Below are 40574 nucleotides of genomic sequence, written 5' to 3'. Positions count from 1 at the left end.
CAGCAATGTTGCGACCTATCGCGGCGAAGTCGGCGTTTCCGTCGGCCTGATGCACCGGCTCGAAGGCGATTTCGCCCTCACGGCGGGCGTTACCTATGCCGGCGGCAATTCGACTGCGGTACGGGCGGGCATCGCCGGGGAATTCTGAGGAGAAAGGCGGCGAGCGGTCTCCTGCATGGCGGGAGGCCCGCCGCTCGCGAACAGCGCGCCGCCGAGATCGCTCCCTACCGCCAGGGCTTCGCACCGCGCCTCGGCGCGGCCGATGCCGATGCAGGCATGTGCGGCTAGGACGACAGGCAGGCGCGCATGCCCCGGCGGGCAATGGCGAAGCCGGCCTCCCCCACCGCGCGGCTTTCCGCGCTGGCGGGATCGCGGATCGCGTTGGTGTGATTGTAGTGAATGAAATGCACCTTGGACCGCTCGCCATCGGGCAGCGGGGCGAGCCGCTTCATCACCTCGCTCACGCGCGGATGCGGCACCGCGCTCATATCGCGGCCCTCCAGCTCCCCGTCGGCCCAGAACGTCGCATCGATGAAGGCGTAGTCCACGCCCGCGACAAGCTGTTCGAGGCTGCTGCCCGAGCGCGCTTCGAATTCATCCCAGCTATCGATATCCGGCAGGTAGAGCGCGCGGCGATCCGGTGTCATGATGATGAAACCCACCGTCTCGGACAATTCGTCGCGATGCGGCACGCCGACCGGCAGCACGCCGAATTCGTCGGACAGAACGGTGAACGCCCCCTCGCCCATTTCGGCGATCGCGATATGGCCCTCATCGACCAGCTGGCTCCACGGCCCGTTGCCGCGCAGGAAGGCGGCCATGCGCGGCATGGCGAAGACGGGCACGTCCTGCGCCCCGGCCGCCTCGGTGCCGAGCCAGGCGAGCCCGAGATAATGCCCGATATGCGCATGGGTCAGGAAAATGCCGTCGATTCCGAGCCCACCTTGCGGCGGCGCGACTTCGTCGAGCGCGGCGAGCTGTTCGGTGATCGCGGGGCTCGCATCGAACAGGTAGCGCGTCCCAGCCTCGCGGTCGACCAGCGCGAGCGCTGCGGGAAGCAGGCGCGGGCCCTTATCCTGCGAATGGCCGATCTGCGGCGCGCCCGCATCCTGGCCCGCGCCGAGCACGACGAGTTCGCGCAGACACGCGTCGTCCCCGTCCGCTGCGATTTCGTCAGCCCGCGCTCCGGCGGAGAGGCCGGCCAGCCCGAGCACCCCTGCCGCCGCCGCTGCGGCGCCGTAGAAACCGATCCGCATTTCCGCCTCCCCCTTACATTGCGCTCGGAGGCATGAACGTTATGGAGAGGCGCAGCAAGAGAACACGGCATGACTGAGGAGCCGCATCCATGAAGCACACCACCCGCATCGCCCTTTTCGCCGCCGCGCTGACCGTCTCGGCCTCGCCCATGGCCGGGGCCGCCAATGCCCGGCCGATGACTCCGGAGGACGTGGCCAGGATCGAGGCGCTGGGCGCGATGGCGGTTTCGCCCGACGGCGCGCGTATCGCCTTCACCACCGGATCGCGGCCCGACGTGACCCAGGGCGAGGAGGATGGCGGCTATCGCGGCGAATTGAAGGTCGCGACCGGACCGGATGCGGCGCGCGCCTATCTGCCCGAGGACATCAGCCCAGGCCAGGTTGCCTTTTCCCCGGACGGGTCGATGGTCACCTTCCTGTGGGCAAAAGGCGGCGACGATACCGCCATTTGGGGCGTACCCGTCGCGGGTGGGGCCTATCGAAAGCTCGCCGCCGTGCCCGGAACGGGGGTGCGTGCCTACGAAATCGCGCCCGATGGCTCCGCGATCTACATGCTGGCCGGGCCCGACGAGGACAAGCAGCGCACGGCGCAGCGCGAGGCCGGCTTCGATGCGAAGGTCTATGAAGAAGAGTTCCGTCCGGCGCGCTTGTTCGCGGCCCGTTTCGGCGGGTCCATCGACGAGGATCCGCGCGAGATCGCCCTGCCCGGCTTCGTCAGCGGTTTCGACGTGTCGCCCGACGGCAAGCGCGCCCTGATCGAAACCGCGCCGACCCCGCTGGTCGATGACAGCTACACGAAAAAGCGCGTCAACATCATCGACCTTGAAAGCGGCGATGTCACCGCCGTGGTCGAAACGCCGGGCAAGATCGGCGATGTCGAATGGGCGGGCGACGGCGCGCAACTCTCGCTCATCGCCGGGGTCGACATGAACGATCCGGCGGCGACGACGCTGCATCTCGTCGATGCCGCGAGCGGGGAGTACCGCGCGCTCAACGCTGGCGCGGCCGAGGCCGCGGTCGATGCCGAATGGCTCGAGGACGGGCGGCTCGCCGCGATCATCCATGTCGGGGCGCAGTCGGTCATGCGGCTCTACGATGCCGATGGCAGCCTTGCCGCCGAATACGATCCCAAGTCGCTCATCCTTACCCGGGTCGAAGCGGCGGGTGGCACGGTTGCGGTCGCCGCGAACAGCCCGATCCATCCGAGCGAATTGTTCGTCTTCGATCCCTCGCGCAGCTGGTCCGACGAGACGGGCAATTTCCGCCGCTGGACGACTCACAATCCGTGGCTGTCCGAGATCACCTTTGGCACGCAGCGCACCTATACCTACACCGCGAGCGACGGGCAGGAGGTCGAAGGCGTGCTGATCGAGCCGGTCGGCGGGACTCCGAAAGGCGGTGCGCCCACCATCATGAACATTCACGGCGGGCCCGAAGCGCATGAATCGAATGGCTGGCAGACCGCCTATTCCAAGCCCGGACAGATCGCGGCGGGACAGGGCTATGCCGTGTTCCTGCCGAATTATCGCGGCTCGACCGGCTACGGCGTCGCTTTCGCGAAACAGCACCAGGGCAATTACACCGATCCCGAATTCCGCGACATCGTCGATGCCAAGCGCGCGCTGGTGGCGGACGGCATCACCGATGGGACCCGCACCGGGATTACCGGCGGCTCCTATGGCGGCTATGCGTCAGGCTGGGGCGCGACCTATTATTCGGACGAATTCGCGGCATCCGTGATGTTCGTGGGTATCTCCAACCAGGTCAGCAAGTTCGGCACGGTCGACATCCCTTACGAGATGTACAATGTCCATTCGCGCGCATGGCCGTGGGATGACTGGACCGCGATGCTCGAAGTCTCGCCGGTCTATCATGTCGACAAGGCGAACACGCCGATCCTCATCATGCACGGCGAAGAGGACACCCGCGTCAACCCGGGCCAGAGCCTCGAGCTGTATCGCAGCCTCAAGGTGCGCAAGCCCGACGTGCCCACGCGGCTGGTGTTCTATCCGGGCGAAGGCCACGGCAACCAGGGGGCGGCGGCGCGCTATGACTACTCCTTGCGGATGATGCGCTGGTTCGACACCTACCTCAAGACCGGCGACCGCCGCGCTCCGCTGCCCGATCCGCGCCCGACACTGGCCGAGGGCGCTGGCGGGGCAAAGATCGAGGAATAGGCCGGCAAGGTGCAGGGGCGGCTGCGCGCCGCCCCGGGGGGCGCGCCCACCGTCAAAAATCAAAGCGTCAGGGTAAAGTAAACGCCCTCAAACGGCGCAGCGGCGGCGCAACTAGAACGTATAGCCCACGCCCAGCCCGGTGATGATCTGGTTCGGGTCGCCTCGCAGGGCGGTGTAGGGCGTGTCCTCGCCGTCCCCGAAGAGGCGCGAATAGCCGACAACGCTGTAAATGCTGAACCCGCCATCGAGGCTGTTGCCGCTGAGGTCGTAATTGACGATCGCGGTAAACCCGGCGCTGTTGAGCCCGCCATCGGCGCGGAATTGCGGCAGGCCGCTGGCGGCGGCCTGGCCGGGTGTGACCGAGTAGTAATAATCGGCGAAGCTGTCGTCGACGAACTGCATCCCCGCCTGCAGGTTGATCACGGTCGCCTGCCCGATCGGCGTCGTATATCCGATATTGGGCTCGATCAGCATACCCTCATGCGCACCCAGTATGTCCCAGCGCACCTGCGTCGAAAGGGTCAGCGAATCGAAGCGGTTGAGAACGCGCGGAAAGCTCACCCCCACATTGGCGCCGACCTCGGCCGCCACATCGAGCTTGCCAGCCGCTTCCACCACCTCGTCGCTGATCCGCGCATTGCGATCGTTGCGGATGCGGAAAGCGGGACCGAACTGAAAGGTCGTGCCGCCCGGCTGGCCCGGAATGGTGCGCTGGGAAAGCAGGTTGAGCGTGATCCCCGGCCCGTTCGGAGTGAGACCGATTCCGCCCAGCCGACCGACGATCAACGGCAGCGGGAAAGCGATGTAATCGTCCGACCCGGCATAGCTTGGGACCATGCCGACGCCCACGCCGAGCGTCACCCAGTTGTTGTCGAAGACCGGTTTCATCCCTTGCATCCCGGTGGGGAACGGCTGCCCCGGCCCCTGGCCCTGGCCCTGGCCCTGCTGCTGGCCCTGCTGCTGGCCTTGCCGGGGCTGGACGGAGCTGTCGGTCTGCGCTTCGTTCACGTCCGCGGCGAGGTCGAACCCGTCCGATCCCGTTGCCGCCACCAGCACCGGTTCGGGAGCAATTCTCGGCGCTCTTTCCCGGCCCGCCGAGAGATCGACGACGGTCCCGGCCTGTGCGTGGGTCACGACGCCCGCATCTGCAACGGAGGAAGCGCCGGCATGCGCCGGGGCGGCAAGTCCGGCAGCGAGCGCGGCAGAAGCTACGAGAAAGACAGGCTTGGCAGGGGTCACGTGGGGAAACTCCTCTGGGACATGGGACGGCCCTGGACCGGCCGGGCGCGAGGCTGCGACATATCCTTTCGCCCCGACACGCCGAACTGGCAAGACCCTGTTCAAGCGGGGCTAATCTTGGCAATGCCGTGACGCATGGTCGCCGCATACCCCGCCTATTTCATGCAAGTGATGCAATCAATGCCGCATGCGCCATTGCGTTCCGCATGCAGCGCCGCGCCGACCGGCCCCGATAGTCGTGCGAACGGGCCGCGCGCGCCGCTGCTCATTGCTCACCCCGCCGCCGTGCCCTAGGGCTAGGAGAGTATGAGCGACTCGTCTCCCTCCCCTGCCCCGCAGCCCGACGACGCGCCGCCCGATCCTGCCCGGCTCGATCCGGACGCGCTCGATCTCGTGATCGTCGGCGGAGGGCTTGCCGGCGGCCTGCTGGCGCTCGCTCTCACGCGCATGGCACCCGGCATCCGTTTCCGGCTGATCGAGGCAGGCAGGGTGCTGGGCGGCAATCATCGCTGGAGCTGGTTCGAAACCGATCTCGCCCCGCAAAGCGCCGGGCTGCTCGGCGAATTCCCGCTCAAGAGCTGGGACGAAGGCTACGACATCGCCTTTCCGGGCTATGGCCGGACGCTCGGCACCTCCTACCGTTCGCTTGCCTCGGAGGATTTCCACGCCCATCTCGCCGACGTCCTGCCCGATGGCAGCGTGATGCTGGGCAAGCGCGTGGCCGATCTCGATGCGGGCGGCGTCACGCTTGCCGACGGCACGCGGATCGCGGCGAAGCGGGTGGTCGATTGCCGCAATTTCAAGCCCTCCGACCAGCTCGCAGGCGGCTGGCAGGTCTTTCTCGGCCAGCATATACGGTGCCACGAACCCCACGGTCTTACGCGGCCCGTCATCATGGATGCGACGGTCGATCAGCTCGCCCCGCACGGCAACGGGGCCGCCTATCGCTTCGTCTATGTCCTGCCCCTGAGCGAGGACGAGGTCTTCGTCGAGGACACCTATTACGCCGACCACCCGCGCATGGACCGCGAACAGCTCGCCTCGCGCACCCGCGCCTATGCCCGCGAAAGGGGCTGGCGCGGCGAGGTGATCGGATCGGAAACGGGCATCCTGCCGGTCATTTCGGGCGGGGATTTCGAAAGCGTGATCGAGGACCTGCGCATTCCCGGCGTCGCCATCGCCGGATCGCGCGGCGGCTTTTCGCACCCGCTGACCAGTTACACCCTGCCCTTCGCCGCGGCCAATGCGCGCGAGATCGCCGCGCTGCTATGCGAAAACCCCGGGACGAGCGCAGAGGAACTCGCCGCCTTCTGCGAAGAACGCGCGCGCCGCCATTGGCGCGAGACGGGGTTTTACCGGATGCTCTCGCGCATGCTGTTCGAGGCCGCCGATCCCGAACGGCGGGTGCAGGTGTTCGAGCATTTCTACGGACTTTCGGGCGATCTCGTCGAACGCTTCTATGCCGGGCAATCGACTTGGCCCGACCGGCTGCGCATCCTCAGCGGCAAACCGCCCGTAGCTATCAGTCGTGCCATGCGCGCGATGATCTCACGCGGGAAGCCTTTCAGACTGGAGAAGACGGCATGAACGCCGAAACACCGATCACCCCCACAAATCCCACCGGCCGGGGGATCGACCCTGCCATGGCTCAGCGCTACGCTGGCAAGAAGGCCTGCGTGATCGGGGCGGGCTTCGGCGGCATGGCGCTCGCCATCCGCCTGCAGTCGCACGGCATCGCCACCACCGTGGTCGAAGCCCGCGACAAGCCCGGGGGCCGCGCCTATTTCTGGGAGAAGGACGGCTTCACTTTCGATGCGGGGCCCACGGTCATCACCGATCCGCCTTGCCTGGAGGAGCTTTGGCAGCTCACGGGACACGACATTTCCGAAGACGTCGAGTTGATGAAGGTGATGCCGTTCTATCGGCTCAACTGGCCGGACGGTACCAATTTCGACTATTCGAACGATGAGGAAAGCCTCAACGCGGAAATCGCCAAGCTCGAGCCCGACGATGTCGTGGGCTATCAGCGCTTCCTCGAATATTCGAAACGGGTCTACGAAGAAGGCTATGTCAAGCTCGGGACCAAGCCGTTCCTCGACTTCAAGACCATGCTCAAGGCCGCGCCTGCCCTGATCAAGGAACAGTCCTGGCGCAGTGTCTATTCGATGGTGTCGAGCTATATCAAGAACGAGAAGCTGCGCGAGGCGTTCAGCTTTCACTCGCTGCTGGTCGGCGGCAATCCGATGAAGACGAGCAGCATCTACGCGCTCATCCACAAGCTCGAAAAGGACGGCGGCGTGTGGTGGGCGCGCGGCGGGACCAATCGCCTGATCGCCGGGATGGTGCGCCATTTCGAGCGGCTCGGCGGCACGATGCGCGTCGGCGACCCGGTCGTGCAGGTCCACACGATGGGCACGCGCGCCAGCGAGGTCGAGACGAAATCGGGCTGGAAGGAGCGCTTCGACGCGGTCGCTTCCAATGCCGACATTATGCATTCCTACAAGGACCTGCTCTCGAACTCACAGCGCGGTCAGAAAATGGCGAAGTCGCTTGGCCGAAAGAGCTTTTCGCCGAGCCTGTTCGTCGTCCATTTCGGGCTCAAGGGCACGTGGCCGGGCATCGCGCACCACATGATCCTGTTCGCCAACCGCTATAAGGGCCTGCTCGACGACATCTATTCGAACGGTGTGCTGCCCGAGGATTTCGCGATCTACCTCCACCACCCGACTGTCACCGATCCGAGCATGGCGCCCGAGGGCATGAGCACGTTCTACGCCCTCGTCCCGGTCGCCCACATGGGCAAAATGCCGGTCGACTGGGACGAAGTCGGCCCGAGGCTGGAGAAGATGATCCTCGACGAACTCGGCCGCCGCCTGATCCCCGACATCCACGATCGGATCGTGACCAAGTTCTCCTACGCGCCCAAGGACTTCAAGCAGGACCTGTCCGCCCACATGGGCAGCGCCTTCAGCCTCGAACCGCTGCTGTGGCAGAGCGCCTATCTGCGCGGTCACAACCGCGACGACGTGATCGAGAACTTCTACCTCGTCGGCGCGGGCACGCATCCGGGCGCGGGGATCCCCGGCGTCGTCGGCAGCGCGAAGGCGACCGCGGGCATTGTGCTGGAGGATTTGGCCGCTAAAGCGAGCGCATGAATGGAATGAAACGGCCCATGCGGCGCCTCGCGGTCTATTGCGGCTCCGCCTCGCCCGCGGACCCACGCTACATCGAACTCGCCGAGGATGTCGGCGCCGCGCTCGCGCAGCGCGGGATCGGGGTGGTCTATGGCGGCGGCAGGCTCGGGCTGATGGGCGCGGTGGCGAAAGGCGCGAAGGCGGCAGGCGGCGAGGTCATCGGGATCATTCCCGAAAGCCTCGTCAAGGCTGAGGTGGCGAACCATGACTGCGACGAATTGATCGCGGTCGGCGGCATGCATGAGCGCAAGCAGAAGTTCACGGATCTTTCCGACGGCTTCGTGACGCTTCCTGGTGGCGTGGGCACGATGGACGAATTGTGGGAAGCGATGAGCTGGGCGCAATTGGGATACCACTCGGACCCGGTGGGCCTGCTCAACGCCTATGGCTTCTACGACGACCTCATCGCCTTCAACGCGCATATGGCGAAAGTCGGCTTCGTGCGGCCCGCGCATCAGGACATTCTCATCCATGCCGATCGCCTGCCCGACCTGCTGGACAAGATGGAGGCTTACGAGCCCCACACACCGATCTTCCGCATGAAGGCCGAGGACCTCTAGGGGAGGCCGCGCGCGCGATGGGGGTCGAGCCATCCTTCGAACCGATGCGGCGCGAGGCCTTGGTCGAACACGCGCGGCTAGCGATCAAGCACGGCTCGCAGAGCTTTTCCGCCGCCGCGCGGCTGTTCGATCCGGCCACGCGCGAACGCGCCTGGCTGCTTTATGCCTGGTGCCGCCGCTGCGACGACATTGCCGACAACCAGCATCTTGGCGGTGAACTCGGCGACCAGTCTGACCTTGCGACGCGCCTCGCCCATATCCGCCGCCTTACGGCGAAAGCCTTCGCCGGGCAGCCGACCGGCGACCCCGCCTTCGATGCGCTCGGCGTGGTGGCGAGGGAATGCGGGCTCACCCCGGCCATGGCCGAGGACGTGATCGCCGGCTTCCAGCTCGATGCCGAGGACTGGCGCCCCCGGACCGAGGCCGACATGATGCGCTATTGCTACCACGTCGCGGGCGCGGTCGGCGTGATGATGGCGGTCGTCATGGGGGTGAACCCGGCGGACAGCGACACGCTCGACCGGGCGAACGATCTCGGCCTTGCCTTCCAGCTGTCGAACATCGCGCGCGACATCGTCGAGGACGACGCGGCGGGGCGGTGCTATCTGCCGATCGAATGGCTGGTCGCCCAGGATATCGAGCCCGGCCAGCATACCAAGCCGCACCACCGCCGCGAACTCGCCGCCATGGCCGCGCGGCTCGTCGCGCTGGTCGAAAAGCACGAGGCGGCGGCGCGCGTCGGGGCCGAACGCCTGCCCTTCCGCAGCCGCTGGGCCGTGCTCTCGGCGGCGCGCATATACGGAGCGATCGGTCGCAAGGTGAGAAAGCGCGGGACCGAGGCGTGGAATTCGCGCACTTATGTGCCGCGCTGGGAAAAGGCGCTGCATGGCGCGCGCGCGTTCCTGTCGGCGGCGATCAACCGCGAGAAACACCCCGACGGGCCGATCACCTGGGGCATCGCGGATTATCGGCCACTGAAAGGCTAGCCCGTGACCACGACCTTGCGACTTCCCGGCCCGGTGGGCGTGATCGTCGCAAGTGCGCTGGTGGCAATCTCGCTTCGTCCCATGGTCACCGCGGACCCCCGCGCCGTCGCGGCCACGGGTTCGGCTCTGCTCGCTTCGACGTTGCTGTTTCGCGGGGACTGGACCGTGACTGGCAGGGCCATCGTGGTTTTCGCGGGCTTCCATCTTGTCCTTGCCTTTGCGCTCGGGGATTATTTTGCCTGGCCCTGGCACCTTCTGCTTCCGCTGGTCGCAACGACTATCGTGCTCGCACTGCGGCGCGATCGGGACCTTGCCGCGCTCGGCATCTCGCGCGGTGCATTCACGCGGTCCGAATGGTTCTGGACGGCGGGGATCGGGGCCGTCGCGGGCACGGCATTGTGGCTGTGGACCATGTTGCTCCGTCCCGATCTCGGCGAGTTCCGGGCCATGATACCCGCGCAAGGGGCCTTTGTCCTCGCAGCGAGTGCGCTCGGCTTCGCGCTCGTCAACGCGGCGATGGAGGAAGCCGTCTGGCGCGGCGCAATCCAGCATTGGTTGACGCTGCATTTCGGCGCGCGCGCTGCGGTGGTCCTGCAGGCGGTGTCTTTCGGGGCGATCCACTGGGCCGGTTTCCCGAGCGGGTGGATCGGAATCGCCCTCGCCTCGATCTACGGGCTGATGCTGGGCGCGCTGCGCCTATCGTCGGGCGGCCTGCTCGCCCCGTTCGCCGCGCATGTCCTGGCGGATCTCGTCATCTTCGCACTCGTGCTGAGCGCCACTTGAAGCGGGGCCGCGGCGCGCCTAACCCGAACCGATGATCGCAAAGCTCCTCATCGCCAATCGCGGCGAGATCGCCTGCCGCATCATCCGCACCGCGCGCGCGATGGGTGTGGCGACGGTCGCGGTCTATTCCGACGCCGACGCCAGGGCGCTCCACGTGCGCCAGGCGGACGAGGCGGTGCATATCGGCCCCTCGCCCGCCGCCGAAAGCTATCTCGTCGGCGAGAAGATCATCGCGGCGGCAAAGGAGACCGGGGCGGAGGCGATCCATCCGGGCTACGGCTTTCTTTCGGAGAATGCCGCGTTCGCGCAGGCCGTCATCGACGCGGGGCTCATCTGGGTCGGGCCGAAACCTGCCAGCATCGAGGCGATGGGGCTGAAGGACGCGGCGAAAAAGCTGATGCGCGAGGCGGGCGTGCCGGTGACGCCGGGCTACGAGGGCGAGGACCAGTCGGTCGAGCGGCTCGCCAAGGAAGCGGACGCCATCGGCTACCCCGTCCTCATCAAGGCGGTCGCGGGCGGCGGCGGCAAGGGGATGCGCAAGGTCGATAGCGCGGGCGATTTCGCCGCCGCGCTCGAATCCTGCCGCCGCGAGGCGCGCGCGAGCTTCGGCAATGACGAGGTGCTCTTAGAGAAGTGGATCACCTCGCCCCGCCATATCGAAGTGCAGGTGTTCGGCGATGCCCACGGCAATGTCGTCCACCTGTTCGAGCGCGACTGTTCCTTGCAGCGCCGCCACCAGAAGGTGATCGAGGAAGCCCCCGCCCCCGGCATGGACGCGGCCACCCGCGAGGCGATCTGCGCTGCCGCCGTGCGCGCCGCCAAGGCGGTCGATTACGAGGGCGCAGGCACGATCGAATTCATCGCCGATGCCAGCGAGGGACTTCGAGCGGATCGCATCTTCTTCATGGAGATGAACACGCGGCTTCAGGTCGAGCACCCGGTGACCGAGGCAATCACCGGGGTCGATCTTGTGGAGTGGCAGTTGCGGGTTGCGAGCGGCGAGCCGACGCCGTTCCGCCAAGAGGAGCTGTCGATCAATGGCCACGCGATCGAGGCGCGGCTCTATGCGGAGGACCCGGCGAAGGGGTTTTTGCCGAGCACGGGACGGTTGGACTTCCTCGATTTTCGCGGCGACGCCCGAATTGAAACCGGGGTCGAACAGGGCGCCGAGATTTCCGCATTTTATGATCCGATGATCGCCAAGATCATCTCGCATGGAGACTCGCGCGACGAAGCCATCACGGCGCTGGCGGGCGAGCTCGAACGTTCGGCGATTTGGCCCGTCAGGACAAATCTCGCCTTCCTAGTCAGCCTGTTGAGGGAAGAGGATGTTCGAAATGGCGACCTTGATACGGGGCTGATAGGACGCAAGCAGGACATACTCACAGCAGAGCCCACACTAAGTAACCGCGCCCTGAGCGATGCACTGAAGTGGTTTGTCCGCGAGAGCACTAACTTCGACCAAAAGGCCGAACCCATGCTCGGTTTTCGCATGAACGGGCCGCGCAGGCAGGAATACCAACTGGCGGTGAATGGGGAGGTGAAGACCTTCCGTTACGGCCCGACACCAGAGGGCCGGTATTTCGAGCATGGCTTCAGGGAGGTCCCTGATCCGAATGCGCAGTTCATCTCGATCCGTGGTCACCTGCTCCGGATTGCACTGCCCCGCCATGACGGCACCGGCCAAGCCTCCGCCGCCGACGGCGCGATCATCGCGCCGATGCCGGGCAAGGTCATCGCACTCGATGTCGCCGAGGGCGACACCGTCACCGCCGGGCAGCGGCTCATGGTGCTCGAGGCGATGAAGATGGAGCACGCCCTCACCGCGCCCTTCGACGGGACCGTGACCGCCCTCGAAGCCAGCATGGGCGGGCAGGTGCAGGTCGAGGCGGTCCTGTGCGTGGTGGAGCCGGCGGAGTGACCGCAGCTGCTTGGCGCCAAACGGTTGCGCAGCAACCGCAAGGGCGACCGCCCGCCCGCAGCGCCGATAGGTGCGAGGATATCGCGCGCCGGATGGCGTGCGGACAAAAAGACTCATGACCTGGGCCAAGGAACTCGAGGAACTGCGCCGCCGCGAGGCGCTGGCCGAGGAAATGGGCGGCCCCGACAAGGTCGCGCGCCAACATTCGCGCGGCAAGATGGATGCCCGCGCGCGGCTCGCGGCGCTGTGCGACGAAGGCTCCTTCCGCGAGATCGGCAAGATCGCAGGGCGCGGGCATTACGATGAAAACGGCGACCTCGACAGCGTTATCCCCGCCCCCTTCCTGTTCGGCAAGGCCACCATCAACGGCCGACCCGTGGTCGCGACGGCGGACGACTTCACCATTCGCGGCGGGGCAGCGGATGCGGGGATCGCGCGCAAGATGGTGCAGGCCGAACAGATGGCGCACGAGCTGCGCCTGCCGATCGTCCGCATGATCGACGGGACGGGCGGCGGCGGCTCGGTCAAGACGCTGGAGCAGATCGGCGCGACCTACATTCCCGCCGTGCCCGGCTGGGGCGACGTGGTGACGAACCTCGACACAGTGCCGGTCGTTGCGCTGGCACTTGGCCCCACGGCGGGCCTCGGCGCGGCGCGCACCGTCGCCAGCCATTATTCGATCATGGTCAAGGGCCTCAGCCAGATCTTCGCCGCCGGCCCAGCCGTGGTCGAGGCGATGGCCGAGGCCTACCGCGACGGCTCGGGCAATCACGAGGACGCGAAGGAAGCCTTGGGCGGCAGCGCGATCCATACCCGCAACGGCGTGGTCGATGACGAGGTGGTAAGCGAGGCCGAGGCTTTCGCACGGGCTCGACACTTCCTCAGCTTCATGCCCGAACATGTCGGCCAGCTCGCCCGCCGCGCGGAGTGCTCCGACCCCGCCGACCGGCGCGAGGAGGCGCTACTCTCCCTCGTGCCGCACGATCCCAAGCAGGTCTATTCGATGCGCCGCGCGCTGGAATTGGTCCTCGATAAAGGCACGGTGTTCGAGATCGGGCGCAACTGGGGCCGCGCCGCGATCACCGCGCTCGCGCGGCTCGACGGCTGGCCGGTCGCGTTGGTGGCGAGCGATCCGAGCTATCTCGGCGGATCGTGGGAAGCCAAGACTTCCGAGAAAGTGGAAAGGTTCGTCAAACTGGCCGACCAGTTCCGCCTGCCCATCGTCCACCTCGTCGACAATCCCGGCTTCATGATCGGGCGCGAGGCGGAAATGGCAGGGACGATCCGCTACGGCATCGAGGCGATGAACGCGATCTACAAGGCCAGCGTGCCGCTCGCCAGCGTGGTGATGCGCCGCGCCTACGGCATTGCGGGCAGCGCGATGAGTAATGCGGAGAGGTATCAATACCGCTTCTGCTGGCCGAGCGGCGACTGGGGAAGCCTACCCATCGCGGGTGGGTTGGAGGTCGCTTACAAGGCCGAACTCGAAGCGGCCGACGACCCGGCAGCCGAACTCGAGGCAATCCGCGAAAGGCTCGCCAAGGTCACTTCGCCCTTCCGCAGCGCCGAACGCTTCAACGTCGAGGACATCATCGACCCGCGCGACACCCGGCCCCTGCTGTGCGAATTCGCGCAGCTCGCCTGGCGCAGGCTCGAAAGCGAGCGCTAGACCGGCCCGAAGGGCCGCAAGCCCGACCGGGCGCCCGCAGCGATGCGACCTTCAGGTCGCAAGAGCGAGGAAATCGCACCCGCGGATGCGGGTGCGCAGATCAGGACGCAGGCTCCGCGCCGAAACCCATCGCAGGCTCGGGCGGGCCGAACAGCCTGCCCTTCTCGCTGAACAGGACCAGCGCGAGGCAGGTCAGCCCCGCCGCCAGCAGCGACAGCGCAAGCGGCTGCGCGGTTCCGTCATAGGCATAGCCGATCGCCGCTCCCAGCACGGCGGCCACGGTCATGCGCACGAAGGCGTGGACCGAACTCGCGGCGCCCGCGATGGCGAAAAAGGGATTCATCGCGATCGATCCGAAATTGCTCCCGATGAAACCGAGCAGCGCCATGTTGATCGCCATCAGCGGCACGAAAACGAACAGGCTTTCCTCGGGCTGGAAAGCGAAGAAGACCTGCGCGGAGGCGACCGCGATGAAGGCGAACAGGGCGGTATGGCTGACCCGGCGCGCGCCGAAGCGTTCGACGATGCGCGAATTGGACCAACTCGCAATCGCCATCGATCCTGCACAGATGCCGAACACGATCGGGAAAATATCCCCCGCGCCGAAAGTTTCGGTGATCAATTGCTGCGAGGAATTGATGAAACCGAACAATGCGCCGAACACCAGCGAGGAGCCGAAGACATAGCCGATGACGCTGGGCAGGCTCAGGGCCCGGCCCATGTTGCGGGCGATGGGTGCGACGCGGATTGGCTGGCGGTTTTCCTCGCTCAGGGTCTCGGGCAGGCGGAACCATGCCCATGCACCGATCGCCACGCCCAGCAGCGCCATCGCGCCGAACACCGCCCGCCAGTCGGCGAACAGCAGGATGATCTGCCCGATGCTCGGGGCAACGGCGGGGACCATCAGGAAGATGACGAAGATCAGGCTCATCATGCGTGCCATCTTGTCGCCGCCCACGCGGTCGCGGATGATGGCGGGCGGCAGGGCGATGATTCCGGCGGCGAAAAAGCCCTGCGCCGCGCGGATAGCGATCAGCGCATCGAAAGTGGGTGCGAAGGCGCTCGCCAAGCTTAGCGCGATGTAGATGCCGATCGACACCAGCAATACGGGCCTGCGCCCGAAGCGATCGGCCAGCGCCCCGGGGGCCAATGCACCGACACCCGCCGTGAGCAGGTAGACGCCGATGACGAATTGCCGTTCGTTCCCCGGCACGCCCAGATCGAGCGCGAGTTCGTCGAGAGCGGGCAGGATCGCGTCGATGCCGAAAGCCTGCAGCGCCATCAGCAGCGCCATCAGCCAGATCAGTTCGCGTTCGCCCAGGCGGGCGGGCGCATTAGGGGATTGGGCAGTGGTTGCCATGCCCGGCCCCTTGCCCGCCGGTTCGCCCGTTGACCACTCTTCTTTTCGCATATGCACAAAATCGTGATCGCCCGGATAAGTTCCAATGGGTAGCAAGCGAAAACTTTTCCCCGCATTGCGAGCAGCCTAATGTCCCGATCCGTGCCGCAGGACCCGCCCGCCCCCGACAATGACGGCCTGCCCGAGGAAGCGGGCGGCCTCAGGAAGATCATCCATGTCGACATGGATGCTTTCTTCGCCAGCGTCGAACAGCGCGACAATCCGCACTTGCGCGGAAAACCCGTCGCGGTCGGCGGGTCGAGCGGGCGCGGCGTGGTCGCTGCGGCAAGCTACGAGGCGCGCCGCTTCGGAGTGAGGAGCGCCATGCCCTCGGTCACGGCGAAGCGCCTGTGCCCCGACCTTGTCTTCGTCAAAAGCCGCTTCGACGCCTACCGCGAGGCGAGCCGCCAGATCCGCGCCGTCTTCGAACACCACACGCCCCTGGTCGAGCCCTTGAGCCTCGACGAAGCCTATCTCGACGTGACCGAGGACCGTCTGGGCATCGGCAGCGCCACCCGCATCGCCGAGCTGATCCGCCAGGAAATCCCTGCCAAGACCCGGCTCACGGCAAGCGCCGGGGTGTCCTACAACAAGTTCCTCGCCAAGCTCGCCAGCGACCAGAACAAGCCCGATGGCCTGTGCGTCATCCGCCCGGGCGAAGGGGCGGATTTCGTGGCGACGCTGCCGATCCGGCGCTTCCACGGGGTCGGACCCAAAGCGGAAGAAAAGATGAAGCGCCTAGGCATCGAAACGGGGGCGGACCTTGCCGCCCGGGACATCGCATTCCTGCGCACGCATTTCGGCTCTTTCGCCGATTACCTTTTCCGCGCCGCGCGCGGCATCGACCTCAGGCCCGTGCGCCCGCACCGCATCCGCAAGTCGGTCGGCGGTGAGCGCACCTTTTCACAGGATATCGGTGGCGCGGGCGCGCTGCGCGACACGCTGGAAGATATCATCGATATCGTCTGGGAACGGATCGAACGGGCAGAGGCGCGCGGGCGGACGGTGACGCTCAAGCTGAAATACAACGATTTCAGCATCATCACGCGGGCGAAATCGATCCCGCAGCGCCCCCATTCTTCGAAAGGCGGCGAATGGATCGAGGACAAGGCGCGCTTCGCGCGGCTCGCCCGCGAATTGCTGGAGGAGGCGCTGCCGCTGCCGCTGCCGATCCGGCTGATGGGGCTGACCTTGTCGAACCTCGATCGTGGCAAAGCAGACGAGCCACCGCGTGACGAGGCGCAATTGTCCTTGCTCTGACAGGAATCGGGCAAGCTTCAACCCCTTGATTGCATGCGGAGAACCGTGCATTCGCTTGCCCATTGAGACAATGGGGGAGTTTTCGTGACGACACGTTTCAAACGCTTGGCAGCCTTGCTGACGCTGGTTGGTGTCGCATCTCCCGGCTCGGCGCAGCCCGCCGACAAACCGGCCTGCCGGATGACCGACGATTGGGCCGACGGCGAGGTGGAGCTGGCGCTGGTCGCCAACGAGACGGGCGGATACACTGGCAAGATCGAGGTCTTGCAGTATGGCTGGAAAACGGGCGGAAGACTGCCGCCCGCATCCGACCTGTCGGATTTCAGCAGCGGCCTGACGGTGATCTGGACGCAGCAGGCGGGCCGGTGGCGCTTCGCCACGGCCAGTCTGGAAATACCGCGCCCTCCCCTGCACGACATGGGCAAACCGGCGCGGGCCGTTGCCGAAAGGGACGGGCGCCGGACCAGCCGGGACTTCGAGTTCTCCTTCACGCCCGACGACGTGAAAGTCGATCTTGGCCCTATCGCCTCGGTGCGGGACCGGAGCTTCACGGTCAGCCTGCACTGGACCTATGATTCGACCGATTACAGGGTCACTCACTCTTACCGCGGGATCAGCAGGGGCTATGACTGGGCGAGTCCGCGCTACAATACCCTGACCTCGGCCTATCGCCGGGGGGACTGCAAGCTGGTCGAGGAAGGTTGTTTCCTGACGACCGCGGCCTGCGACGGCATCGGGCTGGCCGATGATTGCTGGGAATTGAGGACATTACGGGCCTTTCGCGACGGCTGGTTGCGCCGCCAGCCGGGCGGAGCTGCGGACATCGCTTCCTATTACGACCAGGCCCCCGCGATCGCCGCCCGCCTGCGCGGTGACAGGCGGGCGCTGGTCCGGCTCTACTGGACCCGCATCGTCCCCAGCGCGATCGCCGCGCACGTCGGGGCCAACCGCACTGCGCGCAAACTCTACACCCGGATGATGCGCGAACTGGGGGTGGTCGTCGGCCACGCCTAGGCTCGCGTCCCGCTCCTTTCCCATGCCTCCAGCCGCCGCCGGGTGATCTCGCCGAGCGGCTCGGGCAGCGCATCGATGGGAAAGAAGCGCGCCTCGATCACTTCGCGCCCGTCGGGCTGCGGGGGCGCATCGCTGACCGCAGCAAAGAGATACGCGGTGTGTGGCGAACCCGAGAGCACTTCTTCGATCCGGCCCGCGAAGTCGAGCCGGGCGAGATCCATCGCGAGTTCTTCCGCGATCTCGCGGCGGGCTGCGGCCTCGGGTGCCTCGCCCCGGCCGATCCCGCCGCCGGGCAGCGCCCAGCCGCGCGGGCCGTAGGAATGGCGCAGCAGCAGGATTTCGCCCGCATCGTTTTCTATCACCACCGCGCACCCCGCGATCGGCACGCCGCGCCAGCGCCGCCACGCATCGCGCAGCCGGTGCGCCAGCGGTAAGAGCGCGCGGTGGAGAGGGGCGGGCAGCACCCGCTCGATCAGGTGAAACATGTGACCGGAATGCCGCGCCGTCCCGCCTCGCGCAGCAGCCGCGCGACCGGCAGGTCGTTCCCGCCCGCAAGCGCCGCCTCGAAAACCGCGCGTTTCTTCGCCGACCCGCCGAGCGTGAGGACGACCCTTTCGGTGTCGAGCAGCGCGGGGATCGTCAGGGTGATGCGGTCGAACGGCGCCTCTGGCGGCAGCGGATCGGGCGTGAGGCGGCGGACCGGCAGGGGATCGTCGATTTGCGGGTCGGTATTGGGGAAAAGCGAGGCGACATGCCCGTCCGCCCCCATGCCGAGCCAGGTGAGGGCGAAGGCGGGCGGAGGGGCCGATTGCGACAGGGCGTTGATCTCGGCCCCGGCGTATTTGAGGACGGAACGGATCCTGCCGATATTGGATGCCGCGTGATCTTCGCCGACGATCCGGTCGTCGTTCGGCCAGATGCGCATCACGCTCCAGGGTGGGCCTGGATCGAACCGGGTCAGCGCCTCGAGGATCGGGAAAGGCGTCGATCCACCGGGAATGGTGAGAGCGAACTGATCCTCGCAATGGTAATTAGCGGCACTCAACCGGTCGTCGAGCCACTCCGCGATCGCCTGCGCGTCGGCGCCTTCGACGATTTCGACCCTGCTCACGGCGCGCTCATGGCAAAAGGGCCGCGCCCGACCAGCGGGAACGGCCCTCCTCCTGCGAACGCGTTGGCCGCGTTTCGGATCATTGATCGATCAGCCGAGGATCGAGGAGAGGAACCATACGCGCTCTTCGGCCATGTCGGTCCAGTCGTCGACGAGGCCGTCGGTCGCGTTATCGCCCGCTTCTTCGCACAGGCCCTTCAGCTTCTTGAGCCGGTCGACCATCTTCTGGTTGTCGTCGCGCAGTTCGGACACCATTTCGTCGGGCGAGATCGAAGTGCCGTCCTGGTCGGTGATCTGGGTGTGCTTGGCGATCGCGCCGATCGAGGTCAGCGTTTCGCCGCCCTGCTTGCGCACACGCTCGCCGATATCGTCGATCTGGTCGCGGATCTCGATCGCATGTTCGTCGAACAGCAGGTGCAGGTCCCGGAAACGCGGGCCCTTGACGTGCCAGTGAAAATTCTTGGTCTTGGTGAACAGCGCGAAGTGATCGGCGAGCAGGCCGTTCAGTTCGGCGATAAGGGCGGCCTTGGAATTGGAATGGTCGGTCATTAAGCGTTCTCCTCTGGCTGCGATGCAAATGTTCAATTGCGAATGAATTGCAAAGCCTTGCATCATTTTGTTTCATCCCACCAACGGGCGAGGCGCGGATTCGTTTCGCCAAAAAGGCAGGTCGTACAAATCGGGCAAATCGATCACCAGACAGAGAAACGAGCGTTCAATCCGATGAAAAGCGCGGTAACGAACAACAAGGCCGCCAGCACGAGCCGGATGACGCGCAGGGGAAAGCGGGCTAGCCGTTCGGCTCCCGCGAGCCACCCGAGCGCGATCGCCGCCCCGCCGCCCAGCGTCCCGCCGATCACCGTGACGACCGGATAGACCGCCTCTGCGGCGAACGCGAAGACGGCGAAACGCGCCGCATCGCCGACCTGCCGTGCCAGAAGCACGATCCCGATTGCGCCCACAGACCGGGTCGGCTCGGCCGGGCGCTTGACCTTCGCGGGCCATGCCAATTCCGCCGCAGCGATGGCGAGCGCGAAAGCGACCAGCATCTCGGCCGCGCGCTGCGGCAGGATCGCGGCGAGCCCTGCCCCCGCCCAGGCCATCAGCCCGGCGCTCGCCGCCGCGCAGGCGAGGCCGAGCGCGAGCAGAGGCGCCGACCGCCCCAGTGCATCGGACAGCTGGGCCACGATAAGCTGGTCGCGCCCGCCGAGAGCGATGGCGAAGACCAGCAGCAGCGTTAAAAGGAAACTGTCCATGACGCCTTTCGCCTTACCATCGCTGGGCGCGCGCGAAACGCCCTGGCCAGCGCAAATCGACAGGTGGCGCATAAGCGGGTTCGCGCCTAGGCTCGCATCAAAGGCAAGAGGGAGAGCGAATGAAACTGGAAGAGGGAATGGCAGCCGTCGTCACTGGCGGCGCATCGGGGCTTGGCAGGGCAAGCGCAGCGGCGCTGTCGCAAGCCGGGCTCAAGGTCGCGATCTTCGACATCAACGACGAAGCGGGCGAGCAACACGCTGCGAGCATCGGCGGGACCTTCCACCATGTCGATATCATGGACGAGGCCAGCGTCGAGGAAGGCTTCGCTGCGGCCCGCGCCGCGAACGGGCAGGAACGGGTGACGGTCCACTGCGCCATGGCATCGAAGCGCGGAAAGACCCTGCGCTATGACAAGGAGACCGGCGGCTACAAGCGCCTGCCGACCGAGGATTACGCCTTCGGCGCTGAAGGTATCCTCGTTGCGAGCTACCGCGTCGCCAGCATTTCCGCGCTCGGCATGGCGAATGCACGGCCGCTGGGCGACGACGGCGAGCGCGGGGCGATCACGCTGACCGCCAGCGTCGCGGCGCAGGACGGGCAGATCGGACAGGTGATCTATGGCAGCTGCAAATCGGGCGTGAACGGCCTCGTCCTGCCGATGGCACGCGACCTGATGGATGTCGGCATCCGCGTCAATTCGGTCATGCCCGGCATTTTCGCGACACCGCTGATGCTCGGCATGAAGGACCGCAATCCGCAGATGTGGGACCAGCTCAATGCCTCGGTCCCGTTCCCCAAGAGGCTGGGCGAGCCGGAGGAATTCGCCTCGCTGATCCTGGAGATCGCGCGCAATTCCTATATCAACGGGCACCAGTTCCGGCTCGACGGGGCGATCCGCATGCCGCCCCGTTAGTTTTTTTCTCGCGGAGTCTTTTGCGCTCACGGCAAGTCGGCTTCGCCGACGCCTCCGCGGGGGCGGTCTGACCGGCCGGCGCGCAGTCGCGCTTGCGAGCCTTTGGCTCGATAAGCGCCCATCATTGGAGGACGGACAATGGCTACCCAGACGAACGAATATCCGACGAAGGCCTATGGCGCGACGGCGCCCGATAGCGGCGTGGGACCGATGCAGATCACTCGCCGAGGCCTCCGCGATGACGACGTGCTGATCGAGATAAGCCATTGTGGGATCTGCCATTCCGACCTCCATTCGGCGCGCAACGACTGGGGACGAACGACCTATCCGATCGTGCCGGGACACGAGATCGTCGGCACGGTTGCCGCGGTCGGGGATGCGGTCACGCGCCACGCCGTCGGCGACCGGGTGGCGATCGGCTGCATGGTCGATTCGTGCATGGAGTGCTCCCATTGCGAGGCCGATCTCGAACAGTACTGCCTCGATGGCGGGATGACCGGGACCTATAACGGCACCGACAGGCGAGACGGGACACCGACCTATGGCGGCTATTCCGAACGCATCGTCGCGCGCGAGGAATTCGTGCTTAAAGTGCCCGATGCCCTGCCAATGGCCGAAGCCGCGCCCCTGCTGTGCGCCGGGATCACGACCTACAGCCCCTTGCGCACGTGGAAGGTCGGACCCGGCAGCAAGGTCGCCGTCGCCGGGCTCGGCGGGCTCGGCCATATGGGCGTGAAGCTCGCCGCGGCGATGGGGGCCGAAGTCACCGTGCTTTCGCGAAGCGAGGGCAAGCGCGCCGATGCCGAGGCGCTGGGCGCGCACGCTTTCCTGAACACCACGGACAAGGCGGCCATGAAGGCACAGTCGGGCTATTTCGACTTCGTGCTCAACACCATCCCCGTGCGCCATGACGTTACCCCCTATCTCCACTTGCTGCGCGTCGATGGGGTGCAGGTGCTCGTCGGCGTGATCGACATGCTGCCCGAAATGCACAGCGCGGTTCTGCTCGGGCGCAAGGTGCTCACCGGTAGCGGGATTGGCGGGCTCGCCGAGACGCAGGAAATGCTCGAGTTCTGTGCTGACAAGGGCATCCTGCCGGATATCGAGGTGATACCCATTGATGCCGTTCCCGAGGCCTATGACAGGATGGAGGCGAGCGATGTCAAATATCGCTTCGTTATCGACATGGAGAGCCTGCGGACGGGCTGATATCGTCGGCTCGCCTTATTTCTTGATATTTGTCCGGACATTTTGCGCAGGAAAAATACGTGTGGCTATTAGGCAACGCAATATACAAATCGCGCTGCGCCGCACCATCGGGCCTTGCGACGCGCATGTCATGAATTAGAAATATCTCGACTCGTGCACGGACCCGCCCGAACAGAGGTCCGGCACCGCTGAAGTCGCAGGTGGAACGCACCCAACCTCTCGAAAAGGAGCGTTCCAGATGAAATACAGGTATATCCACGCCCCGCTCGTCCTGGCGATTGCCGTGGCATCGTCGCCGGCCATGGCGCAGGAAGATTCGCTCGCCGTAAGCTCGGCCGCATCGGCCATTGCGATCGACGAATCCACGCTCGAGCTTGCCGAAACGCTCGAAGCCATCGCGCCCAGCGTCGAAGCGGGCCAGCAGACGATCTCGGCTCCCAGCACGGCCCTCGACACGCTCGGCGCGACCGATTTCGCGCTGACCGCCGCATCGGCCGCCTCTACCGCAGCGGGCGAAGTCGCCGTGGGTGCCGCCGCCGCCGCGCCGGGCGAAATCGCCGTGACCGCCGCCGCCGCTGCCGCGCAGGGCGAAAACGGCGGGCGTTCGGACAGTTTTGCCGTTACGCTCAACCAGGATGCATTCTTCGGCTTCTATCCGGCTTTCAACGGCCTGATCCCGGTCAGCGACAATGTCGATTTCAGTTTCTACGGCATTATCTGGACGACCGATGCCTTCGGCACCGGGCTGGGCAGCGACCTGTGGACCGAATTCGGCGCGGGTGTCGCGATCTACAGCGGCAATCTCGTGATCAAGCCGCAGATCGGCATCACCAACGGCGCCCTGCTTTCGGGCGGTGCGCGCGATCCGGCAGGGAACCCGTCGGGAACCGGCGGCAATTTCGCCGACGGCATCGTACCCAGCCTGACCATGAACTATTCCGACGACACCTTCGAGGCGGAATTCTACGGCGGCTATTACGCGGCGCTGCGCAACCGCAACGACGATGCGGCGCTCGACTTCCTGCACACCTGGGTCAATGCCGGCTACAAGTTCAGCGACAGCGTCTCCGCCGGCGCGCATTACGAGCTGCTCAGCAATACGCGCAACACCTTCCCCGGCGGCTCGACCGCAGTCGCTTACCAGTGGCTCGGACCGTATGTGCAGTTCTCGACCGATAACGGATTCTTCGCCCGTTTCACGGCGGGCGCGGATATCGAGGATGGCAATGACGGCGATTTCTACAAGCTGACCGCCGGCTTCTCGTTCTGATCTTCCGCAGCCCCGCGGCGCGCCCTTGACAGCCATGGGCGGGCCGTGCGGCGAGGCACCGGGAGGCGTCGCCTGCTTGACCCGCAGGCGACGCCTCTTGCGTTTGAGCACCGGGCGCTCGATGCGAACGGTTGCAGGATTGCGCAAGCGAATTCGTCTCATTGCGCCAAATGCAAGCAGAATTGCCCGATTTACGATAGATTGGAAAATCGATTATACTAACTGTGTAATTGAATTTGCGCGTCGCTCGGCAGGGCGCTAGACACAGCTATCCACAACGAGGAGCCAATCTTCATGAGCCTGCACATCGGCGATACCGCCCCCGATTTCACCGTCGACACCACTTCCGGCCCGATCACCCTGCACGAATGGGCAAAGGGCAGCTGGGTCTTCTTCTTCAGCCACCCGGCCGATTTCACCCCGGTCTGCACGACCGAGATGGGCATGACCGCGAAGCTCGCGGACGAGTTTGAAAAGCGCAACGTCAAGCCGCTCGGCCTGTCCACCGACACGGTCGAGGAACACCGCGCCTGGATTTCCGACGTCGACGAAACGCAAGGGGTCAGCCTGCAATTCCCGATCGTCGCCGACCCGGATCTCACCATCGCGCGCAGCTATGACATGATCCACCCGGACGAGAGCGAAACGGCTGCGGTGCGATCGGTCTTCATCATCGATCCCGACATGAAGATTCGTCTTATCATGACCTATCCCATGAGCGTCGGACGCAACTTCGACGAGATCCTGCGTGTGATCGACAGTCTGCAACTGGGCGACCGCGCGCGCATCGCGACCCCGGCCAACTGGATGCCCGGCGGCGAGGTCATCATCCCGCCCTCGATCGGCGACAAGGAAGCGCGCGAGCTGTTTCCGCAGGGCTTCACCACGCTCAAGCCCTACCTGCGGACCACACGCGTCGAATGATGCGAGGGGCGATCTTCCACGCGGGGAACACCCCGGCCCGGCCGACCGTTCTCGCGTGGGAACGCCCTCTTGCACCCCTTCCGGAGGGCCCGGGCAAAACGGCTTGCGGTTGACAGGATCATCGCAAGCGTCACGGGAATGACAACCGACCGAGCCACTCGCCTGCCGTCAACAAGGATCGAGAATGTTCGAACAAGCCGACGCCCTGCTTCTTGCCCGTATCCAGTTCGCCTTCACGGTGAGCTTCCACTTCTTCTTTCCCGCCTTCACGATCGGGCTGGCCAGCTATCTCGCCGTGCTCGAGGGGCTGTGGCTGAAGACGGGCAAGGCGCTCTTTATGGACCTTTACAAATTCTGGCTGAAGATCTTCGCGATCAGTTTCGCCATGGGCGTCGTCTCGGGCATCGTGATGAGCTACCAGTTCGGGACCAACTGGTCGGTCTTTTCCGATGTCGCAGGCCCCGTGATCGGGCCGCTGATGGCCTATGAAGTGCTGACCGCCTTCTTCCTCGAAGCGGGTTTTCTCGGCGTCATGCTGTTCGGGATGAACCGCGTGGGCAAGAAACTGCATTTCGCCGCGACCTGTATGGTGGCAGGCGGCACGTTCCTGTCGGCCTTCTGGATCCTGTCGGTCAACAGCTGGATGCAGACGCCCACCGGCTTCGAGATCGCGGCCAACGGGCAGATGCTGCCGGCGGGAAGCTGGATCGACATCATCTTCAACCCCTCCTTTCCCTACCGCCTCGTCCACACCGTGCTTGCCGCTTATCTCACGACCGCCTTCATCGTCGGCGGCGTCGGCGCATACCACCTGCTGCGCGAGCGGGCCGAGCGGCGCAAGGGGGCGAACCCCGAACCCAACATGCACGCGCGCAAGATGTTCTCGATGGCGATGTGGATGGCCGCGCTGGTCACGCCGCTGCAGATCGTCGCGGGCGATTATCACGGTCTCAACACGCTCGAACACCAGCCGCAGAAGGTCATGGCAATGGAGGGGCATTACAATTCCTATCCCGAGGGCGCGCCGCTCTACCTGTTCGGCCTTCCCAATGACGAGCAGCAGCGGCTCGATTACGCCGTGGGCATCCCGAAGCTCTCCAGCCTCGTGCTCAAGCACGATCTCGACGCGCCGATGGCCGGACTCGACACGATCCCCGATAGCGAGCAGCCGCCCACCGCCATCGTGTTCTGGTCGTTCCGCATCATGGTCGGCCTCGGTTTCCTCATGCTCGGCGTCGGCTTGTGGAGCCTGATCGCGCGTTGGCGCGGTGCGCTTTACGACTGGCCCTGGTTGCACCGCGCGGCGGTCGTCATGGCGCCCTCGGGCCTTGCCGCCGTGCTTGCCGGTTGGATCACCACCGAGGTTGGTCGCCAGCCCTATGTCGTCTACGGTGCGCTGCGCACCGCCGATGCGGCGAGCCCGCTTTCGGCCAGTGCGGTCGGCGCCTCGCTGGTCGCTTTCGTGGTGATCTATTTCGCGGTCTTCGGCGCGGGTGTTTGGTACATCCTGAAACTCATGGGCAAATCGCCCCATAGCGGCGAACCCGGCGTGAAGAGCGGCGACGAGGGTCCGATCCGTACCGCGGGGATAGCGCCGGGCCTGTCGCACAACCAGGGCGATAATGGACAGGTGGGCCTGCTGGCGGAGCCGGCGGAATGACCTACAGCGTCGATCTTACCGTGATCTGGGCGTTCATCATCGCCTTTGCCGTGTTCCTTTACGTGGTGATGGACGGGTTCGACCTGGGCATCGGCATATTGTTCAAGTTCTTCGAGGCCGGGCGCGAACGCGACCGGGCGATGAATTCGATCGCGCCTGTGTGGGACGGGAACGAGACCTGGCTGGTGCTGGGCGGCGGCGGCCTGTTCGCGGCCTTCCCGCTGGCCTATGCGGTGATCCTGCCGGCGACCTATCCGCTGATCATCGCCATGCTCCTCGGCCTCGTCTTTCGCGGGGTCGCGTTCGAGTATCGCTGGCGCGATCCGGGCCACCGGCGTTTCTGGGACGCGGCCTTCACCGGCGGCAGCATCGTCGCCGCCATGGCGCAGGGCATGACGCTGGGCGCGCTGCTGCAGGGTATCGAGATCGAGGGACGCGCCTTTGCGGGCGGGCCGTTCGACTGGCTCACGCCCTACACCGTCCTCACCGGGCTCGGCACGCTGGCTGGCTATGCCCTTCTCGGCGCGACCTGGCTGGTCTGGAAGCTGGACGATGCGGGGCAGGACCATGCGCGCAGGCTCGGCAAATGGGCCGGGGCGGCGACAATCGTCCTGATGGGCGCGGTGAGCGTCGCCAACATCTTCCTCGATCCCGAATATGCCGATCATTGGCTGACCGCGCCGCAGATCTACTACGTCTGGCCGGTTCCGCTGCTGACAGGGGCGGTAGCGGTGATGCTGTGGCGCGCGCTGTCGGTGGACAGCCATTCCAAGCCGTTCTGGCTGTCGCTCGCGCTGTTCCTGCTGGGCATGGCGGGTGTCGGGGTCACGCTGTGGCCGAATGTCGCCCCGCCGTCGCTCACCATCTGGGACGCGGCCGCACCCTATTCGAGCCAGCTTTTCATGCTGGTTGGCACGGTGATCACCATGCCGCTTATCATCGGCTATACCGCCTGGGCCTATTGGGTGTTCCGCGGCAAGGTCGGGGATGAGGGATACCACTGATGGGAGAGCGGCCCGAGGATATCGAGGCCGATGAAAAGCCGCTGTGGCAGCGGCTGGGCTGGCTGGTGCTCATCTGGGGGGCGAGCGTGGCGGTGCTGGGCGCGGTCGCCTGGCTGCTCCGGCTGTGGATCGCGCCCTAGCGCGGCCTGCGCCCCGCTTTCTGCGTCGCTCTAATTCTGCATGGGCGCGTGCGCGTCCCAGCGAAAGCCGATCCCCCCGCCTTGCCACACGCCATCGCCGAGCGGGCTGGGGCCATGCATGTCGAGATGCGAGGGGAGACCCGGCGCGGAAAGCGGGTGGATGCCCTGTACCGTCGAGCGATGCATGATCCTCAGGCCCTGTTCCTCGACCGGGGCATGGGCCTGCGGCGCAGCGCGGTGGGCGACGGCGAGATTGTCGATGAAAACGCAGTCATTCGCGTCGTATTCGTAGGAAATCGCATAGCCGCGCTCGAATCCGTCATTCAGCAGCGCGTTGTACCGCCGACACAGATCGCCCAATTCGCGCTCGTCCAGCAGGCGCAGGCCCTCGCCGTCGGCGCGTCGTTCGATCACGGCGCCGGTCATGCCGAGATGGAGCCAGACGCAGCGCCGCCCCGTGACAGGATGGAAATGGACGAGCGGGTGGAGCACGCCCGAATTGGAATTGACCGATACCAGCCGCGCCCAGCGCTCCTGCTCGGCCGGGTCCAGCGCATCGTGCGCATCGGCCTGGTGCGCGAAATGGGTCCCGCCGCCACGCTCGGCCGGACGGACGATATGATAGCCGGAATGGGAAAAGGTCTCGGGCAGGAAACTGCCGTCATTGTGCCATTGCGGCCCGACGCCGGGAATGCCGTGCCGCTGGTCGTTGGACAGGCGAAAGATGTGACGATTGCCGCCGGGCGTCGCCGGATGGACCCCGTGGGTCGAATGGAGCCGCCGCCCGCCCCACCAGCAACTCGCGGCGAGGAACGCCTCGGGATCGATTTCCCGATCGCTCCGGAAGACGAGGAACCCGCGCTCGGCCATTTCATGCTCGAGAGCGGCGCGCACGGGTTCCGCCGGGGGTCCGTCCGCATCCAGAGCGAGGCCGCGCACGGCAGCCCCGATCGCGCCGAGGGGGACGATGTCGATGCCTGCCCGCTCGAGAAGCTCTTGCCGCGCGGCGGCATCGACAGGGATATGGGAATGGGCGGAGGCCATGGGCACTCCTTTCAGCCAATCAGGGGGCCGGGAAGCGAAATGCGCCTCCCGGCCCTTTGCGCAATTGCATGCGGGCGGCGTCAGGCGGCCTGCTTGATCTCGACGAGCGTCAGGCCAAAAATGAGGTCCTCGCCCGCCAGCGGGTGGTTGCCGTCGGCGGTGACCGAATCGTCCTTCACGTCGGTGATGACCAGCTGGATCGGCTGGCCGTCATTTTGTTGCGCCGAAAGGGTCATGCCCGGCTGCGGCTCGGCATCGGGCGGCAGGTTGGTGCGCGGGATCTCCACGATCAGTTCCTCGCGGCGCGGGCCGAAGGCGTGTTCGGCATCGATCGTCACCGTGTCCTCGCCGCCGACTTCCATCTGCGTGAGCGCGCTTTCGATCTGCGGGAAGATCTCGTCATTGCCGAGCGTGAGCGTTTGCGGCCCCTGACCTTCGGTTCCGCCGACGACTCGGCCCTCCTTGGTCTTCACGACATAATCGATCGCGACAGTATCGCCGGTCTTTGCACTTGCCATTGTAATCCTTTCCTTATCCGGGGAATTGGTGGTCTCCGGCAGCCCGAAGCCGGGTTGGTTCGCACAGCTGCGCTGGGGCTTTTCGCTTCGCGCGCGAGTCTCTCAATCGAAGCGGCTGCTGTCAAATGGACCGGCACTCGCCTTTTCGGCACTTCGCGCCGCCTCGCACGTTGGGCAGGCATGATCGGATCGACACGGACCCGCCGCCCCTCGCGCGCGCCCTTTCATGAAGCTGCAGGAGACCGCCAATGAGCGCCCCGATACTCGTGATGGGAGCGACCTCAGGCATCGGCAAGCTCGCAGTCCAGGAAGCCACGCACCGCGAAATCCCTGTCCGCGCCTTCGCCCGCAGCGCCGACAGCCTCGAGAAGTCGCGCCTTGTCGAACCTTTCCCCGGCGATGCGACCAACCGCGAAGATGTCGCGCACGCGCTGAAAGGCGTGCGCGCCGTGATCTATGCGCTCGGCATTTCGGAAAGCCTCTCGATGCTGTGGGAAAAGGAGACGCTGTTTTCCACCACCACGCAAATCCTCGTCGAAGCGATGAGCGAGGCGAGCGTGCGCCGCCTCGTCGCGGTCACCGGCTACGGGTCCGGCCGCTCGAAAGACGCGATGAGCACGATCGAGAAGCTCGGCCACCGCGCGCTTCTGGGCCGGGTCTATGCCGACAAGGACCGGCAGGAACAGATCATCCTCCATTCCGCGCTGCAATACACGATCGTGCGTCCGGTGATCCTGACCGGCGGCCCGCGTTCCGGCAAGGCGAAGGTCAAGCGCAATCCGACCGGCTGGCACAACGGTATCGTCAGCCGCGCCGATGTCGCGGCCTATCTCGTCGAAGCGGTGGAGGACGATCTCGACATCGGGCGCGACGTGGTGCTGGCCCGCTGACGCTCACCCCCTCGCTTGTGGAAAACCGCGCCCTCTGATAGCTTTCCTTCTGCGGGGAGAGGAGACGAGGTTGGACGACGAGCACGCACAGCTCGTGCGCGAAGCGGTTTCATCGGACAATGCAGGACGCTCGACGCTCGCCGCCTCGTGGTGTCGCTCGGCCCTGCATCACGGGCTCGACCCGGCGAAGGGTCCCGCCGCCGACCGCCTCGATGCGAGCCGCCTCGCCTTGGCGCGCGGAGCACGCGAGGATCTCATTCGCCATGCCGGGGCCGTGCTCGACCGGGTCGCGGGAACGCTGGTGCGCAGCGGGCGCTGCATCCTCCTGACCGACGCCGACAGCCTGATCCTCGAAGAACGCATGACAGAGGGCGACCGCGACATGTTCGACCGAGCGCGGCTCGTAGCCGGGGAATGCTGGTCCGAAGCAGCCGAGGGCACCAACGGGATCGGCACCTGCCTTGCGGACGAGAAACCCGTCATAATCCACCGCGACCAGCATTTCCTATCCGCCAACGTGCAGGTGAGCTGCCACGGCGTGCCGATCTACGATGCAGGCGGCAGCCTTGTCGGCGCGCTCGATGTCTCGACCAATCGCTACGATCACGATGCGGACACGGCCTCGCTGATCGTGAGCGTCCTTGTCGATGCCGCACAGGAGGTAGAGCGGCTGTTATTCGGCGCGGCCTATCGCGATTGCCGGATCGTCCATCTGGACGGCGAAGACGGCGCCGGAACGAACGGGAGTGCGCTGGTAGCGGTCGATCGCGACGATCTCGTCATCGGGGCCAATCGCAGCGCCCGGCGGCGCAGCCTGCTCGCTCGGGTGAGCACGAGGGACGCTGTGCCCGTCGCCGACATTCTCGGCACGAGCGAGGACGATCCGCTCGCCGCGGCCGAGCGACGCGTGCTGCGCCAGGCACTCGCCCGGTCGCGCGGGAATGTCGCGGCAGCGGCGCGCCATCTCGGCATCGGCCGGGCGACTTTCTATCGCCGCATGGCCCGCGCCGGGCTCGACTGAGAAAAGTTCCCCCTTTTTCCGGATAAGCTGTCTCACCAATGAGACACATCGCCCCGATCAGGGGCGCCGGGGTGCTTTTGCGCGCCGCGAACGCTGCCATTCTGCCTTCACCGAAAGGGACGCGCCGGACGAACCGGGGCGCAAGGGAGAAGGAGAGAAGCCATGGACATGCAGACCAATGCCGCGACCCTGATGCGGCCTTCGCTGAAAGAGCATTACGACAATTTCATCGGCGGGCGTTGGGTCCCGGCAAGAAGCGGGGCGACTTTCGAAAACGTCTCGCCCGTCACCGGCCGGGTGATCGGCACGGCCGCCCGTTCGGGCGCGGAAGATATCGAAGCCGCGCTCGACGCAGCCCACGCTGCCCGTGCTGCCTGGGGAGCAACGCCGGTCGCCGAACGCGCGCTGATCCTCACCCGCATCGCCGACCGCATGGAGGAGAACCTCGCTGCGCTCGCCGAGGCGGAAACGTGGGACAACGGCAAGCCGATACGCGAGACCATGGCCGCCGACCTCCCGCTCGCGATCGACCATTTCCGCTATTTCGCCGGCTGCATCCGCGCGCAGGAAGGCAGCATTTCCGAAATCGACGCGAACACCATTGCCTACCACTTCCACGAACCGCTCGGCGTGGTCGGGCAGATCATCCCGTGGAATTTCCCGCTGCTGATGGCGACGTGGAAGCTCGCCCCGGCGCTGGCTGCGGGCAACTGCGTGGTGCTGAAACCCGCCGAACAGACCCCGGCCTCGATCATGGCGCTGATGGAGCTCGTCGGCGACTTGCTGCCCGATGGTGTCGTCAACGTCGTCAATGGTTTCGGGCTGGAGGCGGGCAAGCCGCTCGCGTCCAGCAAGCGCATCGCCAAGATCGCCTTCACCGGCGAGACATCGACCGGCCGCCAGATCATGCAATATGCGAGCGAGAATCTCATTCCGGTCACGCTGGAGTTGGGCGGCAAGTCGCCCAACCTTTTCTTCGACGATGTCATGTTCGAGGACGACGACTATCTCGACAAGGCGATCGAGGGCTTCGTCATGTTCGCGCTGAACCAGGGCGAGGTGTGCACCTGCCCCTCGCGCGCGCTGGTGCAGGAAAGCATCTATGACAGGTTCATGGAGCGCGTCCTCGCCCGCGTGGCGGCGCTCAAACAGGACAACCCGCTCGATCCCGCCACCATGGTCGGCGCGCAGGCCTCGGCCGAGCAGCAGGCGAAGATCCTGTCCTATCTCGACATCGGCCGCGAGGAAGGTGCCGAAGTGCTCGCGGGCGGCGGCGTGGCGCAGCTTGGCGGAGAATGCGAGGGCGGTTTCTACGTCCAGCCCACTGTCCTGAAGGGCCATAACAAGATGCGCGTCTTCCAGGAGGAAATCTTCGGCCCCGTCGTCTCGGTCACGACCTTCCGCGACGAGGACGAAGCGCTTTCCATCGCCAATGACACGCTGTTCGGCCTCGGCGCGGGCGTGTGGAGCCGCGATGTCAACCGCTGCTATCGCATGGGCCGCAATATCGAAGCGGGCCGCGTGTGGACCAATTGCTACCATGCCTACCCGGCCCACGCCGCGTTCGGCGGGTACAAGCAATCGGGCATCGGGCGCGAAACGCACCGCATGATGCTCGACCATTACCAGCAGACCAAGAACATGCTGGTTTCCTACGAGCCGAAGAAGCTCGGGTTCTTCTGAAGGAAGACACAGCGGTCACGACCGGGCGCCTTTCGGGTCGCACCGACGCCCGGCCATGACCGCCATAACAACCAACCGAAAGCGGGAGGAGGATTAGACATGTCTACAAGTTTCATAATGCCGAGCATGAATATCATGGGGGAGAATGCCCTCACGGACGCTGCCGCCACGCTTGGCGGGCGCGGCTTCACGGCTGCACTGATCGTCACCGACGAAGGCCTTGCGCGCCTCGGCGTCGCTAACGATGTTGCCAAAGTGCTCGAGGATGCGGGCATCCGCGCCGCGATCTTCGACGGGGCGCAGCCCAATCCCACGACCGGCAATGTCGAGGACGGGCTGGCGCTCCTGCGCGACCATGAGTGCGACCTCGTCGTCTCGCTCGGCGGCGGATCGAGCCACGACTGCGCCAAAGGCATCGCGCTCGTCGCCGCCAATGGCGGCGAGATCGCGGACTATGAAGGCATCGACCAGTCGCCGCTGCCGCAGGTGCCGCTGATGGCGATCAACACCACTGCCGGCACCGCCGCCGAAATGACGCGCTTCTGCATCATCACCGACGTCGAACGGCACGTGAAGATGGCGATCGTCGACAAGCACGTGACGCCTTTCCTGTCGGTCAACGATCCTGCGATGATGGTGGGCAAGCCCGCCGCGCTCACCGCCGCGACCGGCATGGACGCGCTCACCCACGCGATCGAGGCCTATGTTTCGACCGCCGCGACGCCGATCACCGATGGCTGCGCGCTCAAGGCAATGTCGCTCATTTCGGAAAACCTGCGCGATGCGGTCGCCGATGGCACGAATCTCGAAGCGCGCGGGGCGATGGCCTATGCCCAGTTCCTCGCCGGGATGGCGTTCAACAATGCCTCGCTCGGCTATGTCCACGCCATGGCGCACCAGCTGGGCGGGTTCTACGACCTCCCGCACGGCGTGTGCAACGCGGTGCTGCTGCCCCATGTCGAGACGTTCAACGCTGCGGTGTCCGCCGGTCGGCTGCGCGATGTCGCGGCGGCGATGGGGGTCAATGTCTCGAACATGGACGAACGCCAGGGCGCCGAGGCCGCGATCGCGGCGATCCGCCAGCTTTCGGCCGATATCGGGATTCCTTCGGGTCTTGCCCAGCTCGGCATGCTCGATGCCGACATCGAAACGCTCGCCGCGAACGCGATGAACGATGCCTGCGGCTTCACCAATCCCCGCCCTGCCAACCAGCAGGAGATCGAGGCCATTTTCCGCGCTGCTGCCTGACCTCTCCCATGGCAAGCGCGCTGCGCCCGGCGGTCCTCCAAAGGACCTGCCGGGCGCTGTTTTTTTGCCCCTGGTCCGCAACCTCAAGCGACAGGCAATTGACATTTGAGCGCAGGGCGCGAGGTTCGCGTCGACCGCCCTGTGCGGGTGGTGGACGATTCCCTCGCGGGATCCTCGCCCAGCCCTAACTGACCGGATTCGAACGAAAGACCTCGCCTTGCGCCTGATCGCCTTTATCCTCGCTTTCCTCCTCGCCGTTCCCGCCGCCGCCCAGGGCATCCAGCAGACCAAGGGCAATTTCGAGGACAAGTTCCGCCAATTGGACGAGGTGCTCCCCGATCCCAATGTCTACCGCAATGCGAGCGGGGCGCCGGGGCACCAGTACTGGCAGCAGCAGGCCGATTACGTGATCCGCGCCGAACTGGACGAGGAAAAGCGCCGGCTCGAGGCGGAAGGGACGGTGCGCTACGTCAACAATTCGCCCGACACGCTGCCGTGGATCTGGATGCAGCTCGACCAGAACATCTTCCGCACCGATTCCATGGCGGAAATGACCACGACTTTCGGCGGGCCGGGCCGCCGGGGCCCGCGCATCGATGCCGCACGCGGCGGGGAACCCGCGCGCCTCAGCCTCGAGGAACTGCGCCGCCAGCAGGCGATGGCCGACAATGAATACGGCTACGATATCGAGCGCGTGACGCTCGCCGACGGGACGCCGCTCGCCCACACAATCGTCGGGACGCTGATGCGGATCGACCTGCCGACCCCGCTTGCGCCTGGCGAAGAGGTCAGCTTCGACATCGAATGGGCGTTCAACATCGTCGAGGAAAACACGATCTTCGCGCGTTCGGGCTACGAACATTTCCCCGACGATCCGAGAAAGGGCGGGAACGACATCTTCCTGTTCGCCCAGTGGTTCCCCCGCCTCGTCGCCTATTCGGACTATGAAGGCTGGCACAACAAGGAATTCCTAGGGCGCGGTGAATTCACGCTCGAATTCGGCGATTACGATGTCACCATGACCGTGCCGGACGATCACATCGTCTCGGCGACCGGCGTGCTCGCGAACCCGGGCGAAGTGCTCACCGCCGCGCAGCGCCAGCGGCTCGAGAGCGCACGCAATGCCGATGCGCCTGTATTCATCGTCACGCCGCAGGAGGCGCAAGCGAACGAACGCACCGGGCCGACCGGCACGAAGACCTGGCGATTCACGGCCGAAAACGTGCGCGACTTCGCTTGGGGATCGAGCCGCAAGTTCATCTGGGACGCGCAGGGCCATCGCCAGCCGGGGGCGGAGAACGAGCTCGTCATGGCGATGAGCTTCTGGCCCAAGGAAGGCGGCGAATTATGGCGCAAATACTCGACCGCCGCCGTGGTCCACACAATGAAGGTCTATTCCCGCTTCAGCTTCGACTATCCCTATCCGGTCGCGCAGAGCGTCAACGGGCCCGTCGGCGGGATGGAATATCCCATGATCACCTTCAACGGCCCGCGCACCACTCTGAACGAGGACGGGACGCGGACCTATTCGCTCTCGGAGAAGGTCTATCTCATCGGCGTCGTCATCCACGAGATCGGGCACATCTATTTCCCGATGACGGTCAATTCGGACGAGCGGCAATGGACATGGATGGACGAGGGGCTCAATTCCTTCCTCGATTCCGTCGCGGGCTATGAATGGGACCCCGACCTGCCCTGGGGCCGCAGCCTGCCGCGCGATCTCGTGCCCTATATGACCTCGACCAACCAGGTCCCGATCATGACCCAGTCGGACAGCGTGCTGAATCTCGGCCCCAATGCCTATGGCAAGCCGTCGGCGGCCTATCATATCCTGCGCGACACGGTAATCGGACGCGAGCGGTTCGATTTCGCGCTGCGCGAATACGCCCGCCGCTGGAAGTTCAAACGGCCCACGCCCGCCGATTTCTTCCGCACGATGGAGGAGGCTTCGGGCACGGACCTCGACTGGTTCTGGCGCGGCTGGTTCTACACCACCGACCATGTCGATATCTCGCTCGATGCGATCCACCGCCTGCGGCTGGACACCGCAAACCCCGATATCGACCTTTCCCGCCGCCGCGCCGAAGCGCTGGGCGAGCCCGAGAAAGTCGGGGTCCGCCTCAACGAGGAACAGGGCGTGCCGGTCTGGGTGCTCGAAAATCCGGACGTGACCGATTTCTACGATGAGAACGACCAGTTCACCGTCACCCCCAAGGACCGCGAGAGCTATGAAAGCTTCCTCGGGGGGCTGGAGCCGTGGGAGCGCCGCACTTTCGAGCGCGCGGTCAAGGAAGACGCGAACTATTACGTGCTGAGCTTCTCGAACAAGGGCGGGCTGGTCATGCCGATCATCCTCGGCCTCACCTTCGAGGATGGTAGCACACAGCGCATGACGATCCCCGCCGAAATCTGGCGGCGCAATCCGCGCGAGGTCAGCAAGCTGCTCGTCTTCCCCAAGGGCAAGCGGCTCGCCAGCGTCGTCGTCGATCCCGACTGGGAAACCGCCGATGCCGATATCGAGAACAATTACTACCCACGCCGGATCATCGAAAGCCGGGTCGAGGCGTTCAAGTCGCCCGAGCCAAGCTCGCGCACGGGCCGCGACCTCATGGCCGAAGTGCAGGGTTCGGATTGATGCGCTGCCTCATAGCGCTCATCACGTCACTGGGACTTGCCGCGCTGGCGCTGGCTCTGCCGGCATCGGCGCACCAGCAGAAGACCGCGATCTCGATCCTGTCGCACAATGAACGCACCGGGATGCTCGAAGTCGTCCACCGCGTGCCGCTGCACGATGCCGAACACGCGCTCAAGCGGCGCGGCATCCCGGCGCCCGACATCGTCGGCGACATACCGAGCCGCCGCGAATTCGTGCGCTATATCGCCGAACGCTTCACCGTAAGCCATGCAGGCGATCCCATTGGCTTCACCCTTCTCGGCAGCGAGATCGACGGGGGCAGCCTTGTCATCTATGCCGAAGCGCCCTCGCCCGGTCCCGGCGCGGCGCTCAAGGTGCGGTCGCTGATTCTAACCGATGTCTGGGCACGGCAGGAAAACCGGGTGAATATCGGCGCGGGAACCGCGGTCGAGACCCTGATATTCCGCGCGGGCGACCCGGCCAAGGACGCTGTCCTCGGCTAGCTTTCCCCACCGGTCGCCGATGGGCAGATCGTCTGTTTGCCTGCGTATCGCACCGACACCATCCCTGCCGAATTCGCCGGCGCGACCGACGGTCTCTCCTTGCTGCTCGGTGCGTTGAGGAAAGAAAAGCGATGCAAGGCATTCCGACATGGTGATGCCGGGCCGCAAGGGGACACAAGCAGCCCGGCACCATGGGGCGGGTGAGCGCGGCGTGACGCGGGCTCACCCGGTATGGCGTCCGGCGATCACCGGGCGACGAGGCGAATTTTCCGGTCCTTGCTGGCGAGCCGCTTGCCGTAGGCGGCGATGGCAAGGTCACGCGACTTCATCGCCGCGATGCGGGTTTCCTGCTGACATTCGCGCACGCCGCCGTCGAAGGTCGGCTTGCCTGCCATCTTGCCGCACACCGCCTCGATTGCGCTTTCGATGCGGCGGTCGAGGATCGCCTTTCCGGCCGCGCTCGACAGATCGAGATCGGCATAGCCGACATCGGCCGAACGAGGCTCGGCGGAATTGGCAGCCGACAGCGGCAGCAGGGTCGCGGCCAGAGCGAGGGCGGCCGTGTTGAAAGTCTTCGTCATGGATCTTCTCCTCGTGTTCGTTCCGGCGCGGGGCCACACCGGCGATGTCCGGGTGAGGCGTTATCGAGTGATCCCGATGGCCCGCTGGACGAGAGGAAAGATGACCGCTCAGGCCTTACGGCGCTGCGCACAACGGCTGATTTGGGCCTTATGGAAAGCTTATTTTTGCTCTCCACAGGTGACTTGGCCCCGGATTTCTGCACTATTCCCGTCGCGACGCGTTAACTGACGCAAGCAAGGGGCAGAGCGAGGCGCAAAGCCATGAACGAGCAATTGGGCCGATCGAAAGCATTGCTGGCGCAGCAGGCGCGGCGCATCGACCTTGCCCATCACGGCGATTTCGCGCTTGGACCGGTCCGAATCCGGCCCTCGCTGCGCCGGATCGCGGGACCGGGCGGCGAGCAGATGCTCGAACCCAAGGTCATGCAGGTCCTCATCGCACTCGCCGATCCGGTCGGGACAATCCTCTCGCGCGACGACCTCATCGAGCGCTGCTGGGAAGGCCGGGTGATCGGCGATACCTCGATCAACCGCGTCATCTCGCTCCTGCGCGGCGCCTTGAGGCACGTCGCGCGCGAGGCCGTCACGGTCGATAACGTGCCCAAGGTCGGATATCGCCTGCTGGTGCACGAGCCCGCGCCAGGGGGCGATCCCGCGCCTGCCGGGGGCGGCGATGGCGACATCGCGCGCTCCGCCTCCGCGTCCGCCCCGGAACCTTCGCGCCGCGGGCTCGTCGCGGGCGCTGCCGCGCTGGTTGCGCTCGCGCTTGCCGCGGCCTTCCTCTGGCTGCGGCCCTTCGATCCCGCCCCCCTGCCCGATCTGCGCGTCGCCATGCTCCCGCTCGAGGTCGCCGAAGGAGTCGACCCGCTTTACGCATCGGGCCTAGAAAGCGAATTGCGCGCCCAGTTCGCGCAGGTCGGGGCGATCGATGTCACTTCGAGCAAGAGCGCGCGCATGTTGCTTTCCCAAGGCCTGTCTCCCGCGCAAATCGGCCGGCGGCTCGGCGCGGATTATGTCTGGACGGGCGATTTCAGGGTCGAGGCGGAACGCGCCGTGCTCGATCTCAGCCTGGTCGATGTCGGCACGGGCAAGCCGGTGCACCGCGACACGCTTCTGAGCGCGCCCGATGCGGCGCGACACCTGCCCTTTCGCAGCGCCCGCTCGGTCTCGCTCGCACTGGGTCGGCCGGTGCGCGAAAACCCGCGCTGGAAGACTGTCCCGACCGAAGATTTCAAGCTCTACCTGCTCGCCAACGGCATGCTCAAGAGCCGCGACCGGGCGCAGGTCCGCGCCGCTCGCGAAATCCTCGAGCAGGTCGCGCAGCGCAATCCCGGTTTTGCCGACGGGCTCGGCTCGCTTGCCATGGCCCATTTCCTCCTGCCGCCCAAGAATCCCGAAGAAATTGCCGAGAACCGCGCGAAGGCGCTCGAACTCGCCGAACGTGCGGTCGCCATCGATCCCGATACGACAGGCGCGCTCAAAGTGTTCGGCATGGCTGCCGAGGACCCCGAGACCGCGCTTTCCAATCTTCGCCGCGTGGTCGAACTCGATCCCGGCGATTCGGAAGGCTGGTACTGGCGCACGATCCTCGAGCGGCGCTTCCTGCTCGATGGCGGGGTGCCGCTCGACAGCGCGCGAAGACTGCTGGAGATCGACCCGCTCTGGCCCGCCGCCTGGCAGGGCCCGGCACTCGCCGCCGAATTCGGTGACATGGAACTGGCAGAAGCGATGGAGAAACAGATCCTCGCCGCCAGCGTGACCCGTTCGCAGCGCCTGCTGGTCGAAGCGCGGCTGGCCCGGTTCGAAGGGGATTTCTCGAAGTTCTACCGGCTGACCCGGCAGGCGGCGAGCACGAACACCGCGACCGAGCGCATGTTCAGCCAGACCCTGCTCGACCGGGCGAGCCGCATCCTGCTCGACCTGCCGCCGCCCGAAGACGCGTATCTGCCGCTGCCCGGAGCGCCGCAGGCGATCATGCGTAAGCTCAACCGGGAACAGCTGGTCGAACGCAGGCAATTGGCTGCAGAGGGGCTGACCGGGGCGGCCGCATGGGACGACCGCACATTCATAAGCGTGATCATGCCGGTTTATCTCGCTAACGGCATGGGGGCCGCATTGCTGGCGGATTATGACGCGCGCTTTGCGAGCCATGCCGATTACCTCGCTTATGCGAGGCAGGGCAGCGAACCGGAAAAAGCCGTGGGCGAGATGTCGCCCTACCTCGTGCTGGCCCTGCGCGAAGCGGGGCGCGAGCACGAGGCGCGGCAGCATCTCGCGACTTTCGAGAAGGCGGTGGCGCGAATGCGCGAGATCGATCGCCCGTGGATCGATTGTGCGCTGATGGAAATCAAGCTCGCCGCGCTCACGGATGACAGGGCAAAGGCGATCGAGCATGTGCGCGAGCTCGAGACATTCGGCTGGCCCTATACTCTGGCGAGAGTGAACCCCAATGCCATCAATCTCATTCGCGGCGATCCGCTCTATGCCCCGATCCGCGACCTGCCCGAAGTGCGCACCGTTCTCGGGCCAATCCGCCGGCGCCTGGAAACGGAGCGGCGCGAGGTCCTGGACCTGGGCATCTGAACGCCGGAGCGCCGGACCTCATCCGCACGAACGCGCAGCAATTGCGGGTTCACCGCGCAGCGCTGGAGCGGGTGAAGGGAATCGAACCCTCGTCTTAAGCTTGGGAAGCTTCTGCTCTACCATTGAGCTACACCCGCATCACACTGAAAAGGCTGAGAGCAATTTTGTCAGACTTCAGCATTTTACACTTGCATTTACACCGTCTCGCGAAATGCGCTCGCCCATTGCCACGATAACTCGCGATTGGTCAACATAGGTTCGCCTGATCCCGGAGACCCTGTCCGTCGACCACCCCATCACCTCTGCCACCTCCTGATCGCTCAGACCCGCTCCGATCAGGCGTGTTGCGAACGTCCCGCGCACATCGTGCAGATGCTTTGGGCGCTTCTTTTATGAGCCTCCAAGCCCTAGAAGAGCCCGATATGCTCACCCTGATGCTCCCGATCAGCCCGTGCTAATGGCATGACTGCCATCAACCCTTGCTCGGGAACGTCGGTTATCGATTCGAAATGCTAGCAGGGTCGACGCGAAGGCGAAGGTGATTTTGCCCCTTCCGTATTTCTCCTTTCAGCGTCCGTTACGCGCGCTCACTTCAACCGCAGCGGCGCGGTTTCTGCGCGCTGCCATGGCGAGCACAGGCCCCGGCCATTCGGCCGAGGCCTGGCTGCTTGTTTTTCACACGAGGATGTCGAGTTCGGCTCCGCTGTGGCGGATCCAGTGGAAGGGGCCGTCGTCCGGTTTGTCCCACGGGTCCTGCGGTGCGCCGGGATCGGATGCGGGATCGGGTGCGGGTGCCTGTGCGGTGTCCTGGGTGAACATCTCGCGCAGCGGCGTGCGCGTCATGGAGTGGGCCGCCGTCACCTGGTGACCGCCGCCGCCTGCAAGGCCGGAGAAGTCGAAGGGTTGATCGGCATCCATCCCC

36 protein-coding genes and 1 tRNA gene are annotated in these 40574 nt (G+C 65.6%); 25 read left to right on the top strand and 12 right to left on the bottom strand.

What is annotated here, in order from left to right; genetic code table 11:
- Positions 1-148: YadA-like family protein (locus RIB52_RS14145; RefSeq protein WP_350176571.1), on the top strand; the 148-nt coding region annotated here is incomplete at its 5' end.
- Between the two features lie 136 nt (positions 149-284).
- Here RIB52_RS14145 and RIB52_RS14140 read toward each other — a convergent pair.
- Positions 285-1256: an MBL fold metallo-hydrolase gene (locus RIB52_RS14140; RefSeq protein WP_350176652.1), complete on the bottom strand. Its 972-nt coding sequence runs from the start codon at positions 1254-1256 to the stop codon at positions 285-287.
- A gap of 89 nt (positions 1257-1345) precedes the next feature.
- On the opposite strand from RIB52_RS14140, the gene RIB52_RS14135 reads away from it, so the two are divergent.
- On the top strand, positions 1346-3433 hold the full coding sequence (locus RIB52_RS14135) for a prolyl oligopeptidase family serine peptidase (protein WP_350176650.1): 2088 nt from the start codon (positions 1346-1348) through the stop codon (positions 3431-3433).
- A 111-nt stretch (positions 3434-3544) separates the two neighbouring features.
- On the opposite strand, the gene RIB52_RS14130 is transcribed toward RIB52_RS14135, so the two are convergent.
- Positions 3545-4672, bottom strand: coding sequence for a MipA/OmpV family protein (locus RIB52_RS14130; protein ID WP_350176648.1), 1128 nt, complete (start codon positions 4670-4672; stop codon positions 3545-3547).
- 306 nt (positions 4673-4978) lie between these two features.
- Between RIB52_RS14130 and crtY the strand changes: the two genes are divergently transcribed.
- The 7 genes from crtY (at position 4979) to RIB52_RS14095 (ending at position 13785) form a co-directional block, all read left to right on the top strand.
- On the top strand, positions 4979-6259 hold the full coding sequence (gene crtY, locus RIB52_RS14125) for a lycopene beta-cyclase CrtY (RefSeq protein ID WP_350176646.1): 1281 nt from the start codon (positions 4979-4981) through the stop codon (positions 6257-6259).
- Positions 6260-6315: 56 nt separating this feature from the next.
- Positions 6316-7827, top strand: a complete 1512-nt coding sequence (locus RIB52_RS14120; protein ID WP_350176654.1) for a phytoene desaturase — start codon at positions 6316-6318, stop codon at positions 7825-7827.
- Between the two features lie 17 nt (positions 7828-7844).
- Positions 7845-8426: an LOG family protein gene (locus RIB52_RS14115; RefSeq protein WP_350176644.1), complete on the top strand. Its 582-nt coding sequence runs from the start codon at positions 7845-7847 to the stop codon at positions 8424-8426.
- Positions 8427-8443: 17 nt separating this feature from the next.
- Positions 8444-9412 (top strand): phytoene/squalene synthase family protein, encoded by a 969-nt coding sequence (locus RIB52_RS14110; protein WP_350176642.1) that lies wholly within the window; start codon positions 8444-8446, stop codon positions 9410-9412.
- A 3-nt stretch (positions 9413-9415) separates the two neighbouring features.
- Positions 9416-10195: a CPBP family intramembrane glutamic endopeptidase gene (locus RIB52_RS14105; RefSeq protein WP_350176640.1), complete on the top strand. Its 780-nt coding sequence runs from the start codon at positions 9416-9418 to the stop codon at positions 10193-10195.
- A 31-nt stretch (positions 10196-10226) separates the two neighbouring features.
- Positions 10227-12116: an acetyl/propionyl/methylcrotonyl-CoA carboxylase subunit alpha gene (locus tag RIB52_RS14100; protein WP_350176638.1), complete on the top strand. Its 1890-nt coding sequence runs from the start codon at positions 10227-10229 to the stop codon at positions 12114-12116.
- 115 nt (positions 12117-12231) lie between these two features.
- Entirely contained in the window at positions 12232-13785 is a 1554-nt protein-coding gene (locus tag RIB52_RS14095; RefSeq protein WP_350176636.1) for an acyl-CoA carboxylase subunit beta, read from the top strand.
- Between the two features lie 100 nt (positions 13786-13885).
- Here RIB52_RS14095 and RIB52_RS14090 read toward each other — a convergent pair whose 3' ends face one another.
- Positions 13886-15145 carry a multidrug effflux MFS transporter gene (locus tag RIB52_RS14090; RefSeq protein WP_350176634.1) on the bottom strand — a complete coding sequence of 420 codons (1260 nt, stop codon included), beginning with the start codon at positions 15143-15145 and terminating at the stop codon, positions 13886-13888.
- 129 nt (positions 15146-15274) lie between these two features.
- On the opposite strand from RIB52_RS14090, the gene dinB reads away from it, so the two are divergent.
- Complete coding sequence (gene dinB, locus RIB52_RS14085) at positions 15275-16444, top strand: DNA polymerase IV (protein ID WP_350176632.1); 1170 nt, start codon at positions 15275-15277, stop codon at positions 16442-16444.
- 84 nt (positions 16445-16528) lie between these two features.
- Positions 16529-17458: a CFI-box-CTERM domain-containing protein gene (locus RIB52_RS14080; RefSeq protein ID WP_350176630.1), complete on the top strand. Its 930-nt coding sequence runs from the start codon at positions 16529-16531 to the stop codon at positions 17456-17458.
- Here the strand turns inward: RIB52_RS14080 and RIB52_RS14075 are convergent.
- The 4 genes from RIB52_RS14075 to RIB52_RS14060 form a co-directional block, all read right to left on the bottom strand.
- Entirely contained in the window at positions 17455-17943 is a 489-nt protein-coding gene (locus RIB52_RS14075) for an NUDIX domain-containing protein (protein ID WP_350176628.1), read from the bottom strand. The two genes, RIB52_RS14080 and RIB52_RS14075, sit on opposite strands and share 4 nt — an antisense overlap.
- Complete coding sequence (locus RIB52_RS14070; protein ID WP_350176626.1) at positions 17931-18569, bottom strand: 6-phosphogluconolactonase; 639 nt, start codon at positions 18567-18569, stop codon at positions 17931-17933. The genes RIB52_RS14075 and RIB52_RS14070 overlap by 13 nt, the downstream gene beginning before the upstream one ends.
- A gap of 90 nt (positions 18570-18659) precedes the next feature.
- Positions 18660-19118, bottom strand: coding sequence for a Dps family protein (locus tag RIB52_RS14065; RefSeq protein ID WP_350176624.1), 459 nt, complete (start codon positions 19116-19118; stop codon positions 18660-18662).
- 143 nt (positions 19119-19261) lie between these two features.
- Positions 19262-19825 (bottom strand): hypothetical protein, encoded by a 564-nt coding sequence (locus RIB52_RS14060; RefSeq protein WP_350176622.1) that lies wholly within the window; start codon positions 19823-19825, stop codon positions 19262-19264.
- Between the two features lie 119 nt (positions 19826-19944).
- Here RIB52_RS14060 and RIB52_RS14055 point away from each other — a divergent pair, with 119 nt between their 5' ends.
- The 7 genes from RIB52_RS14055 (at position 19945) to RIB52_RS14025 (ending at position 26946) form a co-directional block, all read left to right on the top strand.
- On the top strand, positions 19945-20739 hold the full coding sequence (locus RIB52_RS14055; RefSeq protein WP_350176620.1) for an SDR family oxidoreductase: 795 nt from the start codon (positions 19945-19947) through the stop codon (positions 20737-20739).
- A gap of 138 nt (positions 20740-20877) precedes the next feature.
- The gene (locus RIB52_RS14050) at positions 20878-21948 is read left to right on the top strand and encodes an NAD(P)-dependent alcohol dehydrogenase (protein WP_350176618.1); all 1071 of its coding nucleotides are present in this window, start codon (positions 20878-20880) and stop codon (positions 21946-21948) included.
- A 238-nt stretch (positions 21949-22186) separates the two neighbouring features.
- The gene (locus tag RIB52_RS14045) at positions 22187-23218 is read left to right on the top strand and encodes a DUF6733 family protein (RefSeq protein ID WP_350176616.1); all 1032 of its coding nucleotides are present in this window, start codon (positions 22187-22189) and stop codon (positions 23216-23218) included.
- Between the two features lie 294 nt (positions 23219-23512).
- Positions 23513-24142, top strand: coding sequence for a peroxiredoxin (locus RIB52_RS14040; protein ID WP_350176614.1), 630 nt, complete (start codon positions 23513-23515; stop codon positions 24140-24142).
- Positions 24143-24326: 184 nt separating this feature from the next.
- Positions 24327-25802 (top strand): cytochrome ubiquinol oxidase subunit I, encoded by a 1476-nt coding sequence (locus RIB52_RS14035; RefSeq protein WP_350176612.1) that lies wholly within the window; start codon positions 24327-24329, stop codon positions 25800-25802.
- Entirely contained in the window at positions 25799-26806 is a 1008-nt protein-coding gene (gene cydB, locus RIB52_RS14030; RefSeq protein ID WP_350176610.1) for a cytochrome d ubiquinol oxidase subunit II, read from the top strand. The genes RIB52_RS14035 and cydB overlap by 4 nt, the downstream gene beginning before the upstream one ends.
- Positions 26806-26946, top strand: coding sequence for a DUF2474 domain-containing protein (locus RIB52_RS14025; protein WP_350176608.1), 141 nt, complete (start codon positions 26806-26808; stop codon positions 26944-26946). The genes cydB and RIB52_RS14025 overlap by 1 nt, the downstream gene beginning before the upstream one ends.
- Positions 26947-26976: 30 nt before the next feature.
- Here the strand turns inward: RIB52_RS14025 and RIB52_RS14020 are convergent, their stop codons facing one another.
- Positions 26977-27990 (bottom strand): TauD/TfdA dioxygenase family protein, encoded by a 1014-nt coding sequence (locus tag RIB52_RS14020; RefSeq protein WP_350176606.1) that lies wholly within the window; start codon positions 27988-27990, stop codon positions 26977-26979.
- 80 nt (positions 27991-28070) lie between these two features.
- A complete protein-coding gene (locus RIB52_RS14015; RefSeq protein WP_350176604.1) occupies positions 28071-28508 on the bottom strand; it encodes an FKBP-type peptidyl-prolyl cis-trans isomerase in 438 nt (145 codons plus the stop codon).
- A gap of 248 nt (positions 28509-28756) precedes the next feature.
- Between RIB52_RS14015 and RIB52_RS14010 the strand changes: the two genes are divergently transcribed.
- The 6 genes from RIB52_RS14010 (at position 28757) to RIB52_RS13985 (ending at position 36488) form a co-directional block, all read left to right on the top strand.
- On the top strand, positions 28757-29398 hold the full coding sequence (locus tag RIB52_RS14010; protein ID WP_350176602.1) for an NAD(P)-dependent oxidoreductase: 642 nt from the start codon (positions 28757-28759) through the stop codon (positions 29396-29398).
- 70 nt (positions 29399-29468) lie between these two features.
- Complete coding sequence (locus RIB52_RS14005) at positions 29469-30419, top strand: helix-turn-helix domain-containing protein (RefSeq protein WP_350176600.1); 951 nt, start codon at positions 29469-29471, stop codon at positions 30417-30419.
- Positions 30420-30581: 162 nt separating this feature from the next.
- Positions 30582-32102 (top strand): aldehyde dehydrogenase, encoded by a 1521-nt coding sequence (gene adh / locus RIB52_RS14000; protein ID WP_350176598.1) that lies wholly within the window; start codon positions 30582-30584, stop codon positions 32100-32102.
- A gap of 99 nt (positions 32103-32201) precedes the next feature.
- The gene (gene yiaY / locus RIB52_RS13995) at positions 32202-33350 is read left to right on the top strand and encodes an L-threonine dehydrogenase (protein WP_350176596.1); all 1149 of its coding nucleotides are present in this window, start codon (positions 32202-32204) and stop codon (positions 33348-33350) included.
- Between the two features lie 217 nt (positions 33351-33567).
- On the top strand, positions 33568-35985 hold the full coding sequence (locus tag RIB52_RS13990; RefSeq protein WP_350176594.1) for a M1 family aminopeptidase: 2418 nt from the start codon (positions 33568-33570) through the stop codon (positions 35983-35985).
- Entirely contained in the window at positions 35985-36488 is a 504-nt protein-coding gene (locus RIB52_RS13985; protein ID WP_350176592.1) for a DUF6702 family protein, read from the top strand. The genes RIB52_RS13990 and RIB52_RS13985 overlap by 1 nt, the downstream gene beginning before the upstream one ends.
- 245 nt (positions 36489-36733) lie before the next feature.
- Here the strand turns inward: RIB52_RS13985 and RIB52_RS13980 are convergent, their stop codons facing one another.
- A complete protein-coding gene (locus RIB52_RS13980; protein ID WP_350176590.1) occupies positions 36734-37069 on the bottom strand; it encodes a UrcA family protein in 336 nt (111 codons plus the stop codon).
- 261 nt (positions 37070-37330) lie between these two features.
- Between RIB52_RS13980 and RIB52_RS13975 the strand changes: the two genes are divergently transcribed.
- Positions 37331-39652 carry a winged helix-turn-helix domain-containing tetratricopeptide repeat protein gene (locus RIB52_RS13975; RefSeq protein ID WP_350176588.1) on the top strand — a complete coding sequence of 774 codons (2322 nt, stop codon included), beginning with the start codon at positions 37331-37333 and terminating at the stop codon, positions 39650-39652.
- Positions 39653-39715: 63 nt separating this feature from the next.
- On the opposite strand, the gene RIB52_RS13970 is transcribed toward RIB52_RS13975, so the two are convergent.
- Both RIB52_RS13970 and RIB52_RS13965 read right to left on the bottom strand, forming a co-directional pair.
- Positions 39716-39789, bottom strand: a tRNA-Gly gene (locus RIB52_RS13970).
- 538 nt (positions 39790-40327) lie between these two features.
- The coding region (locus RIB52_RS13965) for a hypothetical protein (protein WP_350176586.1) at positions 40328-40574 on the bottom strand (247 nt) is incomplete at its 5' end.

The organism is Erythrobacter sp. (assembly GCF_040217515.1).
GTDB lineage: Bacteria > Pseudomonadota > Alphaproteobacteria > Sphingomonadales > Sphingomonadaceae > Erythrobacter.
The sequence above is the reverse complement of the archived record's forward strand: the minus strand, read 5'-3'. Positions and strand labels throughout refer to the sequence as shown.

Bases quoted from the DNA above. Each gene is read 5' to 3' on its own strand.
- RIB52_RS14065 (WP_350176624.1), bottom strand. From the start codon at position 19,118: ATGACCGACCATTCCAATTCCAAGGCCGCCCTTATCGCCGAACTGAAC.
- RIB52_RS14040 (WP_350176614.1), top strand. From the start codon at position 23,513: ATGAGCCTGCACATCGGCGATACCGCCCCCGATTTCACCGTCGACACC.
- RIB52_RS14050 (WP_350176618.1), top strand. From the start codon at position 20,878: ATGGCTACCCAGACGAACGAATATCCGACGAAGGCCTATGGCGCGACG.
- RIB52_RS14115 (WP_350176644.1), top strand. From the start codon at position 7,845: ATGCGGCGCCTCGCGGTCTATTGCGGCTCCGCCTCGCCCGCGGACCCA.
- RIB52_RS14055 (WP_350176620.1), top strand. From the start codon at position 19,945: ATGAAACTGGAAGAGGGAATGGCAGCCGTCGTCACTGGCGGCGCATCG.
- cydB (WP_350176610.1), top strand. From the start codon at position 25,799: ATGACCTACAGCGTCGATCTTACCGTGATCTGGGCGTTCATCATCGCC.
- RIB52_RS14090 (WP_350176634.1), bottom strand. From the start codon at position 15,145: ATGGCAACCACTGCCCAATCCCCTAATGCGCCCGCCCGCCTGGGCGAA.
- RIB52_RS14120 (WP_350176654.1), top strand. From the start codon at position 6,316: ATGGCTCAGCGCTACGCTGGCAAGAAGGCCTGCGTGATCGGGGCGGGC.
- RIB52_RS14135 (WP_350176650.1), top strand. From the start codon at position 1,346: ATGAAGCACACCACCCGCATCGCCCTTTTCGCCGCCGCGCTGACCGTC.
- RIB52_RS14095 (WP_350176636.1), top strand. From the start codon at position 12,232: ATGACCTGGGCCAAGGAACTCGAGGAACTGCGCCGCCGCGAGGCGCTG.
- RIB52_RS14045 (WP_350176616.1), top strand. From the start codon at position 22,187: ATGAAATACAGGTATATCCACGCCCCGCTCGTCCTGGCGATTGCCGTG.
- RIB52_RS13980 (WP_350176590.1), bottom strand. From the start codon at position 37,069: ATGACGAAGACTTTCAACACGGCCGCCCTCGCTCTGGCCGCGACCCTG.
- RIB52_RS14060 (WP_350176622.1), bottom strand. From the start codon at position 19,825: ATGGACAGTTTCCTTTTAACGCTGCTGCTGGTCTTCGCCATCGCTCTC.
- RIB52_RS14140 (WP_350176652.1), bottom strand. From the start codon at position 1,256: ATGCGGATCGGTTTCTACGGCGCCGCAGCGGCGGCGGCAGGGGTGCTC.
- RIB52_RS14025 (WP_350176608.1), top strand. From the start codon at position 26,806: ATGGGAGAGCGGCCCGAGGATATCGAGGCCGATGAAAAGCCGCTGTGG.
- RIB52_RS14100 (WP_350176638.1), top strand. From the start codon at position 10,227: ATGATCGCAAAGCTCCTCATCGCCAATCGCGGCGAGATCGCCTGCCGC.
- crtY (WP_350176646.1), top strand. From the start codon at position 4,979: ATGAGCGACTCGTCTCCCTCCCCTGCCCCGCAGCCCGACGACGCGCCG.
- RIB52_RS13975 (WP_350176588.1), top strand. From the start codon at position 37,331: ATGAACGAGCAATTGGGCCGATCGAAAGCATTGCTGGCGCAGCAGGCG.
- dinB (WP_350176632.1), top strand. From the start codon at position 15,275: ATGTCCCGATCCGTGCCGCAGGACCCGCCCGCCCCCGACAATGACGGC.
- RIB52_RS14110 (WP_350176642.1), top strand. From the start codon at position 8,444: ATGGGGGTCGAGCCATCCTTCGAACCGATGCGGCGCGAGGCCTTGGTC.
- RIB52_RS14020 (WP_350176606.1), bottom strand. From the start codon at position 27,990: ATGGCCTCCGCCCATTCCCATATCCCTGTCGATGCCGCCGCGCGGCAA.
- adh (WP_350176598.1), top strand. From the start codon at position 30,582: ATGGACATGCAGACCAATGCCGCGACCCTGATGCGGCCTTCGCTGAAA.
- yiaY (WP_350176596.1), top strand. From the start codon at position 32,202: ATGTCTACAAGTTTCATAATGCCGAGCATGAATATCATGGGGGAGAAT.
- RIB52_RS14035 (WP_350176612.1), top strand. From the start codon at position 24,327: ATGTTCGAACAAGCCGACGCCCTGCTTCTTGCCCGTATCCAGTTCGCC.
- RIB52_RS14010 (WP_350176602.1), top strand. From the start codon at position 28,757: ATGAGCGCCCCGATACTCGTGATGGGAGCGACCTCAGGCATCGGCAAG.
- RIB52_RS13985 (WP_350176592.1), top strand. From the start codon at position 35,985: ATGCGCTGCCTCATAGCGCTCATCACGTCACTGGGACTTGCCGCGCTG.
- RIB52_RS14015 (WP_350176604.1), bottom strand. From the start codon at position 28,508: ATGGCAAGTGCAAAGACCGGCGATACTGTCGCGATCGATTATGTCGTG.
- RIB52_RS14075 (WP_350176628.1), bottom strand. From the start codon at position 17,943: ATGTTTCACCTGATCGAGCGGGTGCTGCCCGCCCCTCTCCACCGCGCG.